General features: G+C 44.2%; 54 protein-coding genes and 1 riboswitch (2 of these 55 running past the window's edge). Of the genes, 23 read left to right on the forward strand and 31 right to left on the reverse strand.

Annotated elements, in window-relative coordinates; genetic code table 11:
* Positions 1-431: the end of a mannose-1-phosphate guanylyltransferase/mannose-6-phosphate isomerase gene (locus AB6E54_RS03825; RefSeq protein ID WP_372107159.1), read on the forward strand. It extends 1,105 nt beyond the left edge of the window; only the last 431 of its 1,536 coding nucleotides appear in the window; the start codon falls outside the window, past its left edge; it ends in the stop codon at positions 429-431.
* Between the two features lie 15 nt (positions 432-446).
* On the forward strand, positions 447-1,871 hold the full coding sequence (locus tag AB6E54_RS03830) for a phosphomannomutase CpsG (RefSeq protein ID WP_102332022.1): 1,425 nt from the start codon (positions 447-449) through the stop codon (positions 1,869-1,871).
* A 110-nt stretch (positions 1,872-1,981) separates the two neighbouring features.
* On the opposite strand, the gene aroG is transcribed toward AB6E54_RS03830, so the two are convergent.
* From aroG to AB6E54_RS03850, 4 genes are all read right to left on the reverse strand, one after another.
* The gene (gene aroG / locus AB6E54_RS03835; protein ID WP_017061746.1) at positions 1,982-3,034 is read right to left on the reverse strand and encodes a 3-deoxy-7-phosphoheptulonate synthase AroG; all 1,053 of its coding nucleotides are present in this window, start codon (positions 3,032-3,034) and stop codon (positions 1,982-1,984) included.
* A 313-nt stretch (positions 3,035-3,347) separates the two neighbouring features.
* The gene (locus AB6E54_RS03840) at positions 3,348-3,563 is read right to left on the reverse strand and encodes a DUF3820 family protein (protein ID WP_004730103.1); all 216 of its coding nucleotides are present in this window, start codon (positions 3,561-3,563) and stop codon (positions 3,348-3,350) included.
* 13 nt (positions 3,564-3,576) lie between these two features.
* Entirely contained in the window at positions 3,577-4,248 is a 672-nt protein-coding gene (locus AB6E54_RS03845) for a DUF3313 domain-containing protein (RefSeq protein ID WP_102332021.1), read from the reverse strand.
* Positions 4,249-4,348: 100 nt separating this feature from the next.
* The gene (locus AB6E54_RS03850) at positions 4,349-4,702 is read right to left on the reverse strand and encodes a hypothetical protein (protein WP_017061749.1); all 354 of its coding nucleotides are present in this window, start codon (positions 4,700-4,702) and stop codon (positions 4,349-4,351) included.
* 323 nt (positions 4,703-5,025) lie between these two features.
* Positions 5,026-5,115, forward strand: a riboswitch (cyclic di-GMP riboswitch).
* A gap of 72 nt (positions 5,116-5,187) precedes the next feature.
* Here AB6E54_RS03850 and gbpA point away from each other — a divergent pair.
* On the forward strand, positions 5,188-6,654 hold the full coding sequence (gene gbpA, locus AB6E54_RS03855) for an N-acetylglucosamine-binding protein GbpA (RefSeq protein WP_372107158.1): 1,467 nt from the start codon (positions 5,188-5,190) through the stop codon (positions 6,652-6,654).
* Between the two features lie 110 nt (positions 6,655-6,764).
* Here gbpA and cyoE read toward each other — a convergent pair whose 3' ends face one another.
* The 4 genes from cyoE to AB6E54_RS03875 all read right to left on the reverse strand — a co-directional run bounded on the left by cyoE (position 6,765) and on the right by AB6E54_RS03875 (position 10,321).
* Positions 6,765-7,739, reverse strand: coding sequence for a heme o synthase (cyoE, locus tag AB6E54_RS03860; protein ID WP_372107156.1), 975 nt, complete (start codon positions 7,737-7,739; stop codon positions 6,765-6,767).
* Entirely contained in the window at positions 7,729-8,784 is a 1,056-nt protein-coding gene (locus AB6E54_RS03865) for a heme A synthase (protein WP_372107155.1), read from the reverse strand. Before AB6E54_RS03865 ends, cyoE begins: the two co-directional genes overlap by 11 nt.
* 102 nt (positions 8,785-8,886) lie before the next feature.
* On the reverse strand, positions 8,887-9,495 hold the full coding sequence (locus AB6E54_RS03870) for a hypothetical protein (protein WP_372100062.1): 609 nt from the start codon (positions 9,493-9,495) through the stop codon (positions 8,887-8,889).
* Positions 9,488-10,321, reverse strand: coding sequence for an SURF1 family protein (locus AB6E54_RS03875; RefSeq protein WP_367613547.1), 834 nt, complete (start codon positions 10,319-10,321; stop codon positions 9,488-9,490). The genes AB6E54_RS03870 and AB6E54_RS03875 overlap by 8 nt, the downstream gene beginning before the upstream one ends.
* Before the next feature lies 1 nt (position 10,322).
* Here AB6E54_RS03875 and AB6E54_RS03880 point away from each other — a divergent pair, with 1 nt between their 5' ends.
* Positions 10,323-10,553 (forward strand): DUF2909 family protein, encoded by a 231-nt coding sequence (locus tag AB6E54_RS03880; protein ID WP_372107153.1) that lies wholly within the window; start codon positions 10,323-10,325, stop codon positions 10,551-10,553.
* 19 nt (positions 10,554-10,572) lie between these two features.
* Here the strand turns inward: AB6E54_RS03880 and AB6E54_RS03885 are convergent, their stop codons facing one another.
* Genes AB6E54_RS03885 through coxB form a run of 4 tightly spaced genes read right to left on the reverse strand, consistent with a single transcriptional unit; the run spans position 10,573 to position 14,997 of the window.
* Complete coding sequence (locus AB6E54_RS03885) at positions 10,573-11,457, reverse strand: cytochrome c oxidase subunit 3 (protein ID WP_009845661.1); 885 nt, start codon at positions 11,455-11,457, stop codon at positions 10,573-10,575.
* 38 nt (positions 11,458-11,495) lie between these two features.
* A complete protein-coding gene (locus AB6E54_RS03890; protein ID WP_017064839.1) occupies positions 11,496-12,125 on the reverse strand; it encodes a cytochrome c oxidase assembly protein in 630 nt (209 codons plus the stop codon).
* Between the two features lie 11 nt (positions 12,126-12,136).
* Positions 12,137-13,798, reverse strand: a complete 1,662-nt coding sequence (gene ctaD / locus AB6E54_RS03895) for a cytochrome c oxidase subunit I (RefSeq protein ID WP_017061756.1) — start codon at positions 13,796-13,798, stop codon at positions 12,137-12,139.
* The gene (gene coxB, locus AB6E54_RS03900; RefSeq protein ID WP_102332015.1) at positions 13,795-14,997 is read right to left on the reverse strand and encodes a cytochrome c oxidase subunit II; all 1,203 of its coding nucleotides are present in this window, start codon (positions 14,995-14,997) and stop codon (positions 13,795-13,797) included. Before coxB ends, ctaD begins: the two co-directional genes overlap by 4 nt.
* Before the next feature lie 454 nt (positions 14,998-15,451).
* Here coxB and AB6E54_RS03905 point away from each other — a divergent pair, with 454 nt between their 5' ends.
* Positions 15,452-17,158, forward strand: coding sequence for a phospho-sugar mutase (locus AB6E54_RS03905; protein WP_102332014.1), 1,707 nt, complete (start codon positions 15,452-15,454; stop codon positions 17,156-17,158).
* Between the two features lie 107 nt (positions 17,159-17,265).
* On the opposite strand, the gene AB6E54_RS03910 is transcribed toward AB6E54_RS03905, so the two are convergent.
* The 4 genes from AB6E54_RS03910 to yegD form a co-directional block, all read right to left on the reverse strand.
* Entirely contained in the window at positions 17,266-17,898 is a 633-nt protein-coding gene (locus AB6E54_RS03910) for a LysE family translocator (RefSeq protein WP_017068640.1), read from the reverse strand.
* A 150-nt stretch (positions 17,899-18,048) separates the two neighbouring features.
* A complete protein-coding gene (locus AB6E54_RS03915; protein WP_065585012.1) occupies positions 18,049-18,681 on the reverse strand; it encodes a fumarylacetoacetate hydrolase family protein in 633 nt (210 codons plus the stop codon).
* A gap of 348 nt (positions 18,682-19,029) precedes the next feature.
* The gene (locus tag AB6E54_RS03920) at positions 19,030-20,088 is read right to left on the reverse strand and encodes a porin (protein ID WP_372107151.1); all 1,059 of its coding nucleotides are present in this window, start codon (positions 20,086-20,088) and stop codon (positions 19,030-19,032) included.
* A gap of 491 nt (positions 20,089-20,579) precedes the next feature.
* Complete coding sequence (gene yegD, locus AB6E54_RS03925; protein ID WP_017064846.1) at positions 20,580-21,932, reverse strand: molecular chaperone; 1,353 nt, start codon at positions 21,930-21,932, stop codon at positions 20,580-20,582.
* A gap of 160 nt (positions 21,933-22,092) precedes the next feature.
* Between yegD and AB6E54_RS03930 the strand changes: the two genes are divergently transcribed.
* On the forward strand, positions 22,093-22,401 hold the full coding sequence (locus AB6E54_RS03930) for a DUF1289 domain-containing protein (RefSeq protein WP_080582242.1): 309 nt from the start codon (positions 22,093-22,095) through the stop codon (positions 22,399-22,401).
* Between the two features lie 134 nt (positions 22,402-22,535).
* On the opposite strand, the gene AB6E54_RS03935 is transcribed toward AB6E54_RS03930, so the two are convergent.
* Entirely contained in the window at positions 22,536-22,886 is a 351-nt protein-coding gene (locus AB6E54_RS03935; RefSeq protein WP_017061764.1) for a HopJ type III effector protein, read from the reverse strand.
* A gap of 194 nt (positions 22,887-23,080) precedes the next feature.
* On the opposite strand from AB6E54_RS03935, the gene AB6E54_RS03940 reads away from it, so the two are divergent.
* Positions 23,081-23,740: a PilZ domain-containing protein gene (locus tag AB6E54_RS03940; RefSeq protein ID WP_102332012.1), complete on the forward strand. Its 660-nt coding sequence runs from the start codon at positions 23,081-23,083 to the stop codon at positions 23,738-23,740.
* A 59-nt stretch (positions 23,741-23,799) separates the two neighbouring features.
* Here AB6E54_RS03940 and luxQ read toward each other — a convergent pair whose 3' ends face one another.
* The 5 genes from luxQ to AB6E54_RS03965 all read right to left on the reverse strand — a co-directional run bounded on the left by luxQ (position 23,800) and on the right by AB6E54_RS03965 (position 29,004).
* On the reverse strand, positions 23,800-26,373 hold the full coding sequence (gene luxQ / locus AB6E54_RS03945; protein ID WP_229648190.1) for a quorum-sensing autoinducer 2 sensor kinase/phosphatase LuxQ: 2,574 nt from the start codon (positions 26,371-26,373) through the stop codon (positions 23,800-23,802).
* Complete coding sequence (locus AB6E54_RS03950; protein ID WP_229648191.1) at positions 26,373-27,467, reverse strand: autoinducer 2-binding periplasmic protein LuxP; 1,095 nt, start codon at positions 27,465-27,467, stop codon at positions 26,373-26,375. Before AB6E54_RS03950 ends, luxQ begins: the two co-directional genes overlap by 1 nt.
* Positions 27,468-27,775: 308 nt before the next feature.
* On the reverse strand, positions 27,776-28,090 hold the full coding sequence (locus AB6E54_RS03955) for a GIY-YIG nuclease family protein (protein ID WP_102332010.1): 315 nt from the start codon (positions 28,088-28,090) through the stop codon (positions 27,776-27,778).
* Positions 28,091-28,747 carry a YceH family protein gene (locus tag AB6E54_RS03960; RefSeq protein ID WP_017061769.1) on the reverse strand — a complete coding sequence of 219 codons (657 nt, stop codon included), beginning with the start codon at positions 28,745-28,747 and terminating at the stop codon, positions 28,091-28,093.
* Between the two features lie 56 nt (positions 28,748-28,803).
* A complete protein-coding gene (locus tag AB6E54_RS03965) occupies positions 28,804-29,004 on the reverse strand; it encodes a hypothetical protein (RefSeq protein WP_017061770.1) in 201 nt (66 codons plus the stop codon).
* A gap of 195 nt (positions 29,005-29,199) precedes the next feature.
* On the opposite strand from AB6E54_RS03965, the gene AB6E54_RS03970 reads away from it, so the two are divergent.
* The 3 genes from AB6E54_RS03970 (at position 29,200) to AB6E54_RS03980 (ending at position 30,741) form a co-directional block, all read left to right on the forward strand.
* Positions 29,200-29,514 carry a DUF496 family protein gene (locus AB6E54_RS03970; RefSeq protein WP_004742367.1) on the forward strand — a complete coding sequence of 105 codons (315 nt, stop codon included), beginning with the start codon at positions 29,200-29,202 and terminating at the stop codon, positions 29,512-29,514.
* A 197-nt stretch (positions 29,515-29,711) separates the two neighbouring features.
* A complete protein-coding gene (locus AB6E54_RS03975) occupies positions 29,712-30,338 on the forward strand; it encodes a D-Ala-D-Ala carboxypeptidase family metallohydrolase (RefSeq protein WP_017066096.1) in 627 nt (208 codons plus the stop codon).
* Positions 30,339-30,504: 166 nt separating this feature from the next.
* A complete protein-coding gene (locus AB6E54_RS03980) occupies positions 30,505-30,741 on the forward strand; it encodes a hypothetical protein (protein ID WP_017061772.1) in 237 nt (78 codons plus the stop codon).
* A 31-nt stretch (positions 30,742-30,772) separates the two neighbouring features.
* Here AB6E54_RS03980 and AB6E54_RS03985 read toward each other — a convergent pair whose 3' ends face one another.
* On the reverse strand, positions 30,773-33,337 hold the full coding sequence (locus AB6E54_RS03985) for an ATP-binding protein (RefSeq protein WP_372107180.1): 2,565 nt from the start codon (positions 33,335-33,337) through the stop codon (positions 30,773-30,775).
* Positions 33,338-34,303: 966 nt separating this feature from the next.
* On the opposite strand from AB6E54_RS03985, the gene AB6E54_RS03990 reads away from it, so the two are divergent.
* Positions 34,304-35,740, forward strand: a complete 1,437-nt coding sequence (locus AB6E54_RS03990; RefSeq protein WP_017068649.1) for a glyceraldehyde-3-phosphate dehydrogenase — start codon at positions 34,304-34,306, stop codon at positions 35,738-35,740.
* 239 nt (positions 35,741-35,979) lie between these two features.
* Here AB6E54_RS03990 and AB6E54_RS03995 read toward each other — a convergent pair whose 3' ends face one another.
* Positions 35,980-37,041, reverse strand: coding sequence for a hybrid-cluster NAD(P)-dependent oxidoreductase (locus tag AB6E54_RS03995; RefSeq protein WP_136982710.1), 1,062 nt, complete (start codon positions 37,039-37,041; stop codon positions 35,980-35,982).
* Between the two features lie 101 nt (positions 37,042-37,142).
* Positions 37,143-38,804, reverse strand: a complete 1,662-nt coding sequence (hcp, locus tag AB6E54_RS04000) for a hydroxylamine reductase (RefSeq protein ID WP_017068651.1) — start codon at positions 38,802-38,804, stop codon at positions 37,143-37,145.
* A 273-nt stretch (positions 38,805-39,077) separates the two neighbouring features.
* On the opposite strand from hcp, the gene AB6E54_RS04005 reads away from it, so the two are divergent.
* Together AB6E54_RS04005 and AB6E54_RS04010 are read left to right on the forward strand one after the other, a co-directional pair.
* Positions 39,078-39,308, forward strand: coding sequence for a hypothetical protein (locus AB6E54_RS04005; protein ID WP_017061777.1), 231 nt, complete (start codon positions 39,078-39,080; stop codon positions 39,306-39,308).
* Between the two features lie 53 nt (positions 39,309-39,361).
* On the forward strand, positions 39,362-40,525 hold the full coding sequence (locus tag AB6E54_RS04010; protein ID WP_017061778.1) for a carboxylesterase: 1,164 nt from the start codon (positions 39,362-39,364) through the stop codon (positions 40,523-40,525).
* A 393-nt stretch (positions 40,526-40,918) separates the two neighbouring features.
* On the opposite strand, the gene AB6E54_RS04015 is transcribed toward AB6E54_RS04010, so the two are convergent.
* The 3 genes from AB6E54_RS04015 to AB6E54_RS04025 form a co-directional block, all read right to left on the reverse strand.
* Entirely contained in the window at positions 40,919-41,533 is a 615-nt protein-coding gene (locus tag AB6E54_RS04015) for a LysE family translocator (RefSeq protein WP_017061779.1), read from the reverse strand.
* Positions 41,534-41,660: 127 nt separating this feature from the next.
* Positions 41,661-42,581, reverse strand: coding sequence for a LysR family transcriptional regulator (locus AB6E54_RS04020; RefSeq protein WP_017061780.1), 921 nt, complete (start codon positions 42,579-42,581; stop codon positions 41,661-41,663).
* Positions 42,575-43,036: an Lrp/AsnC family transcriptional regulator gene (locus tag AB6E54_RS04025; protein ID WP_017061781.1), complete on the reverse strand. Its 462-nt coding sequence runs from the start codon at positions 43,034-43,036 to the stop codon at positions 42,575-42,577. Before AB6E54_RS04025 ends, AB6E54_RS04020 begins: the two co-directional genes overlap by 7 nt.
* Positions 43,037-43,290: 254 nt before the next feature.
* Between AB6E54_RS04025 and yjeH the strand changes: the two genes are divergently transcribed.
* Positions 43,291-44,562, forward strand: a complete 1,272-nt coding sequence (yjeH, locus tag AB6E54_RS04030; protein ID WP_102332006.1) for an L-methionine/branched-chain amino acid transporter — start codon at positions 43,291-43,293, stop codon at positions 44,560-44,562.
* Positions 44,563-44,608: 46 nt separating this feature from the next.
* Here the strand turns inward: yjeH and AB6E54_RS04035 are convergent, their stop codons facing one another.
* Positions 44,609-46,066 carry a PLP-dependent aminotransferase family protein gene (locus AB6E54_RS04035; RefSeq protein WP_372103333.1) on the reverse strand — a complete coding sequence of 486 codons (1,458 nt, stop codon included), beginning with the start codon at positions 46,064-46,066 and terminating at the stop codon, positions 44,609-44,611.
* 90 nt (positions 46,067-46,156) lie between these two features.
* On the opposite strand from AB6E54_RS04035, the gene AB6E54_RS04040 reads away from it, so the two are divergent.
* Complete coding sequence (locus tag AB6E54_RS04040; protein ID WP_017061784.1) at positions 46,157-46,816, forward strand: pyridoxamine 5'-phosphate oxidase family protein; 660 nt, start codon at positions 46,157-46,159, stop codon at positions 46,814-46,816.
* 82 nt (positions 46,817-46,898) lie between these two features.
* Positions 46,899-47,837, forward strand: a complete 939-nt coding sequence (locus AB6E54_RS04045) for an urea transporter (RefSeq protein ID WP_372107149.1) — start codon at positions 46,899-46,901, stop codon at positions 47,835-47,837.
* Positions 47,838-47,847: 10 nt separating this feature from the next.
* Here the strand turns inward: AB6E54_RS04045 and AB6E54_RS04050 are convergent, their stop codons facing one another.
* Positions 47,848-48,855, reverse strand: a complete 1,008-nt coding sequence (locus tag AB6E54_RS04050) for an AraC family transcriptional regulator (protein ID WP_017061786.1) — start codon at positions 48,853-48,855, stop codon at positions 47,848-47,850.
* A 133-nt stretch (positions 48,856-48,988) separates the two neighbouring features.
* On the opposite strand from AB6E54_RS04050, the gene AB6E54_RS04055 reads away from it, so the two are divergent.
* The 6 genes from AB6E54_RS04055 to AB6E54_RS04080 all read left to right on the forward strand — a co-directional run bounded on the left by AB6E54_RS04055 (position 48,989) and on the right by AB6E54_RS04080 (position 55,807).
* The gene (locus AB6E54_RS04055; RefSeq protein WP_017066493.1) at positions 48,989-49,339 is read left to right on the forward strand and encodes an MFS transporter; all 351 of its coding nucleotides are present in this window, start codon (positions 48,989-48,991) and stop codon (positions 49,337-49,339) included.
* Positions 49,333-50,556: an HlyD family secretion protein gene (locus tag AB6E54_RS04060; protein WP_017066494.1), complete on the forward strand. Its 1,224-nt coding sequence runs from the start codon at positions 49,333-49,335 to the stop codon at positions 50,554-50,556. Before AB6E54_RS04055 ends, AB6E54_RS04060 begins: the two co-directional genes overlap by 7 nt.
* 680 nt (positions 50,557-51,236) lie before the next feature.
* Positions 51,237-52,475, forward strand: a complete 1,239-nt coding sequence (gene codB, locus AB6E54_RS04065; RefSeq protein WP_372107147.1) for a cytosine permease — start codon at positions 51,237-51,239, stop codon at positions 52,473-52,475.
* Positions 52,476-52,484: 9 nt separating this feature from the next.
* Entirely contained in the window at positions 52,485-53,762 is a 1,278-nt protein-coding gene (locus tag AB6E54_RS04070) for a cytosine deaminase (protein WP_372107145.1), read from the forward strand.
* 358 nt (positions 53,763-54,120) lie between these two features.
* The gene (locus AB6E54_RS04075; RefSeq protein ID WP_004740083.1) at positions 54,121-54,333 is read left to right on the forward strand and encodes a cold-shock protein; all 213 of its coding nucleotides are present in this window, start codon (positions 54,121-54,123) and stop codon (positions 54,331-54,333) included.
* A 457-nt stretch (positions 54,334-54,790) separates the two neighbouring features.
* The gene (locus AB6E54_RS04080; protein WP_017060611.1) at positions 54,791-55,807 is read left to right on the forward strand and encodes a GGDEF domain-containing protein; all 1,017 of its coding nucleotides are present in this window, start codon (positions 54,791-54,793) and stop codon (positions 55,805-55,807) included.
* Between the two features lie 130 nt (positions 55,808-55,937).
* Here the strand turns inward: AB6E54_RS04080 and AB6E54_RS04085 are convergent, their stop codons facing one another.
* A complete protein-coding gene (locus tag AB6E54_RS04085) occupies positions 55,938-56,534 on the reverse strand; it encodes a malate synthase (RefSeq protein ID WP_048608941.1) in 597 nt (198 codons plus the stop codon).
* Positions 56,535-56,703: 169 nt separating this feature from the next.
* Here AB6E54_RS04085 and AB6E54_RS04090 point away from each other — a divergent pair, with 169 nt between their 5' ends.
* Positions 56,704-57,671: the 5' portion of a DUF3612 domain-containing protein gene (locus AB6E54_RS04090; protein ID WP_372107143.1), read on the forward strand. It continues 562 nt past the right edge of the window; 968 of the gene's 1,530 nt are visible here — the first part of the coding sequence; it begins with the start codon at positions 56,704-56,706; its stop codon lies beyond the right edge, outside the window.

The following is a 57,671-nucleotide window of genomic DNA, read 5'->3' on the forward strand; positions in this document are numbered from 1 at the left end:
TTGTCAGTCAACTAAATCAAGCGGGTCGCACAGAACATGTGCATCATCGTGAGGTGTTTAGACCTTGGGGTAAATACGATGTTATCGACCTAGGCAAGCGCGACAAAGTTAAACGTATCACCGTTAAACCCGGTCACAAGTTGTCGTTACAAATGCACCACCATAGAGCGGAACATTGGGTAGTCGTGGCGGGTACTGCGAAAGTGACCAACAATGAGAAAACCTATCTGGTTGAAGAAGATCAATCCACTTACATCCCTTTAGGTCATATTCACAGCCTAGAGAACCCAGGGGATCTCCCACTCGAGATGATTGAAGTACAAACAGGCAGTCATTTAAGTGAAGGCGACATCATTCGATATCAAGACAGTTATAGGCGAGACGTGCGCAAGCAACAAGTCCACTCATCAAAGCACAACCAAACGAAATAAAGCAGCGACAAATCGATGAAACCAACATTAGACCTAAACTGCTTTAAGAACAACGATATCCGCGGCGTCATTGGTAAACAAATCAATGAGCCACTCGCCTACCTGCTCGGTAAGGCATTTGGCGAATACGTCCTATCCGCTAAGCCTGAAACCTCACTCGATGGTTTGGCGCAGGTAGTGATTGGTCGTGATAACCGCAAAACCTCCCTGTCATTACAAGAAGCCATGACCAAAGGCTTAATCGAGTCAGGGATTACCGTCATTGATCTAGGTATGACTGGCACTGAAGAGGTCTACTTTGCGACTCGTTACCTAAAAGCGATTGGCGGAATACAAATCACAGCCAGCCACAACCCAATCAATTACAACGGCATGAAAATGGTCGGTGTAGACGCTAGCCCTATCAGTAAAAACAGTGGTTTAGATGAAATCAAACGACGCATTGAAGAACTTAATCAAGAGCTGAACTGCAATTTACCGTTCGTTCATGCACAACCAAGTAACTCTAGTAGATCGAACAGTATTCTTGCTCCGTACGTCGAGCACCTACTCTCGTACATAACCCCATCAAAGCTGTCACCGATGAAGATTGTGGTTAATGCTGGGAACGGTGTTGCAGGACATATCATTGATGCTTTAGATAATAAATTTAACGAACTCGGTGTCCCTATCACCTTCATCAAAGTTCATCATAACCCTGATGGAAACTTCCCAAATGGTATTCCAAACCCTTTGATTAGAGAGAACCAAGCAGCCACTCGAGATGCCGTTTTAGAGCATTCTGCCAACCTTGGAATTGCTTGGGATGGAGACTTCGACCGATGCTTTTTCTTTGATGAGCAAGGCAATTACATCGAGGGTTATTACATTGTAGGGTTGCTTGCTGAAGCATTCTTGGTCAAACAGCCTAACACGACTGTATTGCACGATATGCGCATGACCTGGAACACAATTGAAATCGCAAAAACGCATGGTGGAAAAGCGATTGGAATTAAAGCAGGACACGCACTGATCAAAGAGAAGATGCGTGAAACGAATGCCGTCTATGGGGGCGAAATGAGCGCACACCATTATTTTCGTGATTTTGGATATTGCGATTCAGGCATGATTCCTTGGCTATTGGTTATCGAGCTGATGTCGAAAACTCAACAATCTCTTCACCAATTAACGAGTACTAGTATAGATAGATTCCCCTCTTCCGGGGAGATCAATCGAAGAGTCTCAGACCCAGAGCAGGTCATGGCTTGCGTGTTATCGCACTACCAAGATCATGCCGTTGAGATCGATCACACAGACGGAATCAGCATGAATATGGGCTCATGGCGCTTCAACTTAAGAAAGTCCAATACCGAGCCATTAATACGCCTTAACGTTGAAACCAAACAAGATAAAGCTTTACTGTCACTTAAAGTCGACGAGTTACTGTCTTTTCTCATTTAAGAATACAGACACTTCCAGTTTTCAACTAAGATCCACAAAAAAGCCCTTATTAGCTGTTGCTAACTAAGGGCTTTGAATTTTCAGTAGCTTAATCGCTGACTGTAATTAGTCTATTTGTTACGACGAGCTTCAACAGCGTCTGCCAGCTGGCGAAGTACTGTTTCAGTGTCTTCCCAACCAATACACGCATCAGTAACAGATTGGCCGTACGTTGCAGCTTTGCCCTCAACCAGGTCTTGGCGACCTTCAACAAGATGAGATTCAATCATCACACCAAAGATAGCTTTGTCGCCACCAGAAATTTGTGCGCTTACGTCATCAGATACGTTCATTTGACGCTTAAACTGCTTAGAGCTGTTTGCGTGGCTGAAATCGATCATCACTTTTTGTGGAAGACCAGAAGCTGCTAGCTCTTCTTTAATCTTACCAACGTGTTCTGCGCTGTAATTTGGCTCTTTGCCACCACGTAGGATGATATGACAATCAGGGTTACCTGCTGTTTCAACGATAGCTGAGTGACCGTACTTAGTTACTGATAAGAAGTGGTGAGAAGCGCTAGCAGAGCGAATAGCATCTGTTGCAATCTTGATGTTGCCATCAGTACCATTCTTAAATCCAACTGGGCAAGATAGGCCAGAAGCCAGTTCGCGGTGAACTTGAGATTCTGTAGTACGTGCGCCGATTGCACCCCAGCTGATTAGGTCAGCAACGTATTGAGGCGTGATCATGTCTAGGAATTCGCTTGCCGTTGGCATGCCCATGTCAGTTAGGTCCAGCAGTAGCTTACGTCCTAGACGAAGGCCATCATTTAGCTTGAACGTATCGTTCATGTACGGGTCATTTATTAGACCTTTCCAACCAACAGTTGTACGTGGTTTTTCAAAGTAAACACGCATTACGATTTCAAGGTTATCACCCAGTTCGTCGCGCAACACTTTCAAACGTTTACCGTACTCAAGAGCAGCTTCTGTGTCATGAATAGAACATGGGCCGACAATAACAAGCAAGCGATCATCGCTCTCTTCTAAAATATTGTGGATCGCTTTGCGGCTTTCAAAGGTTGTAGAAGAAGCAACTTCTGTCGCTGGAAACTTTTCTAAAACAGCAACAGGGGGTAATAACTCTTTTACTTTGTTAATTCTTACATCATCAGTCTGGAACATTGCTTACTTCTTCCTTTTTTCTATCCTTGAGCTGAATGTACGTTGTCTCACGTCACTTTCTATCAGCACTAATCTTCTTGTTCCCTGTAACTTAACTAGTAAAAACTCTAGTTTCAATCACTAATTAAAAATAAACGCAATTTTTTTTGTGTTTTATATTTAAAACACCCTGTATACCATTATTTACACGCTATCGATTGCGTATTTTATAGCAAGGTAAGAAGAGCCATTCTTCAAGCTACATCATGCATGTAAAATTGTGTCGAACTCAAAAACAAAAAAGCTCACGTGATCAGCGTGAGCTTTTATTTAATTACATTCTTTTCAATGGCTTGACGACACTATCAAGCCCTTCAATTTTCAGAGCAAGGCACAGTTTCAATAAATCGCCGAGTTCACCAGACGGGAATCCCTTTTTATCAAACCACAGCAAATATTCTTCAGGTAAGTCAATCAGTGTACGACCCGCGTACTTTCCAAATGGCATCTGCATTCGAGCCAACTTAATCAGGTTCTCTTTCTCTAGCATTATTCGGTCTTTACTATGCGTCATCTATGTTGTGTAGAGTATCACCTAAACGTTCAACCCAATAGTTGATCGCGTCTTTGGCATCATCCAGCGAATCAATCATGGTTGAAAAATCTTTGTTACCCGCTTCACGGTCGATGGCTGCAAACAGTGGTGTGCCCTCTTGAGCATCACTGACCAATAACTCTACACTCGCACTCCCAACATTGGTGTGCTCACCAGTCGTGACCTTAGATATGGTTGACATCGCAAGGCCAAACGGCAGAACGCTGCTCGTTACAGCTAAGATCGGATTGGGCGTTTCAACGTTACTCAGAGCGATACTCAAGCGGAGCGTTTTTCCTGTCGGTTCATCGACAATCGTTTTATGAGGCGATATTTTATCTTCCAAGCGCGCAACCATGTGCTCAGTGAGTTCCTGAATCTCTTCCTGATCCAACGAACCTTCTTCTGCTAAAACAAAAATTTGGTCGATCACTACAGAATCGTAGTCATCTAACTTGGATTTCAAACGCTGCGCGTCACGTAGCCCAACCCTTGCCCAAACCAAGTCGACGCCTCCGTCAGGCCCAGCCTGAAAATCTTCGTAGCTGGTAAATTTAGTAGCGGTTCTAATTGGGCCGCCTGCACAACCAAGCAAGAAAATGCTGGTTGCAACAAGCAAAAGGACTTTTAAAGGGTTCATAACGCACTTAGTCAAAATTAAGGAATCTAATTAAGTATGACATACCCTATGTGAAAAGGTTGTAGAAAAAGGGGGTTAAAAATCAGAGCTAACTCTAAAATTAGTCATGTTGAACAGTGTGTGCGTACTCTACAATTACCTGATTTCCTTCAATATAAGCATTTTGGATCTCACCATCAACACTCATTCTACTTTTCAGGTAGACCACTTTAGGGCCCGATTCATTACCCTCTTTTAGCGAAGGGAATACATTCCTTGGTTCCAAATGAAGTAAACGACAAAAGTGACTAATGAAAGACATGGTTAATGGCGTCTCCCCTCTTAGCACTCTTGAGAAATCAAGCTGGTTCATGCCTAGCTTTTTTGAAAACTCCATCTGCGTAATTCGCATTCTCGATTTTTGTGACATCCACGTTTGATACAACGCGTCTCTGTCTAGTTCTGTGAATTCCATACCGACTCCTTTATATAATTCATACCAATCAATTGTCCGTTTTTTCATACATAGCGTGTCAGGGTTCGGTTAGTGGAAACCAAAGGTTTGGTTTTGATATGCGCACAATTGTTGTACAGAGCGAAGCGAAACAACCCAAATTCATTCACTAAAACGATTAGAGCAAATGCTTTCTTTATTTATATCAATAATTTATACGTTAACGAACTAAACATATAGCAAGTTAATTTGTATCAAGAATTAAAAGTTCGAGATTGGCATTCCACATTTCAATCGATTGATTCGCATTTATAAAACTGGTTGGCTACATTTCGATTGCTCAAACGCACTTCTGGCAAACTATTTGAAAGAATAAGACGCAAAGCCACCGGTCTGTCGACAAATATTCTGTCTATGATAGCGGGGCCGCCACTTAATAGAATTTAAGTGTAAATGCATGCCGGGGTGTTCTCTTTTTTGTCGGCCAAATACAGTAAGGACAAATAATGAAACAACTCCAAAAAAAATCACTCATCGCGCTATCGCTTCTTAGCGTAAGCGGTGCAAGCTTCGGTCACGGTTATGTCTCGGCATACAACAATGGCGTAGCTGAGAGCCGTGTTGCCCTATGTAAGTTCCCTGCGAGTGATACGCAAGAGAAAAACACCAACTGTGGTGGTATCCAATACGAACCACAAAGTGTAGAAGGCCCTGAAGGCTTCCCAGAAGTTGGCCCTGCTGATGGGAGAATCGCCAGTGCGCAATCTTCTTTAGCAGCAGCACTAGACGAGCAAAAGGCAGACCGCTGGGTTAAACGCCCTATCAAGTCTGGTTCTCAATACTTCGAGTGGACATTCACAGCTAACCACAAGACTCGCGATTGGAAATATTACATTACTCAACCCGACTGGAATCCAAACCAGCCGTTGGCTCGCAGCTCTTTTGACTTAACGCCATTCTGTGTTGTTGAAGGCAATATGGAACAGCCACCGATGCAAGTCAGTCACTTGTGTAATGTGCCAGAGCGTGAAGGTTATCAAGTGATCCTTGCGGTATGGGATGTAGGTGACACTGCAGCGGCTTTCTACAACGTTATCGACGTGAAATTTGATGGTGACGGCCCTATCATTCCTGATTGGGATCAAGGTGGTCAAATCAACCCGACACAAGACCTGAATGTTGGTGACGCTGTTTATACGCGTGTATTCGACCAGTCTGGTGAGAACGCTTCATACAGCACTGAGCTTGTGATTGAAACTTCTGAACAAGGCAAAGCCAATAACTGGTCTTACGCGCTTGCTTCTAAGATCAACCAAGAGCAGACGCAAATCAAAGCAGGTCAATTGAATGACCAAGGCGATTTCGCACCCGTTTACGGCACGAATCCTGTTTATCTAAAAGCAGGCTCTGGCTTTAACAGTGTCGAAATCGGCTACAAGATTGATACTCCAGAACCCGAGCATGATCTTGAAGTCTCGGGCTTAGAATCAGAGTACATTATCGATGAGAGCCAACCTACTCAGCTTGATCTTACGTTAGCGGCAACAGGCGATATCCAAGCTGAGCTTACCGTGTACAACCATCACCGTGAAGCACTTGCCTCTCAGAAATCGGACCTAACAGACGGACAAGTTGAAGATGTTCAACTGACTCTTTCTAAGTCTGAAGCTGGCCACCACATGCTTGTGGTTGTGACGAAAGATGACCAAGGTAACTTAGTGGATCAGAACACGCTTGATTTTCATCTTATGGACGAGCAAACACCGCCACCAGCAGGCGACTACGACTTCGTGTTCCCAGAAAGCATTGAGTCTTACACAGCAGGAAAAAAGGTTCTAAGCAGCGATGGTGGCGTTTATCAGTGTAAAGAGTTCCCATACTCTGGCTACTGTGTTCAATGGGCTCCAACAGCAACTCAGTACGAACCAGGTGTCGGTTCACACTGGCAAAGTGCTTGGAACAAAGTGGACTAAGTACTCGCTAGATACTTACTTTGTATTGGGTGAGTTTTAGTCATCAACCAAACAAAAACGGATGCCCAGAGCATCCGTTTTCTTATTCAGCAACAGCAGAAATGCGGTTATCAAAGTAGATAGTGGTCTGCCAACAGAGCCACAAACAAGATCATGAGATGATAGATGGAGAACTTAAAGGTCTTCATGGCCATATTGGGTTCATCACGATATTTCAGTACCCAAGCGTGATAAACAAACCCGCCGTTGAGCACCAATGAAGCGCTCAGATATATCCAGCTGCTCATGCCAACCAATACAGGCAATATACACACGATGCTAAGCAAAAAGGTATACAGAAGAATAGACGTCTTGGTGTATTCGATTCCGTGAGTCACAGGCAACATGGGGATGTTCACTTTGGCATACTCATCACGACGATGAATTGCCAACGCCCAGAAATGAGGAGGCGTCCAAATAAAGATGATCATCACCAACAACCAAGCATTTGAATGCAGCTCGTTGGTGACTGCCGTCCAGCCCAATAACGGTGGCATTGCGCCAGCTATCCCTGCAATTACGATGTTCTGTGGCGTCGCTCGCTTCAAGTACATGGTATAGATGACCGCATAGCCCAATAAACTTGCAAAGGTTAGCCAAGCCGTGAGTTGATTGACCCACACCACTAACGTAGCGAACCCAAATAAGCCGATACCTGCTGCAAAGCTAAACACACGCACACTACTCAGCTCACCGGATGGTAAAGGGCGTCGATTTGTTCGAGTCATCTGGCCGTCGATCTTTTTATCGATCAAATGGTTAAACGCAGCCGCTGAACCTGCCATTAACCCTATCCCAATCATTCCGAACAAAGTTTGTTGCAAAGGCAATCCATTCGGCACGGCCAAACACATCCCAACCAATGCTGTCAGCAACATCAAAGCCACCACTTTAGGCTTAGTCAGCGTTAAATAAACTTTCCAAGTGGCTTTGTTTTTTTCAGCCTTTTCGTTACTTAAAGTTATGTCATTATTGGCTGTTATCTTATGAGTTAAGGCTGCCTCTTGAGCCACCACTTCATACTGTGTTGACGTTCTACTGACCATGATTACCTCCTTGTAATACACTGTTCTTCACCAAGCTCTCACTCGGTTTGCGTTGCCACACCACAAAATTGGTTACAACCATGCTGATGAGCAACATTACTGCGACTAGGTTATGCAAAACCGCAACTGAGATTGGCAGGTGAAACCATACATTACTGATCCCAAGGCTGATTTGAGTAAACAACACTATTGCGACAATCATGCTCAGCTTTTGGTGAGGCACTTGGCCAAACTTCCATAACTGGTACACGACCATCAGCACCGTTAATGTCGCCACAATAGCCCCGAACCTGTGCATGACATGTATGGTAAGCCTCGCGGGATACTCCAACACACCAAACTCATAGTTATCGTGTCCGTGTTGAGCAAAATCGAACGCATTTTTGAAATCGAGGTAGCTCATCCAGTTACCTTCACAAATAGGCAATTGGGTACACACCAAAGCGGCATAGTTTGACGATGTCCAACCACCAAGCAGTATCTGCCCAACCACAATGAGTAACCCAAACAACGCCCAAAATTTAAGTGTTGGAGAATAAGAAGCCTCACCAAAACGGCTTTGGAATTGAGACAAACGGCAGTAGAGCAGACACAACAGTGACAGCAACGTGAAACCCCCCATCAAATGCGCCATAACCACAACGGGCATCAACTTAAGAGTCACCGTCCACATTCCAAGCAAAGCCTGAAAAATCACAGTGGTAGAGATAAGTAATGGAAGACCAACTGGTGTGATGTTCTTTTTAATACACCAAGCTACAACGACAAAGATAAGCAACCCTAATGTTCCTGCAAAGTAGCGATGGATCATCTCTATCCACGCTTTGTCTGCTTCAAGAGCTCGCTCTGGAAATTGCAGATTGGCTTGACTCACCGCTTGGGCATCAGACGGAACGGTGATCTTACCGTAACAACCCGGCCAGTCAGGACAGCCAAGGCCAGCATCAGACAGGCGTGTATAAGCTCCGAGCACAATCACGGTAAGGGTTAACAAGATAGTTAATCTCATCATGTGCATGAGTAAATCAGGGGCTTTATTCTGCATCGTTTATCTCCCTATACTTATTCCCTTTGCACTAACAACACTCAGCATTAACGCAATCTGCTAAAGCTCATTAACTCAAGCTTATCAACTTAAGCTGATTAACTACCCAACTCGTGACAGCTTAAGCAGCTTTCTTAGATCATGAATCAAGCCTTTAGATTGGCTGACTAGCTGCGAAGGATCAGAAACACTTTTGTATTCCATAACCAATTGCCCGAGTGGGTCAATTATGACAATGGAAGCGGGTGCAAACTCAGTACTTAATTGATCACCACCTGCTAACAAAGATAAATCAGGCTTGTTGAGCGAACCCGACAACGAGTTACCTTCTGAGACGAAAACAACGGCGGTAACTCGCTCTTTGTTTTTCCCTAGCGCCAAGTAACTTTGATTCAAATAATGGAGTTGTTGTTCGCATAAGCTTTCACACTCTGTGGGAGCGATATAACCCACAACCCAACCCTCTCCTGCCATGGGTACCGTTACGCCGAAATCCGCTAGTGTAATTCTTGGTTCTACCAATTCGCCTGAGTTAGTGACACCTGACGTATACCAATTCTGATCCAACACAGTTTTGGCGATAATGGCTGGCAAAGCGAAAATTAAAACGAGTCCGATTAATACCAAGCGTCCTTTAGTACGACGGCTTCTGAGCTCAGCCATGTTTGCCTCGGTAATTTCCCTGTTCACTTGTGCTTGAGATTTATCCATCCTTATTCCTCGTGATAGGTGTTGCTTTTAGGTACCGATAGCCAATCAACAACATCAAAAACAAAAGTACCGCAGCCATAACAAACCATTGAAATGAGTAACCAAAATGCTTCTCAGACCTCATCGCCGTTGGACGCCATAACATTTCATAGGGCCATGAATCTAAACTCTGAGGTTGGAAGACAAAGGGCAGCACTTCTTGTCCTGTATACTGTGATAACGCTGCTATGTTTAGGTTTTGGATTCTATTCGGTGTCGTATTTTCTAAACCCAACTCATGACTTAAAGGATTAATTGAGCGTGTATACAAGCGCCCTGACATTTTGGTTGGTACAGTGATACTTCCTAATTGCGGTAGTTCTCTTCTGTCATTACTTGCCGGAACAAACCCAAGATCGATCAATAACTGCTTTTCGTGTAAAAGCTGGTTGCCTTGCTCTTTAGATTGAACCTCACCCAACATGTAAATCACATACCCCACCGTTCCTTGGTTAATCTGATTGTCTAACAAGACCACCAAACCACTTGGTATTTCCAATTCAACATCAACCTTCAAACCATTTAAAAACTGCTGTTCAGATGTACCTTGGGCTTGTGTACGCGAGCCCTTCCATTCAGAGATAACCGTGTCCAATGACCTAAACGATTGCTGCGCTCTTTCTGATAGTTGCTGTTCATAACGTAATTTCTCGTTACCACGATCGAGTTGCCATAAACCTAACTTGATTAAAGCGCCGACTGAAACCACAGTTAAAACAACCGCTATCCAAAAACCTTTACTGCGGAACTTGTGTTCATCATCAATCAATCGGTTTGGAGTTATCACTATGGCGTCATCTACCTTTGTTCTGTTATTTAAAGTCGTATTGGTCGCTTTGCTGTTTTTTATCGCTTTCAATTTGATGAAAGGCCTAATCCAAATCGCCTCAGGTAAACACAATGGAAAAAGACTCAGTTACTTCTTGTGTCGTCGTGTCATGTGGTCAGCCGTTGTCGTGCTACTATTATTACTTGCTTTGGGATCAGGAGTGATAACTCCCAACCCTCGTCCCTATTAATCCCCTATAGGCTCAATCGTTAAAGTACATAAACAAACACAAACAGGCCCAACCAAACCACATCAACAAAGTGCCAATACCAACTGCCCGCTTGGAACGCAAAGTGGTCTTTCGGAGTGAAGTGGTCTTTCGCAACCCTTGCCAGCAACACAATCAAAAAGATCGTCCCTAAACAGACATGTAAGCCATGAAACCCAGTAAGCAAAAAGAAGGTATTACCGTAGATGCCAGACTGAAGTGTCAGCCCCATCTCTTGATAAGCGTGAAGATACTCTTCAACTTGGAAGAACAGGAAGAAGCCAGCCAGAACAATGGTTATCTCCAACCACACGATCAAAGCCATACGCTTATTTTGTTCAAGACTGATATGTGCCATGTGCAGCGTCACAGAGGAAAGCAGCAGAATAATGGTGTTCTTAAGCGGGATACCTTGCCAAGGCATGGCTTGTGTCGTTACGCCATCAGGAGTCGTCGTTAGTGGCCAAATTGATTGGAACATCGGCCACAATACTTCATGGGTCATTTCATTATTGCCCGCACCACCAATCCAAGGCACAGAAATCATTCGAGCATAGAAAAGCGCGCCAAAGAAAGCGCCAAAGAACATGATTTCGGAAAAGATGAACCAACTCATTCCTTGTCTAAAAGAACGAGAAATCTGCTCAGAATAGAGACCACTCAATGATTCTGTGATCACATTGCTAAACCAACCTGCGAGCATGTAAAGCAGCACAGCAAACCCGACTAACAACACCGCTTTGCCAAACACACCACCTGCGGCGTCGGTACCCATGTTTTGCACCGTCAAGCCAGCGCCAACCGCGACCAAAAACAGTGCTACAGCACCCACCAATGGCCAGTGACTTTGATGTGGAACGAAATACACTTCCTTTTTAGAACTCATCGCTCAACTCCTTATGTTGATACTGGTTCTGTAAATTCCTAGTTACTTGCGAGTACGTTAGGCTCAGATTTATTGGCCGCAGCACCCACCTCATTCGTGATATTGAATAATGTGTAAGAGAGCGTCAGCGTATGTATCGATTCTGGAATATCTGGCTCAATGTAAAATATCAAACCCATTTCTGCGCTCTTGTGCCCGTCCAATGGCTGCTGATTAAAGCAAAAGCATTCCATCTTATTGAAGTAGGTTGCCCCCATACCTGGAGAAACCGACGGTACGGCTTGGCCAACCAATGAGGCTCCAGAAAGGTTTTTGGCAATGTAGTTAGTTTGAACCACCTCACCAGGATGAACCTCTAACACTCGAACTTCAGGCGAAAACTGCCATGGCATATCTGGCTTGATGTGGGACATGAATTCGACTCGAACCGTACGAGAGTAGTCTGGCTGCATTCCCTGAGGTTGCACCGCTGAAACAGTATTAGTTTTGCCATTGATGCCTAAGGCCTCACACATGACATCGTAGAGCGGCACCAAAGCGAAACCGAAGCAAAACATCGCAACCACGCTCAACACCAAGTAGCCCGTCAGCTTTTTGGTCGATCGCTTATTAGACAGGCGCTTAGGTTGTTTTTTATCTTGATTGGGATCGCTTTGCTTATCACTCATGGTTCTGCCCTCTAATCCACTTTCGGCGGATGGGTAAAGGTGTGGTGAGGCGCAGGGCTTGGTACTGTCCATTCAAGACCTTCAGCTCTATCCCAAGGCTTACTTGGCGCAGGCTCTCCCCCTCTTACGCACTTAATCGCTAGCCATAAGAAAATTAGCTGAGACAACCCAAACGCAAAACCACCAATCGACACGACTTGGTTAACGTCAGCAAACTGAATCGCATAATCAGGAATACGACGCGGCATACCCGCTAACCCTAAAAAGTGCATCGGGAAAAACAGTACATTAACTGAAATCACCGACGTCCAGAAATGCCACAGGCTGAGCTTGTGGTCGTACATATGTCCGGTCCACTTAGGCAGCCAATAATAGGCGGCAGCCATAATCGAGAACACGGCACCGGTTACCAGAACATAATGGAAGTGAGCCACAACAAAATAAGTATCGTGATATTGGAAATCAGCAGGCACTATTGCCAACATCAATCCAGATAACCCACCAATCGTAAACAGAACTATAAATGCGATAGCAAACAGCATTGGAGTTTCAAAAGTCAAAGCCCCCCGCCACATGGTCGCCACCCAGTTGAAGACTTTCACACCGGTCGGCACCGCAATCAGCATGGTGCAATACATGAAAAACAACTCGGCAAATACTGGCATACCCGTGGTGAACATGTGGTGCGCCCAAACCAAGAATGACAACAGTGCGATACTACAGGTCGCGTACACCATCGAGTGATAACCAAACAGACGCTTACCACTGAATGCAGGAATGATCGCCGAGACAATACCAAAAGACGGCAAGATCATGATGTACACTTCGGGGTGCCCAAAGAACCAGAATATGTGCTGGAACATCACCGGGTCCCCACCACCTGCGGCATCAAAGAAGCTCGTCCCAAAGTATTTGTCGGTCAGCACCATAGTCACCGCACCCGCGAGCACGGGCATCACGGCTATCAGTAAGAAAGCGGTAATTAACCATGTCCATACGAACATCGGCAGCTTGAACCAAGTCATACCCGGCGCGCGCATGTTCACTATGGTTACGATCACGTTAATCGCCCCCATGATCGAACTGATCCCCATAATATGAACTGAGAATACGAATAGCGCGGTACTGTCTGGACCATAAGTTGTCGAGAGTGGCGCGTAGAAGGTCCAACCAAAACTTGGGCCGCCCCCCTCAGTAAACAAAGATCCGATCAAGATTAGAAAAGCAAAAGGCAGAATCCAGAAACTGAGGTTGTTCATTCTCGGCAGCGCCATATCTGGAGCTCCGATCATCATCGGGATCATCCAGTTAGCCAAGCCCGTAAATGCTGGCATCACGGCACCGAATACCATGATTAAACCATGGACTGTAGTCATCTGATTGAAGAAATCTGGCTCAACGAGTTGCAAACCCGGTTGGAACAGCTCCGCACGGATCACCATCGCCATTGCGCCGCCCGTTAAGAACATTGCAAAGCTGAACCACAAATAAAGTGTACCAATGTCTTTATGATTGGTTGAATACAGCCAACGAGCCCAGCCTTTAGGTGCCGCATGTGAATCGTGATCATCAACAGGCAAATCATTATTGCCCAAGGTGCCTTCCGCAGAATGGCTCAGTACTTGATCTTCTGCTGGAGCCGATTTCACCGGCTTATTGATTGGTGAACTCATAACTGATCCTTAGCATCATTTTGTGCATCATCCGTTGAGCTTTCAGAACTGCCTTCTTGCTTCGCCTTATAAGCGTTGATATCTGAGGCCTGAACAATATCGCCGGTATCATTACCCCAAGCGTTTCGTTGATAAGTTACTACCGCTGCGATCTCTTTCTCGGTTAACTGATTATCGAATGCTTGCATCGCCGTACCGCCACGACCATAAACAATTGTGTCGATATGAACATCCACATCACCAAGGGCAATAGGACTTCCTTTGATGGCAGGGAATGCTCCAGGAATGCCCTCACCGTTTGCTTGGTGACAAACCGCACATCGAGTTTTGTAAACCTCTTCACCGATGGTATTCAACTCCGCCAAGGAAAGTGACGCACCTAATGCATCTTTTGCGGCTTGTTGTTCGGCTATCGCTAACTCTTTCTGCTCCGCTAGCCATGCGTCAAACTCATCTTCTTCCATGGCATGCACCACGATCGGCATGAAACCATGGGCACGACCACACAACTCTGCACACTGCCCTCGGTAAACACCAGGCTCATCTATCTTAGTCCAAGCCTCATTAATAAAGCCCGGAATGGTATCTTTCTTAACGGCGAATGCTGGCACCCACCATGAGTGAATCACATCATCGGAAGTCATCAAGAAACGGACTTTACGGTCAACAGGCAGTACCAGCGGCTTATCAACTTCTAGCAGGTAATGCGCGCCTTTCACTTCGAGGCCTTCAATCTCTTTGTCACTGGTCGCTAGAAGGCTGAAAAATTCGACGTCTTCACCAAAATAGCTGTAATGCCATTTCCATTGTGACCCGGTGATTTTAACGGTCAGATCTGATTGGGAGGTATCTTCCATCGCTATTAAGGTTTTGGTGGCGGGTATCGCCATAGCGATGAGAATGATGATAGGGATGATGGTCCAAAGAATTTCGACTTTCGTGCTTTCGTGAAAATGGGCAGCAACTGCGCCCTTCGATTTCCTGTGCCTCAAAATCGAATAAAACATCACACCAAAAACAACAAAGGCAATCGCACAACAGATGTAGAAGATCAGCATATGAAGTTCATACACCTTACCACTGATCTCAGTGACGCCTTGAGTCATGTTGTAATCACTGCTAGCGTGCACTAAAGGCGAAACTAAAAGCACAACAAAACTCTTCAAAAGCCACGCTAGCCTAACCAGTAATCTTTTCAAAAGATCTCTCCTTGTCCTTCCTAATTGGATACTTGCGACCTAAATGTCGTTGCGAACTGGACAACATTCATTGTTATTCCGGCTACACATGAAAAGGCTGAATCTCAATCTACAACTCACATGGAACTAGCCTGTGAGCAGGCTACTGACCTCATATAAACCCAAGAACTAATACGGTTCAAAAGCGTTGGAGGTTTCCATGAAAGATTCAAAAACGGCGAATTTGTTAAATTTTGTTATATTTATGTAAAAGGCTAGTTAGTGATATCCAATTATTCAAGGTAAGTTTACTTACTAAACAGTCAATTATTTGAAGTGGCTTAATCTACGTGCCCTCTTGCCGTTGGAATTTATTTTATATCGAGTTTTACGATTGCTTTCATGGAAATGAGAATTAATATCACTTAAATTAAATCAACGGTAAGTCATACAGACATTAATAGGTTTAGTGATTATGCAAGATGCAATGAATTGGTTAGCGAGAGACCCAGATCCAAGAACTCGTGAAGAACTTCAACACCTCATCGATGAGGGAATGCACGACGAACTTGAAGACCGCTTTACTCAACGATTAGAGTTCGGAACGGCAGGACTTAGAGGCAAAGTTGGATGCGGCCCAAATCGAATGAACCGTTTAGTCATACAGGAAACAGCAACCGGGCTCGGCCACTACTTAATCGAACATGTCGCTAATGCGACCATTCGCGGTGTGGTCGTCGGTTATGACGGCCGTTTAGATTCAAAGCAGTTCGCGATTGATACCGCTTCCGTACTCACGGCTTTAGGCATTAAGGTTTATCTAACCTCGAACGTCGCGGCGACCCCTATCGTTGCCTTTGGTATTGAGCACTTCAACGCCGCAGCTGCCGTTGTGGTGACGGCCAGCCACAACCCACCGGAATACAATGGTTTCAAAGTGTACTGGGAGAATGGCGCTCAAATCATTCCTCCTCACGATGCGGGTATTGCCGCTGAAATCGATATCGCATCGACCAAGCCGCTCCCTTTAATGAGCCTAAGTGACGCTGAGACGCAAGGTAAGTTGGTGTGGTTAACTGAAGGCTATTATCAAACGTACCGCGCTGCGATCAATCAGAGCCCATACGTGAGTGACGAGATCGAATCGGCGAACACCACCATCACCTATACCGCAATGCATGGTGTCGGCGCACAAATGGCCGAGGATCTACTTCACGATTCTGGTTTCCATAAGGTGTTCAGCGTCGCCGAGCAAAGAGAGCCCGATGGTAACTTCCCGACCGTCAACTTCCCGAATCCGGAAGAAAAAGGCGCGATGGATCTGGTGGTTAACTTAGCAAAAAGTGTCGATGCCGACATTGCTTGTGCCAACGATCCAGATGCAGACCGATTTGCGGTTGCAGTGAGAACAGATGATGGCTCATACAAAATGCTAACAGGTGACCAAGTCGGCGTGCTATTCGCTCATTATCTACTCTCAAAGCCACATACCAAAAACCAATTAGTTGGTAACAGTATCGTATCTTCAACATTGCTTGAAAAAGTAGCTCAATCCCACGGGGCGACTTATTTCCAAACGCTGACAGGTTTTAAATGGTTGGCGAATATTGGCATGCAATTAGAAGATGATCAGAACGAGTTCTTGTTTGCCTATGAAGAAGCGCTAGGCTACACAATTGGTACTCAAGTACGGGACAAGGATGGGCTGTCTGCCATCGTTGTTTTCGCTCAACTGGTTGAAGAGCTCAAATCTCAAGGTCGAACGGTCTGGGATCTTCTTGCTCAGATATCGTTGGAACATGGTGTACACACCAACGCACAACGCAGTATTGCGCTTGACCCGGATTCACCATCGATTGGTTCTAGGCTCCGCTCGGCACAGCCTAAAGCAATCAACGGTGTCGCTATCTCTGTAATTGAAGATTTGCATTCTTCTTTACGCTTCGTCATTGGAGGCAATACTGAAGCCATTAACCTGCCTGCAAGTGACGTACTCATCTATCACCTCGAGGATGGTTCACGCATTATCGTAAGACCTTCCGGTACTGAGCCAAAAGTTAAGATCTACTATGAGACGGTGACAAAATTTGAAGGGACAGAAACCTACGAAGACACTCGCCTGCGCGGTGAGAAGTACATGGAGAAACTGATTGAACAACACCAACAAGAGTTGAATTCATAGCGATTTAGCGCGTTCAACATGTAACGGTTAAATATAAAAAATGGACGCTCGTAGCGTCCATTTTTGTCTCAGCGGCTAACCACGAGAAGATGTCTGATTTGATTCGTCTACGAAGTAAAGAAAGAAGACAACATCCAGATAGCTAACACGATGAAAACTCCGCCCATGACTTTCTGTTGATAGGTACGAAACTTCGCGTTTTCTACGAGAGATTTACCAATCGTACCCACTAACGCCACCAGCAAAAAGTTAAACGTTAAGCCGAGAACATTCAGTAATAAACCCAGAACAAGCATCTGCTGACCGGAAGTCGCTTCAATATTCGTCGACACAAACTGAGGCAGAAACATCACAAAGAAAACCAACGCTTTAGGATTAAGCAGGTTACTGATTAGCGCTCTTTGATAGTAGGCTTTTGCTGCAAAGTTATCGCTTAACTCAGGCGCGTTACCCTGCTCTGTTCGCAGGCAGTCCCATCCCATCTTCAACAAGTACGCGCCGCCTAACAAATGTAGAGCTTTAAGCGCTATTGGGCTCATTGCGATCAACGCTGATACACCCATAGCCGCTAATACTGTCAGAATGATTCCAGAAGTCGCATTACCTAGGCTTGCAAACACGCCGACCTTACGGCCATAGCTCATGCTTGAACTCGCAATCAGTAACATATCAGGGCCAGGTAAAAGAAGAAGTGCAACAACGGCAGTCAGGTAGACAGGTAAAATGGTTAAGTCGATCATGAGGGTCAGCATTGATAAAAACGGAGGCGGATTTTATATCAATTACCAACACCCTTCCAGATGCAATCAGTTGTTCGACGTTTATTTAATCGAATTAAAAACCAACATTAAGCGACAAAGCCAATTTATTAACTAAATAGAAAAGACTAATTAACTTGCTACCCATTCGATCTCAATCAATGTCGTATCGCCACACTTTAGGCGACCAAGGAAGATATCGCCTCGATGTACGGCCCCAACACCTTTTGGCGTACCTGTCATCACAACATCGCCGTCTAGTAAGGTGGTATAAGAAGACAGCTCTTCTAGGATAGTTTTTGGAGAGTAAAGCATCTGCTCAACATGTCCTTTCTGAACACGAACACAGTTAATAAACAACTCTAGGTTTAAGTCTGCAAGGTCTAAGTTATCAATTGGAACAAAGCGACTAAATACGGCTGAGCCATCAAAAGCTTTGGCGCGTTCCCAAGGTAAGCCTTTCGCTTTTAAGCTACTTTGCAACTCACGCTTGGTGAGGTCTAACCCTAAGCCCACGGCTGAGTATTGGCCATTTTCAACGATAAAGCAGATTTCAGCTTCATAGTGCAGTGCTTCTTGATGAAACGAAGAAAGAGAGGAAGTCACGCTGGTGCTTGGTTTATTAAACACCACCATAGAGTCAGGAATCGCATTGTTAAGTTCTTCAATGTGATCGACATAGTTACGCCCAACACACAGTACTTTTGTTGGGGTTGCTGTTCGTTTCGACTTCATCAATTGTTTCTGATCTACAACGCTGCTCATAGTTTATCCCTGAACTATTTTTAGAGAGCAGAGTTTAGCGCATCATAAAATGAGAGTCTTCGACAAGATGATTACCGATCTCTAAATTCTGATCTTGAGCTCAATTCATTGATTTGAATACTTTTAGGTAAATATCGGTGTATACCTCGACCGACCCAGCAGGAATAGAGTCATCGGCTTACATAAATTAGAGAAAATGAAACTAAAGTAGGCAGTTAAATTTGAAGAGCATTAAAACGAAAGAAGCCCTCTCAAACCAAAGGCTTGAGAGGGCTTAGCATGGTGTCTAGGACAGTACCCTAAAAGGTAAACTTAAGGAGTAAACACTATGCTAAATAAGTCTGCGACTTATAGGTAGTAACGAGCACCAAGTAGCCACTGGTCATCAGCTTTTTCTTTGTACACGCCAGAACCTTGTAGGTCGAACTGGTAACCAGCATAGCCTACGAACTGAGATGTGAAGTTGTATTCAGCTTGTAGAGCTGAAGTGCTGTATACAGTTTCGCTGTTCTTGTCGTCTTCTACCGCTTCGTAGTTAACGCTTAAGTTCAGACTGTTAGAAAGTGCGTAAGAAGCAAGTAATTCAACTGCAACTGTCTCTTCTAAAGCAACACCAGAGCTTGAGTTCATGTAGTTATTCATAGCATAAACACCAGCTAAGAATAGACCTTCAGAACCGTAAGAACCGTAAGTAGCACTCACTACGTTAGAATCAGCAGTTTTAGAACCACCGCCAATGTTACCAAATGTAACGTCACCAGTGTTGTATGCGTAGTTTGCTGTGAAATCAGCAATTGCGTAGTTCAATGCAATTTGAGCACGGTTACCGTATTTGTTTGTGTTTGTATCTGAAACTTTATCAGTCTTGCGGCCTTGCCATGCAACACCTACGTTTAGAGAACCAGCGTTACCAAAATCGATAGCATTGCCGTAACTCACCATCTCTTCGCCACGACCAGTACCTAGGTTACCGTGATCGTCGTAGATGAAGTCATTCGCGAATGCGATTGGCATATCTGCAACACCAGCAACGTTGTAGTATGGCGCCCATTGAGTACCAACAACACCACGACCGAAGTCTTCATGAGTTAGACCAATGTAGCCAAGACGAGTTGTGAATGACTCGTCGCCGCCGTCAAGCATGTTTAGCGCCCATTCGCCTTTAGCATCAGCTGTAAAGCCATTACCAAGATCGTGAGTTGCGCCGAAGTTGATACGTGGAGAAACTGACTCAACACCGATATCGTCTTCGCTGATACGGTCATCGCTGTTTACGTCACCAACTGCAACTGATACGTGACCACCAACAGAGAATGTTGTGCCGTCTTCGTTGTAAAGTTCTACAGCAACTGCCTGTGTACCAAATACTGCACCAGAAATTGCTAGCGCTAAAAGTTTCTTATTCATTGTCATATCCATTATGTAACTGGGTGAGTTATTCACTAACAACCTCGTGCTTACGGAGAAGTTGTTACCTGCATTTAACAAGTAGGCAAACACTAATATACGAATGACAAAAAAGTTGCATTAAAATATATAAAATAAAAAAAATCGCACTATAAAAAACAAAAATACCTTTTAAAACAGTTGATTAACACGACAATTACTGGGATCTCCTTTCATTCTTTGAGGTAAATACTTTGATTATTTTTGATTTTATAATCACTAAAAAAGCATTAAAAATCTAAACCCAAGGTAACTCATCAGACCATCGAGAGGCTCGCCTTTGCCTTTGAAACATTTTGTAACACGTAGAGCTCAGCTGAAATATTTAGCTTTGTGAAACAAATCCCAATATGAGCTAGGAAAAATCGTTCAATAGAAAGTTCATTAGAGAAAAACAAAAAAAGGGCAACCAATCAGCGACTGGTTGCCCTTCATAACTCATCATTGAACTCTTATTTGAAGCAAACCTCAGCCCAACGAGCTAAACCTGCAGTTACTGAACCGAAGTAATTACCACTCACAATCGGTACATTCGGCACAGCTTGTTGTACGGCTTCACGAAGTATCGGTGAACGAGCGGAACCACCCGTCATGTAGATTACGTCTGGCTTTTTCTGGCCTTGTTGAATCGCTTCTTTAACCAACTCAATCATCTTAGACTTTGGTGTTTCAATCGCTTCAACCATCTGTTCGACTGAGATATCTACCTCGACCAGTTCAGAGGCAACATTAATCGCAGCACGATATTGAGGGGATTCTGCCAGCGCAATCTTGGCCTCTTCCGCTCTACGCACAATACCGTAACCCAAAGTGTCGTGATAAACCTTCATCAAACGTTCTAGCTTTTGAGGCTCTGACGCTTCTTTACGAAGTAATTTTAATGCCGCTAGGTTTTCTCTTGAATAGAAGTTCTTTTGAGCTTCAACATTATTAATCGCAATTGGGTTCCAGAATTGAGTCAGTGGCATATCAATACCCGAAATGCCTTTGCTGCCCATACCAAAAGGTGACATCAGTTGTTTGAATGCAAGATAGATATCGAGGTCATTCCCCCCTACCCTTTGTCCACTGTGTGCCAGCAAGCTCTGGGTACGATCCGCTTTACCAGACCACGTTGGTCCCATTTCTAATAATGAGCAATCGGTGGTACCACCGCCAATATCAACAACCAATACTGTTTGGTTTTCAGTTAATGTGCTTTCGTAATCAAGGCCTGCGGCTACGGGCTCAAATTGAAAAGCGATATCAAGGAAACCGGCACGCTTAGCTGCGCGAGACAGTATGTCTTCAGCTTGTCTGTTCGCCTCTTCACCACCTCGACCGTGGAAGTTAATTGGTCGGCCGATAACAGCTTGCTTGATCTGCTCTTGAGTCGTGAGTTCGGCTTGATTCTTGATATTTGCCATCATGGCGCACACTAAATCTTCGAAAAAGCTCACCTGCACATCATGCAGTCCACTCGCGCCAAGGAAAGATTTAGGGGACTTAACATAATAAACATCGCGAGGGTCTTCTAAATATAAGTCCAACGCAGCCTGACCAAATGCCATGTCTTCTGGCACTAAGTCGATACTCTCTTCTCTGTTCAGCGCAATCGCACGTCGTAGTACTTGCTCACCGATCGCATCACTCGGCTTGATATTCAAGTGGCGGAATAGATGTTCAGAAACACTCTCACGAGTAGGCGCAAACACGGTTGAGGGAATATAGTGGTTGTTACCTTCTAGCGGTAACAGGCTTGGCTCTCCATTAACCATCGCCGCGACAGAACAGTTCGCTGTTCCATAATCAAATCCAATAAACATAATATCCCCCCACTCAACAAAAGGGGCGAGATGCTACATGAAAAGCCTAAAAATTACGAGGTCATTTCTAAATTTAACTGAGTAATTTCTTAGCTTAACGGCTCTTCAAGAAGAAACAAATATGCTACATTTCAGCCCAAATGAATCACAGGTTAGAGAAATGAAAACACCTTGCCGAGCGGCTTGTAAAAATAATGGCGGAATGTGTAGTGGCTGCTTTCGAACAATGGATGAAATTATAGGTTGGAAAGGCTTATCTGAAGAAGAGCAAACGTCGGTTATGGATAATCTTAGTGGCGCGAGTTCGACTCACCAATGTCCACAGTGTAATGAGCCAGCTCAATGCGATATCAGTGCGGGCAAAGAGACGTGTTGGTGTTTTGAGTTAGAAAAACGAGATACTAGCGATATTCCAAAGGCTGGAGTTTGTATGTGTCGTAAGTGCTTGTCTGCCCTGCCCGTTCAGTAGTTTAGAGCCCATTTAGTAAGTTACTGGATAGCAAGTTACTAGCCAGTTCAACATAGACAAAAAAAGCGAGAGGTTGTTTTCTCGCTTCAAAATACTGAGATTAAATTTCGACCTAATCGTTACCTGGTTAGTGTCTACTTCACTTTTGCAACCAGCGCAGGCTGAGAAAACTGGATACCATTCCAGCCATGAACCATAAAGTTACGAATATTTTGATGGTCGCTGTTCTCAGGAAAACCTAGCACGTCGTTACGATAAAATTGACCAAAACAAGCAAGTGTTTGCTCTGCTGATAGGCCTTGCTCTAAACCAAAAGCAAAAATCTTACACGAACCATTATTCTGCCCTGCAGCGTTCACTACCTCACCATTGCGAAATTCGCGCTCAGAAAAATCATAGTGAGCTTCGATCACTTGCATTGTATCTTCAAATTGCACGGCCTCTGGGGTTTCAGCCAGAGTATTCAATAAGGTTTCCAGTTCCATTTACTATTTCTCCATCAAGTATATATCTGTCAGCAGTGTATCTTGTTTTACGACAAGAGTAAGCCGTTGTTTACTTGAGATAGCGATTCACTTTTTTGTTGTACGCTGCTAATTACTTCAATGAAACTAATGACATAGTTTTATCAGGGCGTTATATTATTTTATCAAACGATTAACATTGTTCAGTAACGAATATGCATAAAGATAAAAACTTAGAACTGTTCAGATACCTAAAGCCAGGTACAAAAACAGCAGGTGTATTGGAATTTGGCCCAGACGACTCAATCCAGATCAGTACACTTTATATCGGACACAAAGAAGATCAGTACCTCATCCTAGAGCTTACGCAAAAAGCGACAGAAGCACTGACGCTGAGAAAGCTCACAAACGTTGATATTATTGTTCGTGCGATTACCGACACCGAACTTGGGCACATTGTCGCGTTCAAAACCAATGTACTGGCTCATATCACCTCTCCAGCACATCTAATCTTCCTTCGCCCACCCTCAAACTTTGCAACCAAGCCTATTCGTGAACACGAAAGGTATAAAGTACGTCTCAGCTGTGAAGTCACTTTTGATACCTTGTCGCTGGATGCCACACTAGTCGACTTTTCAGCGTCAGGGTGCGGTATCTATCTTACCCAGCAATCAGATATTGATGTCGGCTGGAAGATAAAAGTCAATTCTGACTTAAATGAGTACTTAGATGACGATCTTGTCTACAAGGTGGTAAGTAAGAAAAGGCAAAGACAAGGCCGGTTGCTAGGTATCCAATTCCCTGAACACCTAGATATGAGTGATGAGTTGAAAACGCTGCTATTGGAACAAGCCTTTGTCGCTGGCTCGATATAAAGGCAGAAAATTAGTTACTTCTTTTCAACAGACTCCATTAAAGAGCACTAAGTTAAAGCCTAGTGCTCTGTGTCATTCCAGTATGAGTTTTTGAAATGAACAAACGCTTGGTGGAGCGACTCTTCTTTAATCGGCTTTACAATCACGTAATTCGCCCCTGCGGCCATAAAGCTGTCTCTAGTTGACTCTTGAGCATCAGCGGTACACGCATAAATAGGGGCTGACACACCAATCTCACCTCTTAGCTGCTGAGTGGTTTCAACACCACCGAGATTAGGGAGTTGGTTATCCATCAAGATCAAGTCATAGGTAATCGTCTTAGCCATCTCAATCGCTTCTAAGCCATCTTTTGCCCAGGTGACGACCATGCCATATTTCTTACAGAAAGCCTGAGCAATAAAGGCGTTGGTGTGATTGTCTTCCACCAGCAACACATTCAAAGGTCGACTAAACAACGCCTCTGGCTCAACCTCAGCTTGTTGCTTAGCATCGACTAATAGCGGCTTGGCGTGTACGACTACAGGAATTTCTATCGTGAACTCTGAGCCTTGACCTATCACGCTGCGGACTTGAATGTCCCCTTCCAGCATATCGACCAGATTTTTTACAATTGTAAGTCCTAAACCAGTGCCACCATATTCACGAGTGGTGGTCTCTTCGGCTTGAACAAAGGGTTCAAAAACAGCATCAATTTTGCTTTCATCAATACCAATGCCAGAATCTTTCACTCGAACGATCAAGCTGGCGTGATCGGAGTTAAAGATACTCTCGATCTCAAAGCTGACGGAGATACCGCCTTGATGAGTGAATTTAAAAGCATTACTCAACAGATTAAACATGATCTGATTGAGGCGTACTTGGTCGGTATTGATTTCAATGTCATCAACCAAGTGATTCACAATGGTAAATTCGACGGATTTATCTTCACACAGCGGTCGATAGATGCTGTCTAAGGTATTAACTAACTCCCCTAAACGGAAGTCTTTCTTTTGAATATTAAACTGCCCTTGCTCAATCTTTGAGAAGTCCAAGATATCGTTAAGTACCGCCAGTAAATGTTCCGCACTATTACACAGTACATCCACCTGCTCGCGATTATCTTCATTGTGCATAGAGCGCTTGAGCAGCTGAGACACACCGAGAATACCGTTGAGCGGCGTGCGAATCTCATGACTCATCTTAGCTAAGAAGTCTGCTCGCACATTCGCAAGATGCTCAGCTTCTTCTCTTGCTCGATCAGCCTGTCTTTCCGCCTCGATAAGCTTAGTAATATCTTGCCCTTGTACCACCACTCCTGTGATGCCGTGTTCCACGCGAATAGCAGACATGTTCCAACGAAACACCTTTTCACCAATGGGTACGTTAATACCCGTCAGTTTAGAACCCTGAACCACCATTTGAATATTAGGCAGCATTCGCTGCTCAAACTCTTGGGCAATTGGACCATAATTGTCATCAGCATCGAACAACGCCATGCGAGCGGCGGGGTTCATCTGAATCAAATCGCCTTTTTCAGACCAAACTAAGATAGGCGAATGAGCAAAGTTAAAGAGATCTTGGAATTTTTGATTCTGTTCAGATAAGCGCTCAAAGGTGTCTTCAAGAGTACAACCAATATGATGAAATTCGAAAATGTTAGAGCCATCGAACTTGTTGTACTCTTCGCTAGCACTTGCCGAACGAGTAAAGTCCATTAGCTTATCAAGCTCGGCTGAGACTCTCTTTTGAATCCAAGTTCGAGCAAAAAAAGACATCAATATGATCACCACAATCACCACGATGATCGCACGCTGATAATTCTCTTCTAACGCAACGAAATTATTATTTTTTTGAACAGCTCGAATGATTAAAGGAGTTTCAACAGCATTAATCTTAATGGTTGCGATGGTAACGAAATGACGCGGCAACTGTTCGTACATTTGGTAATTGAGGATGTCAGTAATGGTGTAGCTTTCATCACCACTGAATGTCGATGTCACCGGTGTACCGTGCGCTTCAATCACGATATTTTCGCTATTACTGCCCTGTTGGATTGACTCAGCCAAAGAGAAGTTGTTGTCAAGCACAATGGCGATATAGAGTTGACCAAGGACTTCCCCAGTAGCGTTATCAACAATAGGGGTACGGCGAGCCAACAAGTGACGCTTACCTATATCTGTCCTCAGTTTAATAAAATGCCAATTACTGCTGAACGAAACCTCATCAGAAATATGCTTTAAGTTGGACTCATCCAAACCATAAAATTGACTGTTGCCGTCTTCCCAAGCCAAACCATCGTGGGTTGAGACAAAGCGTAAATCTGGTGCATGATCCGGTTCACGTTGGTCAACACCAAAGAAAAAGTAGCTCAGAGTCTCGTCATTACCCGTATCAATGTACTCTCTGAGAGTTTCACTGTGTGAGCTACTGTCTTGATGGATTTGCAGCACCGACAAACGATAATCAAACATGTTTTGGATCAGGCTTGAGGTTTGCTGTACCGTTCGATTCGTCTCTTGCTGTACGATATTACTGCTGGTTTCATAATTATGAATAAGCACGCCAAGTGCCATCACGCCTATCACCAAAATAACGATACGCGTAATGAGTCTAGCTAAAGTGTTTCTAGGTGTACTGGCGTAACTTTTCTTCATTAGTGACCTGAGTACCTAAATGCTCGCTGTTTAAGTTCTGAAATACGTTCTGGGGAATCTTCCTTGGTGACAATTTCAAATTCACCAGAGTAAACGGTAGGCACTTCCAAACCGGCTAGATCCCACTTGATCGCCTCTGCCATTGCAATGCCTGTATCGTCGTTCATACGCATGACAGTAACATCTAGGTCGCCCCTTGCAATGGCTTCAAGTTCAGCAGAGCCGCCTCCCCAACCATTCACTAAGATGTCTTGGCCCGATTCACGAATCGCTTCCATTGCACCGAGAGCGACATCCGTTGAACATGCATAGATAAAGTCTAGATCCTTATCGTTCTCTATGCTGATTTTAGCCGCTTGGTAGCCACTGTCTTTGTTTGATTTTGTGTAAAACGAAGACTTAAGGGTAAAGTTGGTAACCGTATTCACTTCATGGATAAAAGTATCTCCACGCGCATCACTGATATAGCCTTGTGAGTAATACAAAACAGAATACTTACTGTCTGGCGGACTTACTTGTTTAAAATAGTCCGCCAGTTTTAAACTGCCTGTCGCATGGTCAAAACCCACATACATAAATGGCTGTCTATCTGCCCAAGCTCGCACTGGCGTCGTGATATTTTGAAGAATCAGTTTGGTGTCTGTAGAGGTCAACACGTACTCGATAAACTTGCGGTGGCGCGTGGTATCTAGCGTGAAAATCAAATAATCCGTCTTGTTTTCAATCGCTTCTTGCAACGAAATACTCTGCTGCGCGAGATCGGCATTAATACGGGTAAACACTTGATTTATTTGATAGCGGATCTTCAGCCTATCGAGACGCTTCTCAAAAGCTTGAATATTGCGAACCCAGTAATCCGAGATCTGTTGACCCGGATACACCACGGAAATCGTAATTGGTTCGTCTTGGATTCTTCTCAGTGGCACAGGGTGATTTTGTACAGCCTCGACCATTTTATCGGTCAATGCTCTTTGTTCTGGAAAAGTGGAAAGATAATCTTGGTATTCCCAGTACCTATTGAGGACATGAGTACCATGGGAAAGAGCGGACGCAGAAAATACGGCAAGTCCAAACAACATCAGTAAACGTTTCATATTTTTCTCGTTTTATATGAGCTACTTTGGCTCATTTTTTAACCTAGCATGACACCATCTCTTTGTATGGCTAATGGATATTATGTAGGACAACGATGATAAATGATAGCGTCTAACACTAATTAGAACGACATTCTAAATGAGCAATATGTTAATTTGGAATGGAGATTAAGAACAACGAGTTAAATTATGATTTCAGCCCATTCACGGTAAGAGTAATTGCCATTTAAATTCATAAGCTTAGCTAGAGCCGATATAGCTCCTTACACTATTAAGATTTAATCAATAACAAACATTTTAGCTATGAATTATGAGACTTCGATATATTGAATTTTGTCTTTTTGCCACTCAATAATCAGTTTGAGTGATACCAGTTTTTCTTTGCGGGATTTGGGCAACTGCTTGATCGCGTATTCGGTTTTCAACGCCTCACTTTTTGAGCCAACACCAAACCTCCAAACCAGCTTAAGTGGGCCTTTACCTTTTAAAGCTTTGGCGCCTTTACCGGTTTGATGTTGTTCAAATCGACGTTCTAGATTGTTCGTCACGCCACAATAAAGGGCATTGTGACGATTGCGGATCAAGTACACGACCCAATCCGCATTTTTATCAGCATCTGACATTTAAAGCAGTGATTCAACCAGAGCCTTAAGCTCTGCCACTTCTGCTCGTAGGCTTGCAACTTCAGACTCAAGCTCTTCAAACTTTTCACTCGTTGCAGAGGGGGCAGCCGCGCTTACTGATGCCATCGCAAACGCTTCAACGTCCACTTCACCGCTCAACAAATGCTGGTAGCGTGATTCACGTTTACCCGCTTCGCGTGGCAGCTTCACAACCAAGGCACCTGCTTCTCTTGCAGCGAGTTTGTCTAATGTTGCTTCTACTTCTTTCACATCACTAAAGTTTGCAAGGCGACCCGTTCGAGTACGAAGTTCACCGGGTGTTTGCGCACCGCGCAGTAACATACAGCAGATGATTGCACGCTCTTGCTCTGTAAATTGCAGATCGCCGAACTCAGTGTTGCAGAAACGATGCTGATACTTATTAACACGGCTATTGAAGCTGCTCTCATCACTCACCATGCGACGTCCGATTAAACCATCAACTGCATCTAAAACATCTGACTCAGAAAGAGAGAGAACAGGTTCACGGTTACTCTTTTGATTGCATGCCGTGGTTAAACTGTTCAGTGTCAGTGGGTAATGATCGGGAGTAGTGACTTCTTTCTCGATCAAACAACCGATAATTCTCGCTTCAATTGGGGAAAGTACTGTGTTCATCGTTTTTCCTTTTTATTATTTTGATAATTCCATCTCAACACCTAACAATGCAGTAACTAGTGTTCAGACAAAATTGGTACTCGTTTCTTTCTGCCCTGTTCATCAATCATTATGATCTTAGAACGGTTTAGCTCTATTTCCACGACTTCCAAATAAGTACGCTCTTGTACATACGCATCACGAAGCTTGTTTTGTTCTGCTGAAGATTCAGTGACATTCTCGTCCAATTCTTCGTTTTCCAATTGTTGTTGATTCATTTCACATTTCGTATCAATGCAGTATCTACATGGGATACTAACTTGAACGGTAAGATAAAAACAATCACACATCAGCGAGAGTGACGAATAATTAAACAACCTTACTTTTGCTTTGATCTAAAGACTGTTACATCATCAATTGATGTGCTTTAATCAGAAGCAGACAACGTATTTGACGAATAGGAAAAGGAATCTATGAGCAGCGTATTTGAAATTGTTAACCAAGCACGACGTAAGAACAAACTTAAGCGTGAACTTTTAGACAACGAAAAGAAAGTTCGTGACAACCGTAAGCGTGTCGACCTTCTTGATAACCTACTTGATTACATCAAGCCAGAGATGACCCACGACGAGATCCTAGGCATTATCAAAAATATGAAAGCTGACTACGAAGACCGTGTTGATGACCACATCATCAAGAGCGCTGAGATTTCTAAAGCTCGCCGTGACATCAGCCGTCGCATTCGTGAACTGACAGAAGAAGACAAGCAAATCCAAGGTAAGAAGTAATCTAACCTCGCTAATTTACTTGTAACAATGTTAGCAACCCACTCTTAGTAGTGGGTTTTTTTTACCTAAACTCCAGCGTCTATACTTAAGCATCTAAACCTAACCGTCTAGGCTTAAGCGTACCTAAGCAAAATGAATGAAACTCAACAGCAGTATCAAACTAAATAACGAGTGTACACTAGCGATGGAGAGACTTTATGTACGGAAGTATTCTGATTACCTTGGCGTTATCAACGACACAACCTTACCCTGAAAAATTTGAGAAACTTTATACCGAAGAAACCGAAATCACTTATGACGATCTCGTGGTCGATGTTCATGGCTACAAGGTTCCGACCCGATCAGCATTTCGAGGTTGGATGCTCCTCAATCACGCTCAAGACCAAGTGAGAGCAATCGGACAACAACTCAAGGACAATGGCGTTACTCAGAGCATGCCTCTGCATCTCGTTCTATTGCAAGGGACGGATTGGGCAATGAGTAATACAACCTTGTTTACCCTCCCAAATAAGAAACATGTGCCAAACATGATCAATACCCTGAAGTACATACAACAATATATTGAGCCTGAAATCGGTGTTGTTATACCAGTATCTGGAGAGCGAACCGATATCTACAATCAACAAGCTGGTGGTGCACTGCGAAGTAAGCACTTAGAGTTTTGTGCCTTAGACCTAGTGCCTGCAAATGACATTACTCGCGAAGATCTACACGTGAAACTTAAAAAGATTCATTCGGAATTCGGGCAAAAAAATAATGTTGGGCTTGGTTTATATTCAGGTGTTCGATTCCACATCGATACTTGTGGGTTTAGACAATGGTAAAGAAACACGATCAAGTCATAAAGACCTGCAATTCGCACGTGTCACTTAGACTCTAAAAACAAGCGAAATTACATAAGATTATGATTTTAAATGTAAATTAAAACTGGAACGCTAATTGATATTAATAACAAGTATCATAATTATTAATAGCAATTAGGAATTCAATATGAAGACGATGACTCAACGCTTTCAAACTCTGCTTTCTGTTTCAAACTTCAGTCTAGCTATCACAACCTTGCTTATGCTTCTCAGTATTATTGTTGCTTATCCAATGGCCGATCACTTCTCACTGCCAATTCAAATCGTCGCCCACATCAGCACCATCTTAGTCGCAGCCTTGCTGAACATCAGCTATGTCGGTCGTTGCCTTGCACAATACAACCTTGGATTGGAAGTTCGTTAAGTAGCGCCGCGCTAGCCTTGATACGGGAGCCCTAGACAATATCAAGGCTACTGAAAAGATCGTACAGCTGGTGAGATTTATAGGGTTTAGGTAAGTAGGCGTTCATACCGGCTTCAAAACAATCTTTGATGTCTTCTTCTAGAACACTGGCGGTTAAAGCTATGATGGGTAATGGTGTGACTTGTTGATCGGCTTCCCACTGACGTATCGCACGAGTCGCCGTTATGCCATCCATAACAGGCATCATGCAGTCCATTAAGACTGCATCAAACTGAGCACCCTGGGTGATGACATCCACCGCTTCTTGGCCATTACTGGCAATCAAATATTCATAACCCGCTTGCTCAAGGAAGAAGCTCGCTATTTTTTGATTCATCAGATTGTCTTCAACGATCAAAATGCGTCGATTCAGAGAGCGAACTTCTTCATCTTTTGCTTCCACTTGAGGCGTTTGCTCTTCGCCCACATCGAGAGATTGTAAGCTGGTTAAGAAACGTCGGCCCAAGAATGGCAAGGTATGAGTCGAGTGGACCGTTTCTCTGATTAGGTTGGTTTTAAATAGGTGATGCTGACAAACGATGACGCGAGCAAGAGGATATATCACCTTCAACGTCGCAAGATCTTTTTCCATAGAGTGGTGCAAGGTATGACAATAAAGTATGAAGTCACTTTCTTTTACACTTTCACTAAGGGCAGCAATGGATGACACCACATTGGCTCGAACATTCAAACGCTCACACTCTTTAACGAGCTGATCGAGGTAATTGAAAGAGTTCGAGATGATGGTCGCTCGGCTCAGGTTATCGAAAGTTTGAACAGGCGCTTCTACAACATCGACATACAAACAAAAAGTGAATGTAGAGCCCTCTCCTTTCACTGAACGCGCGGTAATGTAACCACCCATCAAATCAACAAGCTGTCGACAAATCGCAAGCCCTAACCCCGTACCGCCAAATTGACGGGTAATGCTGCCATCTTCTTGAGTGAAAGGTTCAAATATGGACTCTAACTTCTCGGGCTCAATCCCAATCCCGGTATCAGACACGCTGCATTCAAGCTTGCCCCTGCCCATAGACATAGGTGTATAAGCAATGTCAGTTGTAATTTCGCCCTTAGACGTAAATTTGATGGCATTAGAAAGCAGATTGGTCAGCACCTGTCTCACGCGGTACTCATCGAAAAACAGTTGTGACGGCGTTTGATAATCGATATTGATGTCGAGCTCAATATCCTTACTTATCGCTTTCGACTGAATCACACTCACAGAGTCATAAACCGCTTCTCGCAAATCAGCATTGTGTGGTGACAACATCAAGTTACCCGACTCGATTTTAGACAGGTCGAGTATGTCATTCAGCAGCACCAGTAAAGAGTGAGAAGACGATTCGATATCCCCCAGTACTTCTTGTTGATTTGGGCTCAGTTGGCTTTGAGATAAGATCTCAGCCATGCCAATGATCCCGTTAAGTGGCGTGCGTATTTCATGTGACATATTTGCTAAGAATGCGCTTTTGGCTTTGTTAGCCGAAATCGCGTCTTCTTTTGCTGTTATCAACTCTTTGTTGTGCAGATAGTTGCGTTCCATCACTCGATTTAGGGTTTCAGTGAACTCGGCAAGCTCATCGTTCCCTTGGATACGAATCACCTTTGGCTGGCCGTAGCTATCAGCGCATTCCGACACACCTTTCAAGATAATCGACAGGTTTCTGTTTAAGCGCAGAGATGTCGCAACCCCAAGCCACATCAAAACACCAGAAGCGATGAGTATAAGCAACGTCATGACCAAGATTTGCCTTTTCTGCAACGCGATATTCTTGGTCAGTTCAAACTGTATTTGATTGGTGTAAGCGCCAATCGCGTTTGAAATAGCCCGTTTTTTAACCTCTAAGCTTTTCAAGTGTTGATATATTTCGGGTGATGAAAAGTCCCCTTTGAGGATTCGAGATGTAAATTTGTCTTGGAATTCATCTTTGGCGACAGCGTTTAGCAACTGTCTAATGTTTGGAGAACGCGTATCCGAACGGAAAAATGTATCTAATAGCTGTTGCTGCCTCTCTAGAGCAGCGACATAGCTAAGCAAGTATTGGTTTTTAAACTCTGGGGAGCGATTCAAACTGAAGCTTAACCACGCTTCTCTCTGAGTCCAAAACACATAATGCGTAAGATTGATAAACATCGCTTCAGCTTGACCGATATTTTCATCGACTAAGGCCATACGATATTCAGACAGCTCCATCAGCACGTCTTTTAACAAGTCGAAAGCGCGCTCTGTCAATTTTCTGCTGTCTGTCGTTTCAGGTGTACTAGCTAGGATCATCAACAACTTTTTCAATTCAGCTAACTGAGGGTCAATACTCCAATTGCTGTCGAACCGTTGAAGTCGCATTCCATACTGAGTCAGTCTATCCAGTTCTGATTGCAGTGTTAAAAGCAACTGACCTTTCTCAGGGGAATCATTAGACAGCACCAACCATCGATAAGCATCACTTGAAACCGTATTAAAAAATTGAAGCGCTTCGACCTTAATACGCGTTGTTTCAAGGTGATTCATCTTCTCATCGTTCTTAAGCACTTCATTCACTGTAAACCCGAACATAATGAGTACAGAAACCGTGGAAAGAAAAATAAGACGCCATCTAATTGACATATTTATCATTTTTATAACGACTCCCTTCCCGAAAGTAATTTACCTAGCCCAAATTAAGAATAGGACATTAACAGGGGGTTATTGATCAAATTGGATATGAACAAATGATACTCTGAGCCCAGAACGAAAAATTAGAATCAACAGGCATCCAAAACAGGGCTTTAAAGCGGAGGAGTCTGCTTTACTAAGTGAGATTGAGACAAGCCGATTTTAGACAAGTGAACGTTACGTGAGAGAGGTCTACTCGAGGAGGTTTCTACAAATGAGATGTAAGCAAGCGAGGTTTTAGTGAGCAAAATGTAAACAAAAGACGTTTTCTCCAGTTATTATCACCGGCATAACAAGTACACATCCACATTCTGCGGCTCAACTAGACTGTGAATAATGACTCTGCGTGCTAACAAAGTGGATAGTTAGGTTAAAATTGTGACATCCAATCGTTTGCGTGATGCACTTTTCACACTCAAGCTAGGCTTATTCAAAGGTCAAACATCAATACTCGTTAATTCCCTTATTTATCGTTTACTGTTTACGTGTAACTTGAGTTAGCGATCACACCTTTAATGTTCAATATGACCTGTATTACATATTATCCTTTGAATTGAGTATTTTTTGACGAAAAATAAGTGCTACAGATTATTAAAGTCAATAGTCTTTATCGACGTTCAAATCTTGATTTATGGCTAATATAAAGCCAATTTGCAGATATTTTGTCTGCATTTATTTTTCCTAGCAGAATAACCCGTCGTACCTTACAATCCTGCCACATAAAAATTACAAGTTACACACAAGGTATATCAGCACATTTAAGTGGCAATAAAGACCACAGACTGATGCCTCAAATCCCCTATGCTGATTGGCTTCCCTACAACCGCCATGAATGCAGAAACTTAACGTGAAAGGTCCCGAGTAAAGATGAGTCCCGAAAAGCACCTCCTAGATTGGCAAACTAGTCAAACCATTGCTGAATCCATCGCTCCAACTTTAGGTCAGTTATACCGTCAAAAAGGCGTAGAAGTTATCCTCTTTGGTAAGACCTTAGTTAACGCGACAACTATCGACATCATCAAAGCTCACCGCATCGCAAAACGTTACACTGGTTCTCCTCTTACAGCAGAACAGACTCAACCTATTATTCAACACCTTCTCTCTATGGACTTATCTCCATGTCGTATTGATGTTGGTCGCCTTGCGCATTCATTCTGGCAAGATCGCGAAGACACACATGGGTTGGATGATTTCCTACAAACTGCACTTATCGAATCGCTTGAAGGCGATGCAATGACAGAACCTCGTGACGTTGTATTGTACGGTTTTGGTCGTATTGGCCGACTGCTAACTCGTCTGTTGATCGAGAAAAGTGGCCCGGGGTACCCACTGCGTTTACGTGCAATCGTTGTACGCGGCGGCAAAGATGGCGACCTAGAAAAACGTGCAAGCCTGCTTCGTCGTGACTCTGTACACGGCCAATTCAACGGCAGCATTGTTGTAGACCAAGAACGCAAAGCGATCATCGTTAACGGTAACTTCATCCAAGTTATCTACGCAAACAAACCAGAAGAAGTGGATTACACGGCTTACGGTGTTGAAAATGCACTTGTGGTTGATAACACAGGCGTATGGCGTGACGCGGAAGGCCTGAGCCAACACGTTGCGTGTAACGGTGCGAAGAAAGTGCTACTGACTGCACCTGGTAAAGGCGACATCAAGAACGTGGTATTTGGTGTGAATGAAAATGTTATTCAGCCAGAAGACACCATCATCTCTGCAGCAAGCTGTACTACTAACGCAATCACGCCAGTATTGAAAGCGGTTCACGACAAGTTTGGCGTGCTGTCTGGTCACATCGAAACGGTGCACTCATTTACCAATGATCAAAACCTAATCGATAACTTCCACTCGGGTGATCGTCGTGGTCGTGCTGCATCATTGAACATGGTACTGACATCGACTGGCGCTGCTAAAGCAGTATCAAAAGCGATGCCGGAAATGGAAGGTAAGCTAACAGGTAATGCGATTCGCGTTCCTACGCCAAACGTTTCAATGGCAGTTGCGAACCTAAACCTTGAGAAAGGCACAAACAAAGAAGAGTTGAACGAGTACCTGCGTGAAATGGCGCTGTCTTCTGCTTTGTCTGCACAAATTGATTACACAGACTCGACTGAGATTGTATCTACCGACTTGGTTGGCTCTCGTCACCCAGGTGTGGTTGACGGTGTGGCGACTATCGCACAAGACAACCGTGCCGTGCTGTACATTTGGTACGATAACGAGTTTGGCTACAGCTGCCAAGTTGTTCACTGTATGGAACAGATGATGGGTGTACGCTACAAGACATACCCAGAAGTTTAATTAACTTCGCTCTTGTAGATACGTCCATCGCAACAAGCTCCACAACATAATAACTATATCTGCGAAGTCTGTATGGACTTCGCAACCCCTTTTGTTTTACTCCCCCGTATAAACAAGAGGGTTGCCACTTAGATCTGCTCTCTCTAACTGATCTAGGTGGCCTTTTTACATCTAGCGCCCTAACTTTTATCGCTATAATAAGATCTTGTCTTCATCACTCTTGCACAGCTTTACGTCTGTTATAACTCAACCTCAACATCTGACTGAATCGAGCTTGAACATGCAAGCACGTAGCCCTGTTCAATCTGCTCTGGCGTCAATGTTTCTTGGCTGCTTGATTCCACAGATCCTTTGGTCACTTTGCATTTACACGAACCACAAATCCCACTACGACAAGCGATAATAATTGGAACGCCTGCTTTTTCTAATGAATCCGCCAATGGTGTGCCAGTTTCCGCTTCAACTTCAGCGCCGAACGCAGGCACAAATACCTTAACAGCACTATTCGTATCGTCAGCAATTTCGGCGTTTGACGCTTCTGATTGAGCATCCTGAGTAGCAGGAGTAAAGCTTTCTTGATAGAAGTTATCCATGTTGAACTCAAGCTCTTTCAGATAACTCTCAATATCTTGCATGAAGCCGACAGGCCCACACAGGTAAACCGTTCTATCTAAGATATCTGGGCTCAGTTTCACCAACCAGTTTTTATCTAAACGACCTTGAGGGGCGGTTGTTCCTTCGTTGTCTTTTAACAGCAGTTTTAAGTTGAAATTCGCATGTGATTCATCAAGCTGATGAAGTTCTTGAAAGTAGATAGTCTCAAGCTTGTTGCGTGCCATGTGGACGAAATCAATCTCAATGTCACTGTCACTGTCTTGAGACAGCCAATATTTTACCATCGCCATTACGGGTGTAATGCCACAGCCCGCACTCACTAGCGTTACTTTCTTTGTTGCCGTTGGCATGCAATCAATACAGTTAAACGAGCCTGCCGGCTTCAACACAGAAACCTCGTCACCTTCATCAAGCTCATCAACAATAAAGTTCGAAACCAAGCCACCTTCCACACGCTTGACCGTCAACTTCAGGCGGTTATCTTCGGGGCAAGAAGCCACGGAATAAGCACGGTAATCCGTTTTCGTCGGCATATCTAAACCCAAGGTGATGAACTGACCGGGCTTAAAATTGAAATGTAAATCTTGTGGAATACTGCCAAGCTCAAAGCTGACCGTATCTGGCGTCTCGTGCCATTTCTTTAAACACACTAAATTGATTGAATCGCTATCCGACCATGCATACATAGTTCACACACCTCACTGATACTAAAGAATTAAATCTAAAAAGCCCCGCCGCTGCACGTTCCTAGAGAACAGCAACAACGGGGCTTGGGAGTGGGCTTAGATTAAGCCGCTAAGATTGTTTTAAGATCTTGCTCTGGCGTTGAGATAGAACGCATATCGAACTCGTCTTGAATAATCTTTAGTAGGTTTTCAGTTAGGAATGCAGGCGCTGTTGGGCCTGTGTAGATACCTTTCACACCCAGTGCGAACAGAGTAAGCAGGATAACGATCGCTTTTTGCTCGAACCAAGAAAGAACAAGTGTTAGTGGTAGTTCGTTGATGCCACAATCAAACTCTTGAGACAGCGCAAGAGCAAGCTGAATCGCTGAGTATGCATCGTTACATTGGCCAACATCGAGCAGACGTGGAATACCGTTAATGTCGCCGAATTGGTTTTTGTTGAAACGGAATTTACCACATGCCAATGTCAGGATTACTGAATCTTCTGGCGCTTGAGCTGTGAAATCTGTGTAGTAGCTACGTTCAGATTTGTCGCCGTCACAACCACCCACTAGGAAGAAGTGTTTGATGTTGCCTTCTTTCACTTGTTCAACAACCGCAGGCGCTGCTTCCATCAAGGCGTTACGACCAAAACCGACAGTGATCATTTGCTCGATCTCGTCATGCTTAAAGCCTTCTTGCGCAAGAGCACAATCGATCACTGCACTGAAATCGTCACCTTCAAGGTGAGCAACACCCGGCCAGCCTACGATGCTACGCGTAAATAGGCGGTCAGCGTACGAGCCCACATCTGGGTTAAGCAGACAATTAGATGTCATTACGATCGCACCTGGGAAGTTCGCAAATTCTTTTTGCTGGTTCTGCCAAGCGCTGCCGTAGTTACCCGCAAGGTGTGGGTACTTGTTTAGTTCAGGGTAGCCGTGTGCAGGTAGCATCTCACCGTTGGTGTAAACGTTAATGCCCTTGCCTTCCGTTTGTTGAAGGATCTTTTCTAGATCATGCAGGTCGTGACCAGAAACAAGGATACAGTGACCTCGCTTCGTCTTCACATTCACGGTTGTTGGTTGAGGGTGACCGAAGGTATCTGTCTCGCCTTTATCCAACATTTCCATGACCTTGTAGTTCATTAAGCCGATCTGCATAGACGTATCTAACAGTTGTTTTAGGTCTGATGGATCTGTACCTAGGAACGCCATGATTTCATGGTATTCAGCGAAAATAGCATTATCAGTTTGACCAAGAACACGTGCGTGCTCCATGTAAGCTGCTGCACCTTTTAGACCGTATAGGCAAAGAAGGCGAAGACCAATCACATCTTCGTGTTGAGAGTCGTGACCACGGTTTACCGCCGCTTGAGGGGCAAGCGCCAATAGCTCTGAAGAGTCCGTTGGAAGGTCGAATTGAGCAGCAGCAGAAAGCGCTGGGATCTCAAAACCAATCAATGTCGCTGCCGCGCGAACCTGTTGCTCTAAACGCTGCTTGAATTCATGGGACTGTTGTGCGAATTCGATGATACGAGCAGGGTCGAAGTTAACGTTGGTTAGTGTTGCGAAAAACGCTTTTGGCGCCCACTCGTCGATTTCAGTATCAATAACATCACACGCACGGCCCAAATTGGCCCAAAAAGAAACACCTTGAAGAGAATGCACCAACACGTCTTGAAGGTCGGATACTTCCGAAGTTTTACCACACATACCTTGTGCGAAAGAACAGCCTTTTACGGTTGGGGTTTGAATTGTTTGTTCACATTGAATACAGAACATATAAGGGCTCCAGTAATTTTTATTAACTGTAAGTACTTTGCTTACAGTGACTTATTCCAACCCCTATAGAGCATCAAGCGTGCCAACTTTTAACATATTGATTTTATTAAACTTAGTTTTATTCCATGTTTTTAGTGCGTGATTATGACTACATATAAACTCCCTAACAGCACACATCCGTGTCATAGTGACTCTCAGAGATTTATTAACGGCGTTCATGTTTCGTTCAGAATAGAAGCGATAAAGTAACAACATAGAAAAAGAGGAATGAATATGAAAAATATATTAGTTACGATTGTTGCATTGTTTACTGGCCTTTTGGCGTTATTCACAAGCTTGATCCTTGCTATTCCTTTAGCTATTGCAGCTTTAATTACTGGCAAGCGCATTCAGAATCAAATGAAGAAACAAGGTTTCGCAGCTCATATGAACACTCGTCAGTCATCAACCAATGATGCCGGTGTTATTGAAGGTGAATACGAAGACCTTTCAAGCAAAAAGTAACCTAAACTTTAGTTTCAGACATAGTGAAAGCACAACAGAGACAAGATTACATAATGCAAAGAAAGCCCCTCCTAGCACTGCTGGCCTTAACGACTTTAAGTCTCGTTGGTTGTTCCAACGAGACACCGATACCCGCTTACGAAACATCTCCAGACTTGCCTAGCTATCAGCAAGACAGCTTTGATGCCTACGTCAATGACACACAAGATTGGTTATTGAAAAACCGCGTGTTCATGACGGAAGACAAGCAACTCGAGATCCAACTCAATTCACCAACCGAGTATCAACCAACCTCGCCAAACGGCAAGGCGGTATTATTGGTTCATGGATTAGGCGACTCACCTTACTCATTTAAAGACATCGCTACCCATTTGGCAGAGCAAGGTTACTTAGTGAGAACCGTATTACTTCCGGGTCACGGCAGTCGTGTGGGTGATTTAATGCAGCCGAGCCTAGAAGATTGGCAAGGTGTGGTGGCTCATCATACGAAGTTACTTGAGCAAGAGTATGATTCTGTTTGGCTAGGCGGCTATTCAACCGGCGCGAACCTCGTGACTTCACAGGCGATGAACGATCCAAAGATCTCTGGGTTACTGCTGTTCTCACCTGCGTTTCAACCGAGCTCGTCTGCCGTTCAATACGCGGGACTAGCAAGCTACTTTGTCACTTGGGCGGATCAAGATCCTGAAGACAATGTGTTGCGTTACAACTCGTTGCCAATGAATGGTGCATCGGTTTACTACGAGACATCAGAAGTCGTACGTGGTGACTTACAAGATAAACACTTCGATAAACCAGTTTTTATTATGATGAGTGAAGGCGACAGCGTGATTGACACCAACTACGTTCAGCAAGCCTTTACTGAATCTATGCCGAATCCAAACAATGTGTTGGTTTGGCAAGGAGAGACGACTCTCGAGGATCCTCGCGCTGTTCAGTACAGCATGAAGATCCCAGAGCAACGCATCTCGAACGGCTCTCACATGGGCTTACTGTTCTCACCAAACAACCCTTATTACGGAATCAATGGTAGCGAGAAGATTTGCTCCAATGGTCAGGCAGAAGGGTTTGAAGAACAATGCAATGCAACCAGTGAGGTTTGGTACTCAGCTTGGGGCTATCGTGAAGAAGGGAAGAACCATGCGCGTTTGACCTACAACCCCTACTTCTCAGACTCGATGGCGAAGCTAGATGCCGTACTGAACTCTGAAGGCTAATAAGCTCAAGTCTTCCAAAAGCTAATCCAGAGAAATCAAAAAGGCTTACTAGATAACGTCTAGTGAGCCTTTTTTAATGAGTGTCGTTTCTGGTGAACGTCTAGGGTCTGTTGACCTTTAGAGCTGATTTTTGCAGCACTTTGTGGGAAATTTCTACAAGGCAGAGGCTTTGAAGTGTAGCTAGCCTACATGAGAAGCCGATAACGCAGTAGAAATGAACCACAAAGGCTGCCCGAAGGGTTCGACTAGAATCGTTTTATGCTTTGTTAAGAAGTATTAACTTAGAATGACTAGGCTACATACTCCTTGCCGCGCCTAAAACGATTCTATCTCGAACAAAATTTAACCACTAAAAGTTAACAGACCCTAGTTACTTATTCTTATCGTTTACTGCTATATCGTCCACACCACGCGAACAGCAAGCAGGATCAGCACCACGCCAGATAGTCGATCAATCAACTGAGCTTTCGAGCGAATACGTTCAACAATCAACGGGCTAGACAGTACCAAGGTGATAAAGGTGTACCAAAGGCCGTCGACAATCAGCGGCGTTGAGACAATAATCACTTGATTGGTCAGTTCATTACCTAGCGCTACAAATTGGCTAAACAGAGCGATGAAGAACAATGCGATCTTTGGGCTCAAGATAGAGATCAAGAAAGCCTCACGAGCAGACTGCATGTAACTCATCTTTTCACCCGCTTCTAATTTCGCGGCAACACCACCTTTCGAACGTAACGCATTAACGCCAAGATAAAGCAGATAAGCAGCCCCCGCTAAGCTAATACCTTTAAATAACATTGGGGATTGCTCAAGCACAACGGCTAAACCAACAATGGTTGCGAACGCATAAATACCGATACCAGCAGCGTGTGACCAAGCTGCGATAAGCCCGTTCATACGGCCACCAGCCAAACTGTGTTTAGCGATCATCGCCAAGCTTGGGCCCGGAGACATTGCACCCAACAAGCAAATCGCTAATAAAGAAAACCAAATTGTTACTGTCATCATTCCATTCCTAATAAAATAAAGCGTTCCAGCTGAACGCTCTACGCTTAATACTCAATACTTGGCACTTACCATAATTCGCAGGAGGTATTATTTGAAATCAAAGATTATCATCACACCTATGATTTCAAGTCATACTGATATTGTAACTCGACTTTTGCATGGCTTGGAATGCTTTTTCTCGCGCCCATTTGTGGGCAGAGTCGTTGTCATATTTAGGATGCCACATTAACCAATAGGTATGCATTTCCGTATCAAATGGCAACGAAAAGTAGGTAGTATCGAGGTGTCGACCTAGGTTATAGGCGATATGTTCTGGCACGATCATCAGATAGTCGTCTTGCAATAACACAGTACCAGCAGATGAAAAGAACGGAACCTGTAAAGCCACTCTTCGCTTCAGCCCTTGCTTCTTCAATGCTATGTCCGCGTAACTGTCTTTATCTCCACCACCCGTCACTTTGATGTGAGAGTAGTGAACAATATCTTCTGCACTCAAAACCGCTTGTTGAGCCAGCGGGTGCGACTTTCGCATCAAACACACCGACTTATCTTCACCAAGTTTGATACTTGAGACATGTTCTGGCTTTGTGGGAAACATACTGGAAGCCAAATGAATCCCAGACTCGTTCAGTGCTTCAAGGTAGTTTGGCTGCCACAATCGATAAGCCAAATTAATGTTCGGCGCTTCAGCAGACACCTCTGCCACAATCACAGGAAGAATATACTGAGCGACATAATCACTCGAAGACAACACCAATTCACCCTGCCAGTCTTGCGGCTCGAAGGGTTTATCATCTAACAGGTGGTCAAACTCGCCAAGCAGGTCGTCGAGTTTACCTTTGAGTAGCAATGCACGGTTGGTCGGCACCAGTTTGTTGCCGTCACGGACCAGCAAAGGGTCGCCACACAAATCACGTAACTGGCTGAGCTGACGGCTCACCGCGGATTGTGTGATATGCAAACGTTGGGCGGCACGGCTCACATGACACTCTTCAAGAAGTACATGCAGTGAACGCAGTAGGTTTAAGTTGATATTGCCTAACATGAATGCACCGTCGCATTCTGTTTGTTGAAAAACTCGGTCAAAACCGTATGAGTCATTAAGTGGCGAAGATCCGGGTAACTTTGCAGCTGATCGCGAACTCGGTTCAAGCTCTCCATGCTTTCCACTTCCACGTACAACATCATATCTGTCTCACCGCTAATAGAGTGGCACCATTGCACCTCATCAATACTCTGGATTTGTTTCGCGTAAGACTCACAACTATGGTCACTACTCGACATGTCGAACTTCAACAAGATATAAGCGCACACATTCTTCGTTTGGTTGGGTTCTGCCACTTGAGCGCAGTAGCCCGTAATCACTTTGTCGCTTTCCAGTTTCTTGATTCTGGCGTTCACCGCTGAGCGCGAGAGGCTGACATCTCGGGCGATATCGCTCACTGAGCATCGTGCATTGGTTTTGAGAATATCCAAAATCTGGCGATCAAATTTATCCATGCTTCTGATTCTTTTCATTTATTGTTCTATTTATAACGCCTAATTTGACACAACTTTCCTACTTATAACAGCCATTCTGACAGCCGACACTTTCACACTGAATCGGATTAATACCGTTAAAATGACGGTGTCTTACGACGTTTCGCTAGCTGTATTATTGATGTCAACAATGTATGCTCTCAATCATAACTTCTCACACACCAGAAGAAAGTTACTGGAAGACCGTGACCAGAATCAAATAGCTAGGAGAGCGAATGACACAACTCAAACAAGAAATCACGCTTATTTCAGGAATCGGACAACTCTCGACGACCTTGCTAGGCACTGGATTATTTATGATCCCTGCGATCGCAGCAGGCATTGCAGGACAGTTGTCTCTTCTCGCTTGGTTAATCCTGTTTATCGCTATTTGCCCGATTGCACTGACCTTCGCATCATTAGGAAAACGCTACCCGAATGCAGGTGGTACTGCCTATTTTGTGCGCCAGGCGTTTAGCGAGCGATTAGAAACAAGCGTGGCGTGGTTGTTTGTGAGTGTTATTCCTGTCGGTATTCCAGCGGCCATTGCACTGGCTGGTGGTTTTGCTCAACAATTGTTACCCGCACCTCTCGATACACCACTTGGTGCTCAATCCTTTACCGTCGCCCTGCTTATTGCCGTCAATTTGATGGGCAGTAAATCTTCTGGCCGACTGCAAACCGTGATCGCATTGTCGATTTTTGCCTTAGTCAGCGCTTTTGTTTGGAAAGCCGACATCACGGCAACCGATGTTGCTCTTCCTGCCATCTCATCCAATTCAATGTGGTCTATCGGCGCTGCTTTAGCTGTCATGTTTTGGTGCTTTGTCGGAATAGAAGCTTTTGCTCACATGGGAGAGGAATTCAAAAATCCACAACGTGACTTCCCAATCGCCATCATTGCAGGCTGTTTTGTTGCGGGGCTAGTGTACTGGGCTTGTTCAGTAGTGATTCTTAAGCTGGGTGCTTTCGGTTCATCTGAATTCGATGCCGCATCCATCCCTTGGGTAACAGAACAACTGTTTGGTAATGGCTTCAAAACCGTCATCAGCGTGCTGGGGTTCTTTGCTTGCTTTGCCAGCCTAAACCTTTACACACAAAGCCTGTCTCGGATGATCTGGGCTCAGGCCCGCCAACACAGCCCTGCAAGTCGAATGGCTCAACTGAACAGCCGCGGCGTACCGCTCTACCCAACGTTAGCAATTGGCTTTGTCGTGCTTATTTCGTGTGTGATTGGTGAGCTGTCTAATTTAGACCTTGAGTTCTTTCTCAAGCTCGCCAACGGTATTTTTGTTCTGGTTTATCTGCTCGCAATGTTAGCCGCTTGCCGATTACTAACAGGCGCATCTAGATACACTGCCGTGCTTTCATTGGTCATCTGTACCTTGGTGTTTATCTGTTTAAGTTGGTCGATGCTCTATGCTGTGACTGTTTTTGTGACATTGTCACTCCCTTGGCGGAAGTGGCTAGGTAAAGGTAAACCCACCGTCTCTATCGACAAGTTGTAACTCGATAAATGATGAATCGACAAGCTGTAAACGATACCTACCAATATCACTGATAAAAAAGCCGAGCGATCTGTTTGATCTTCGGCTTTATCTCAGCCAGACGGATATTTCCAAACCCTAGCACCGCCCCACTCCAATCACGAGCATCACTCGAACCGTACTCATAAAAATCAAACGGACGAATGATGATATTTTGAAGATCAGCTCGTCGGCTCCACTCATGTTCAGATATACCTTGATACCACTTCACGGTCACATGTAGCCCTGCCGCCTGACTGATCACTTCAAGATCACCGTTAAACTCGCTTTCAATCGCTTCTATCATCGCTTCATACTTGAGTTTGTATGACCGACGCATCTTTCTAATATGACGCAGCAAGTCGCCTTCTCGAACAAAATCCGCCAAAGCTTCCTGTGTGTGGGACGCCGTGTCTCCAGTGAGCGCGTCTTTGATCTCAAGACACTTCGCCACCAGACTTTCTGGCACCACTAAGTAACCTAAGCGGAGTCCGTTGAACATGACTTTACTCAGCGAACCAACATAAATGATTCGTTCATCAAACCCGAGTTTACCCGCTAAGCCTTGCATACTGGTGTAAGGGCGATGAGCAAACTGGAACTCACTGTCATAGTCATCTTCAATGATCCATGACTGATGTTGATTGGCCCAGTCGATCAGTTTAAGGCGTTGCTCAGTATTTAAAGTCGTGCCCATTGGGTATTGGTTACTCGGTGTGACATACAGAGCCTTAGCATTACTGGCCAACACTTTCTCAATATCCAACCCCACCTTTTCACGCACACTTACACCTTCTAACTCTAGTCTCAACAGATCGATAATTTTATGTACTTGTCGATAACCGGGTTCCTCCACGAGGATTTTGTCGCCCATCGCTAACGTTGCCATTAATCCGATTGAGATGGCTTGCTGCGCACCTGCGGTGATGATGATTCTGTCGGCATTACAATGAACGGAACGACTGCTTGCAAGATACCCACTCAACGCTTCCCTCAAGGCTGAGCTTCCCTGAACCTCTTGATTGCCCGCAATGTTCTGACGTGTAGAGTGACGTTGCAGCAACCTCTGCCATTTCGCAAAAGGGAACGCATCTAAGTCAGGAACTCCTGGGGCAAAGCTGCGGTTAATGTCGTTAGGTGTCGCTATGTTTGTACTCGGTTTACTGACTGTTTGTTTGACCTTCGGATCCTGAACACTGTTTGGCTTAGACAAACTTAGAAAGTGTTCTGGTTGTTCAACCGAGACATAAAACCCTGAGCCTTGCTTACTCTCGATATAGCCTTCAGTAACCAGTTGTTCGTACGCATAAATCACCGTATTTCGACTCACCGATAACTCGACAGCCAACTTACGTGTTGAAGGTAACTTACTGCCCTTGCTCCATAAATCTTGAACGATCTTCTCTCTTATCGCGTGGAACAAGGCGGTTTGACGCGTGCCGTGTTGTTCGTCTAACTGTAGATCACCGACATCGATAGGCTGCATAACTGGATCCAAATAGTGTTTAAAAGTGGCTCTATTTAATAGACCAGTTAATCGCTACATTAATCAAAAGGCAATGATTAAGGAGCGATTATGTTATCTAACACGAAAAGAACCACGATTAAAAAAGGGGCTCACAAAGCCGTATTTGAACAAGAGAAACTGCACCAAATTATTGATGAGAGCTTAATCGCACACATTGCATTGCAGGGCGAACAAGGACCAATGGTCATCCCGATGCTCGCGTGGCGAGTGGGTGATATAGTCTACATTCATGGAGCTAAAAACAGTCGCCTACTAAAAGGACTAAAAAAGGGAGAACCAACCTGTTTAACGTTCACCTTGTTCGATGGTTGGGTGCTGGCTCGTTCGGCATTTCATCATAGTGCGCATTATCGTTCTGCTGTGGTATTGGGGTCATTTTCAGTCATCGATGACAATCAAGAAAAGGATCGCTTGTTGAATATCTTTATTGAGCAAATCGCACCGGGCAGAACCGATGAAGTGAGGCTCAGTAATGAAAAAGAACTCACTGCGACCGAGTTGTTGGCGATACCTTTAACAGAAGCTTCCGTGAAGATTGGTAAACATGGAGTGAATGATGATAAAGCCGATATGGACATTCCAGTTTGGGCTGGCGTATTACCCTATAGAACTGTTGTTGGGCCGTTAGAAACCGTTCCAGAACAAGAAGGCATCATTGAAACACCAGATTACCAACAAGCTTATGGTGAACGCTGGTATCAGAATTAACACTCGAAGATGGTGAACTTGATAAAATTGTATACAATCTGAATTACAAAAATTTAACATGACTCAATAATGTAATCAGACGATGAAAACGAACAAGGATATTCTGCCGTTTCAAGGCTTGCTCAATGGCATTGGGCAAGTCTATTTCACACCGTCTATCATGACGTCGACTTTGCTGTTGCTTGCCATTTCTATTGAGTCACTGGCGCTGGCTTTTCTTACCTTACTTGGCGCCAGTTGCAGCTATGCATTAGCTTTCTATGGCTATATGTACACCAACACCAACACCAACACCAACACCAACAAGTCAGTTGACGACATTGATAGTGGAATGTACGCGCTAAATGGCGCTTTGATTGGTTTATTTATCGGTAACTTTTTTGGTGTGACACCATTATTGGCTTTAGTGACTGCGTTAGGTGCATTACTCACGGTGCCGATTGCCCACATCGTATTCAGTTTTGAGAAATATCGCGGTTACACTAGCGCCTTTATCCTCACCACTTGGCTGATTTATATTATCCAATCAACCTTTGAGCTGTCAGCGTTTTCTGCACCTGATTCCGCACTGATGCCACTCATCAGTATTGAGGCTAACTCGTGGTTCAACCTGCCGACAGTGGTGATCCCGTTGTTAAAAGGGATAAGCCAAGTCAGCTTCATCGAAAATGCGTTGTCGGGGCTCGTTATCTTAGTCGCCATCGCACTCAACAATATCAAGCATGCCATTTGGGTTATGCTCGCAGTAATAATTAGCACCGTATTTAGCGGGTTGATTGGCGCTTCTAACGAACTGGTAGCCCAAGGTCTTTACGGGTACAACGCCATTCTTGCCACTTTAGCACTTGTGCCCTATCCGCGAATCCGTTGGCCGTTAATCCTATTAGGCATGCTGTTAAGCTGTCTCATCACACTTGGTTTTCATGAACTGTCACTGTTACCACTCACCGCCCCTTTCATTTTGAGTACTTGGGGGATGGTTTACTTGTCCAGCCTGATCCATAAACGAACCATAAGTTAGCTCTGAATAGTTACAGGCCAGTTTTTAGGCGCTCAACATATTGCTTGGGTGTCAAACCTCGATGTTTCTTAAACATCCGATTAAAGCTCGCGACATTGGTATAGCCGAGCCTCGTCGCGACTTTATCTATTGGCACTGAATACATCAACAACTCCACCGCCACATTACTTAACGCATAGCCCATAATGGTAGAAAAGTTGATGCCTAAGTTATGCAATCGACGTTGAAATTGCTGTTCAGATAACCCAAGCAAACTCGACACTTTATGCAGTGTTGGCAGGCCGAAATGGCGACTGTAATTGATCATCTCATAGGTCACCTTATGCTCATCCGCGGCATCAGGCATGTTGAGGTAATTATCTAAGTCATGAAAGTTCATTGCCAAGCTCATCTTGCCGCTAGAAGGGGCTTGATTGCTCGATAACCTCGACTGGCTTGGTATCCAGATTTCAGTTCGTGGCTGGCCCCACTGAATATTGCACCCAAAATACTCTTGATAGAGTTGAGTGTTCTCGCGATAACCTGCGATAGAGACGGCTGCGGGAGTAAAGTCGTCTCCCAAGTAACGCCTTAATATCTTCATCATAAAGATGGCAACTCGAATTGAGTCATGAACTTTACCCACCTCAGTATAAGCAGGATTGTCGTAGCACCATTTGATGAAATTACCGACTTGAGCGCCATATAGAAAAGCCCCGGACTGCAAACAGTGCAACCCGATGTTAACTCGGCGTATAGACGACGCCAGATCGTGCCCCGAGAAAAACCAGTTAGAGAGAGGACCTAGCCTTTCAATATCCACTCTATCAGCCAGCTTCAAGATAATATCGGAATCACCGGTTTGTTGTTCAAGTAAGCCATACCATTTGTCCACTTCACTTACGGGGATAAGGTTCATCGGGTTATTAAACACCGATTTAGGAATACCTAATTGCTCAGTATTCACAGCCTTATTAGTCGTTGCGTATTGGTAAATACCCAAAATACCCAATGCTCTTAAGAAGTTACAATTGTTCATTAGCCACCATACTTAGAAGTCACTATTACAGATCAAATCATAATGACATCATTATTAAAGTAATTGGTAAATTATCAACTTCTAAATCTGATATCAATAACACTCGGTGCTCAATTTAACCTAGGGTATATCAATGAGTTTAGTTAGTGTCCCATTTGTCGGAACCGGCGCAGATACCGCACTACACGTAGTTGCAGGCGTAGTGTTAGTCGCAACCATCGCTGCTGCATGTTACGGCTTCTGGCGTGTGCATGAATTACCAATCAACAAGGCTCACAGTAAAGAGCATCAACAACTCGGTTTGATCACCGCATTAACATGGATTGGTTTTGTATGGCACTGGGTATGGGTACTAGCAGTAATTTTGGCCTTCGTTGATATGGAAAAAGCCATCATCAATCTAAGAGACACATGGAAGTCACCGACCACAACCAAGGAGCAAACAACTTCCGACAAGCAAGATGAGGAGAGCCAAACATGTTAGAAGGCTTGGCAATTTGGGCACTGTTCATTTACTTACTCAGACTTGTTGGTATGCCTTGGAACAAAGGCACCAAGGCGTTTGCGTACCTAGGGGGTACATCTTGGTTGCTGTTTGTATGGGTTGGCCTACTCAATTTTACTCCGATGGATCTATCGGGAGGCTCAGTGGTTCAGTCTCCACATATTCAGCTGCGTCCCGATTCAACTAATGTGTCGGGAAAAACTTCCAAAGTCCACATCGACCCAAACCAGGATGTGACTGAAGGACAGCTAATTTACGAAATTGATGACACTAAATATGTCATCGCAAGAGACAAAGCCAGCGTTCAACTTGAGTCTGCAGAGGTCGCTTTAGACACAGCTCGTCAAGAAGTGAGCATTGCAAAAGTCAGCTATCAATCGGCGCTTGAAGACATCAAAGCTTCAGTCGCACAAATAGATTCGGCTAAAACAGACTTAGTACTGCAGTCAAAGACGCTTGATCGTTACCAGAAGCAAAACAAAGTGGTAGAACATACGATCACTGAAACTGACATCGACCAACAAACAGCAAAGGTAGACTTAGCGACGTATAACGTTACGACATTGGAATCCCAGCTTAGCAAGAAAGAAGTCGATGCCGAGAATGCGAAGTTGAACATCCACAAAGCTGAAACCAATGTGAGCAAGAAGCAAACTGAGGTCGATTCAGCAAAGGCAACACTGGCACAAGCACAATGGGACTTGAACAGCACCAAAGTCACGGCACCGACTGACGGCTTTGTAACGAACTTTATTCTTCGTGAAGGTCAGCGTGTTTCAATGATGCCTCGTATCCAGATGTATACCGAAGAGAAGTACGTGCTGATGCGAGTTAACCACCAAGCGATTCGTAATATTAAGGTCGGTCAACCTGCGGAATTTGCGACAGCGGTATACCCAGGAAAAGTGTTCTCTGCAACCGTAGAAGGCATTGTAGAAGCCACTGGTGAAGCGCAAGCAAGTTTGCTGGGTATCGATGAGCAGGTTCGTGTTACCACAGGCAAAAACCTTCAGAACAAGCACCACTTTGTTCGTTTAAAAATTGATGAGGCAGAGGGTTACGATATTCCTGTTGGCTCTGTCGGATTAGCGTGGGTAAGCGGTGAGAAGCCTATCAGCTTTATGGCGTTCCTAGACGTAATACGCGGGATCATCATTAGAATGAAGTCTCAACTGTACTTCTTCTACTCCATCTAATACTTCCTATTGGTGAAACAATACCCAAGCCCGTGCGCTCTTAGATCGCACGGGCTTTTTGTTTATTTCACCATTCGTCGCCAGAAAGAACACAAACCCGAAAAACGAATAAACACTCTAAAGTTGCAAATCGCAATTGCATTTTGCAATTGGGCATTTCAAAAACGCAAATTAAACGCTCAAATACGCACCAGATTGCTATAAAACTGCCGTTTTACGTGGTTTTAAAAGTTGGCACACTAACTGCAATGTATATATTGACCCTTCTTAAGCCGAGGGTCACCTAGCCAACTGACGTTGTTAGTGAACCTATTCTTGTTCACAAAATATATAGGCCAATTGCGATTATTGCGATTGGCTATTTTTTTGCCTGCAGTTTGGCCAACCGCCCTCTTTTTCGATACAGACACCCATTCAGACGTATAATAATAAGCATTCATAGCCAACCAAGAACAGCAGATAACCAACGCATTATAGAAAACGTTTTCTATTTGTTTTTTTTAAATAAAGACAGAAAATAACCCTATGTTTTACAAGACAATTACTGCAATAACTGGTTTTTATGGGCAATTATTGACAAAATTAGCATTGACTATGTGATTTATATCACCATAATGCGCAAGTTTGCCTGCAATACGGCGACCGTTAATTTTAATTTTGATCATTTGCGGAGGTAAAAAATGGCTGCTGATAATAACTACAGTCTAGGGCCGGTTCCTACATCGGCTAGGAAAGGAGTCGCTTCACTCACCATGGTAATGCTTGGACTCACTTTCTTCTCTGCAAGTATGTGGACAGGTGGTTCACTCGGGACAGGTCTTTCATTCAACGATTTCTTCCTCGCCGTTCTCATCGGTAACCTAATCCTCGGTATTTACACTTCTTTTCTTGGCTACATCGGCTCATCTACTGGCCTCTCTACCCACCTCCTTGCTCGTTTCTCTTTCGGTACTAAAGGCTCATGGCTTCCTTCTGCTTTACTTGGTGGTACACAAGTCGGTTGGTTTGGTGTGGGTGTTGCGATGTTTGCTATTCCAGTACAAAAAGCAACGGGCATTGATACCAACACCTTGATTATCGTATCTGGCTTATTGATGACGGGTACAGTGTACTTCGGCATTCAAGCGCTAATGGTGCTTTCAGCGATTGCAGTGCCTGCGATTGCGATTCTGGGTGGTTACTCAGTACTGACTGCGGTAGACAGTGTTGGTGGACTAGAGCAATTGCAACTTATTAAACCAGAGACGCCAATGGACTTTTCAATGGCTCTTGCAATGGTTGTAGGTTCGTTCGTAAGTGCGGGTACGTTAACGGCCGATTTCGTTCGCTTTGGTAAAAAGCCAGCAAGCGCAGTATTAATTACTATGGTTGCGTTCTTCATCGGTAACTCGCTGATGTTTATCTTCGGCGCAGCAGGAGCAGCAGCAACCGGTCAGGCTGATATTTCAGATGTGATGGTCGCGCAAGGTCTGCTGCTTCCAGCCATCATCGTGCTTGGCTTGAATATCTGGACAACCAATGAAAATGCACTTTATGCATCCGGTTTGGGTTTATCTAACATCACTGGTCGCTCAAGTACTACAATGTCAATCATTAACGGCATTATCGGTACGATTTTCGCACTTTGGTTATACAACAACTTCGTTGGTTGGTTAACCTTCCTTTCGCTGGCGATTCCACCAATTGGTGGCGTAATCATCGCCGACTTCTTCGCGAACCGTAAACGTTACAAAGATTTTGCAAATGCAGAGTTCCAAACCGTTAACTGGGCTGGCATTATCGCGGTAGCAACAGGCGTAGCCGCTGGTCACTTCCTACCTGGCGTTGTTCCTTTGAACGCAGTGTTAGGTGGTGCAATCAGTTACCTCGTGCTTAATCCTCTATTGAACAAAAAAGCTCTGAAATCTCAGGCCGCTTAAGGACACACTATGACAACCTTATTAATCAAGAACGCGAAACTTCAAGACCAAGAAGGCTTGAAACAGATTCTGATTGAAAATGGTCAATTTTCTCGCATTCTCGATAATGGCGCGCAAATCAATCATCAAGGCGACATCCTTGATGCTGAAGGTGGCATTGCAGTTACTCCTTTCTGTGAACCGCACATCCACCTAGATACTACTCAAACTGCTGGTGAGCCTAACTGGAACATCTCTGGCACTTTGTTTGAAGGTATTGAGCGTTGGGCTGAGCGCAAAGAACTGCTATCAATCGAAGACGTAAAGTCTCGTGCCAAGCAAACACTGAAATGGCAGATAGCTAACGGTGTTCAACACGTTCGTACACACGTTGATGTGTCTGACCCAACACTCGTTGCGTTAAGAGCGATGGTTGAAGTTCGTGAAGAGATGAAAGAGTGGGTCGACATCCAGATCGTTGCATTCCCTCAAGAAGGTATTCTTTCATACCCTAACGGCAAAGAGTTGCTTGAAGAAGCAGTGAAGATCGGCGCTGACGTTATCGGTGCTATCCCTCACTTCGAATTCACTCGTGAATACGGGGTTGAATCTTTGCATTATGTGTTCGAGCTTGCACGCAAGTACGACTGTCTGATCGACGTTCACTGTGATGAAATCGACGACGAACAGTCTCGCTTTGTGGAAACATTAGCAGCCCTTGCTCATAAGTTTGAAATGGGCGAGAAAGTAACTGCTAGCCACACCACTGCAATGGGTTCGTACAACAGTGCTTACACATCTCGCCTGTTCCGTCTATTGAAGATGTCAGGTATCAACTTCGTGGCAAACCCGCTAGTGAACATTCACTTACAGGGCCGTTTCGACGATTACCCGAAACGCCGCGGTGTAACGCGCGTTAAAGAGATGCTAGCAGCAGACATCAACGTTTGTTTTGGCCACGATGATGTGTTTGACCCATGGTACCCACTGGGCACAGCGAACATGCTTCAAGTTCTGCACATGGGACTGCATGTAACACAGGTTATGGGCTACGACCAAATCAACAACTCACTTGATTTGATCAGCAAGAACTCTGCTCGCACATTGAACATTCAAGACAACTTCGGTATCGAAGAAGGTAAGCCAGGTAGCTTGCTGATTCTTCCTGCTGACAATGGCTTTGATGCAGTACGCCGCCAAGTACCAGTGAAGTACTCAATACGCCACGGTAAGGTGATTGCAGAGACTCAACCAGCGAAAACAAAAATAAATTTAGATCAAACTGAAGATATCAACTTTAAGCGTTAATATCGTCTATACTAATGATCAAAAGGAAGCTGAGATGCTTCCTTTTGTTGTGTTGGACGAAGCGACAAAACTATCACTAAATCAGTGTAAATCTTGTACATTCGCACGGTATGACAAAAAAAGCACAAATTTCTTAAGCAATGCGTGTACATCTCAAAAGACTGTGTTAACATGCTCTCGCTCTGTTAGCCGGAGTTATTTAAGTTAGATGAATAGTAAAAAATTGACATGTAAAATCGTTACCCGTTTTTGTAAGTAGTTTTTCCTTATTTCTTAGCAATATTAAATAATTCAATTATCAGCGCATTGCATTAAATGCAATCAACAACTTAGAAAATTTATGAATAAGGGACAAATTATGTCTAACACAAATACTGGCACTGTAAAATGGTTTAACGAAGAGAAAGGTTTCGGTTTCATTTCTCAAGACAACGGCGGCGCTGACGTATTCGTACACTTCCGTGCAATCGTTTCTGAAGGCTTCAAAACTCTGAAAGAAGGCCAAAAGGTTTCTTTCGAAGTTGAAAATGGTCAAAAAGGCCTACAAGCAGCAAACGTTGTTGCTCAATAATTAGCTCTTATAGCTAAAACGAATTTTAAAGCGCTGATTTTTATCGGCGCTTTTTTATGCCTGCTTATAAACATTTCCCCTCTCGATACAGGCTTTCCCCCGTAAACTCTGAACAAATGCAAATCACCAGCCAAGCGTCCTCAACCTAGACTTTCTCAATTAAAGCTCAACGATCAATTTACGTCACTTTTTGTATGCACTTCCCTAGACAACACTTAATTCTCAGTAATCTTTTGATACTAACTCACGCTACACCGAAAGTTTGATAAGCCCAAATATGGTTAAAGAACAATCCATTAGATTACGCTTATGAATACGCAATCGATATTCATAATAAAAATGAGTTATTTATCCAACCCTCATCCACTAATCATATAATTTTTAAAGCAAAGACCTTCGAAATCCGCTAACCTTGTTCGCAAGTGGCTTAGTTGTTTTGGTATCTGCAGTAAAAATAATGAACAAAGACGAATTTCAGAAATCCACCGCAAATCTAAAAAAAGCGGTGCCTCTTATGATGAAGAACAGGGTGTCAACGACACCTGCAAATTACGCACTTTGGTACACCTATGTCGATAACGCTATTCCCCAGCTGACTCAAGACATGGATGGTGTTTTAGAACACTACGGTATTTGTCCTCCTGCCGTTGGTGAGCAGCTATACAACAATTATGTTGCCAGCAAATCCGAAACCAATATCAATGACCTTCGCGCTAATTTGGAACTGTTAGTTTCTGAAGTTTCCAATTCAATGAATGACACCCTGACCGACACCTCCGCTTTTTCTGACATGATCGATAAAAGCTTCGAGGACTTGGCTCGTGTTGATAATGAAAGCCTATCTATTGATGAAGTCATGTCCTTAGTTCGACAGCTGGTGTCTGAATCCCGTCATATTCGTCACTCTACTCAGTTTTTAAACTCTCAGCTAAACTCTGCAACCTCAGAGATCACCAAGCTAAAAACCCAGTTAGTAGAAGTTCAGAAAGATGCGCTTTTCGATAGTACAACCACACTCTATAACCGTCGCTCTTTCGACCGTGACATAGAAACCCTGTGTGAAGCACAACAATCTTTGTGTCTGATTCTTCTCGATATCGACCACTTTAAAAATTTCAACGACACCTATGGCCACTTGTTTGGCGATATGGTGCTTAAAGCGATCGCTCGCAAGCTGAAGTTAAGTTGCCGTGAAGGTATTTCTGCCTATCGATTTGGTGGTGAAGAGTTCGCGCTGATTGTGCCTAACAAGTCTTTGCGTATTGCTCGTCAACTCGCTGATACCAATCGTCGCTCTCTAGAAAAGCTGTCGATTAAAGATCGCCGCAGTGGTCAACAAGTCGGCAGTATCACTGCATCGTTTGGTGTCGCTGAACTTGAACCCGGCGAATCAGCTCAATCGCTGATTGAACGTGCTGATAAGCTACTTTATGAAGCGAAATCACTTGGCCGTAACCGAGTCATGCCTTTGTAAAACACACCAACAATGCTCTTATCGACATATTAGTCGGCTCGTATTGAGACTAGAAAGCCCCAAAGTTCATTATCTTCGGGGCTTTTTTTCTTTAGTTGTATAAATTACTTTAGCTAACTAGGATTCACCGTTAGATCTGGAAGCAATAATTCAAGCAGTAGTCTTCACCACTCTTTGCTCTGAACTCTTTATCTTCACTGCATGCCTTTGGTTTACCCTTTGCGTCACCTTGAATCAAACTGATCCAGTGGCGCATCGCTGCAATGGTCTCTTCACGCATTGTGGTTGTTGCTTCCATTGGTGATTGGCCAAACGTGGTGCATGATTCCAACTGAATATCATCAATTTCTACTAGCTCAATACAACCTGTCCCTTTGTGGCAACCAAACATCACCTCTAGGTGGCTGCCACTGCCATCTCGGAACAAGATAGAGTCTGGGTCGTTCTTCTCACCCATGTAAGCGACAAACTGCTTAGGGTGCTTCAGACCACTGTGCTGACCATCTTTAAAGTAAGCCATAATATGACGGTAATCGACTACGTAGCTGGTTACGTCTTGGTGTGAGCCATTCTCTAGTGGGAATAGTCGATCAAGCAGCTGCTTTGCTTTCACTTGCTTTTCAGTTTGCTGATTAGCACTGATTGTCTCCACGGCAAAGACAGCTTCAGCGATAAATGGCTTTGATTGTTTTTGGATTTCTGTTTTATCGAATGTAAGCATATTCATAGTCTTTCCCTCTTGACCAGTCCGGTGATAACCACCGATTTCTACAGCAAAAATGTGTCCTAGAGCAATTATTCCAAACTAACGTTTAATTTATTTGTCATTTTGTGAATTGCTTAGTTTGTAGATTAGCGCTTTTTTACATACAATTTCACAACAAAAATTTTACAATGTGAATTTTACAAATATGCCCTTGTCAAAAAGTTTAGTTCGTCAGTCACATTTCCTAGGTACGAAGATACGTAACCTAAGAAAACGTAACCATTTAACGATGGAAGACCTGTCTGCGCGTTGTATTAGAATCGACCCAGAATGTGCCCCTTCCGTTTCTTACCTTTCAATGATTGAACGTGGAAAGCGGGTTCCGAGCATCGATATGCTGGAAGTGATTGCACAGGTCTTTCAGAAGAATCCGACGTGGTTCCTCGACGACGAATCTGAACAACAAGCCATTGCTCCTGATAAGGGGAATCGTGGTGGGATAAGTGGCATGGCGCTCGAGCCGAGCTTCCTATTCTCAAACGACATCCTGCAAATTGCGATTCCTGAGATGCTGTCACAAACGGGCATTTCAGGCCGCCAGTTTGCGCACCTCTTGATTCGAGCACACCAAGAGAGCAACCAGAACCACTTCCCTGACCTTGAGCGCGCTGCGGAAGAAGTAGGCTTAAAACGTCTTAACCTCAGCGTAGAAGACCTGATAGACATCGCTAGAAGCCTAGGAATCAACATCCGCTGGGTGACGCGCACGCCGCAAGACGTCGTCGATGAGCTCGGAATTAACGCTAAGCAGTTAGTGACCTCCTTCTTTGAGCCTCCCGGTACTATCTTCTTAAACGAGATTCTTAAAGAGTATCCAACTCGTCTGAAATACGACCTTTCGGTTTATATCGGTCATTGCATTCTGCACAGCAAAGAAGGCCTAAAGAGTGTGTTGTCGGTCGGTAACAACAACACGTGGGACGACAACCAGGTATCAGGCTCTTCACAGCTCAACTCCCAAGATATTCTTCAAGCATGGCGAGACTTTGAATCCAGCTTCTTTGCTGGCGCACTTTTGTGCCCGAAAGTCCCGTTTAGGCAGCTACTTGACCGCACTGGTTACGAAATCGACGTTCACAAAAGAGCAGGGGTTTCCCC

Origin of the sequence: Vibrio sp. 10N.247.311.49 (assembly GCF_041467655.1) — a bacterium.
In the GTDB taxonomy this organism is placed as follows: domain Bacteria; phylum Pseudomonadota; class Gammaproteobacteria; order Enterobacterales; family Vibrionaceae; genus Vibrio; species Vibrio crassostreae_C.

Bases quoted from the DNA above. Each gene is read 5' to 3' on its own strand.
- AB6E54_RS03905 (WP_102332014.1), top strand. From the start codon at position 15,452: ATGCAAGATGCAATGAATTGGTTAGCGAGAGACCCAGATCCAAGAACT.
- AB6E54_RS04075 (WP_004740083.1), top strand. From the start codon at position 54,121: ATGTCTAACACAAATACTGGCACTGTAAAATGGTTTAACGAAGAGAAA.
- AB6E54_RS03830 (WP_102332022.1), top strand. From the start codon at position 447: ATGAAACCAACATTAGACCTAAACTGCTTTAAGAACAACGATATCCGC.
- AB6E54_RS03985 (WP_372107180.1), bottom strand. From the start codon at position 33,337: ATGTTCGGGTTTACAGTGAATGAAGTGCTTAAGAACGATGAGAAGATG.
- AB6E54_RS03975 (WP_017066096.1), top strand. From the start codon at position 29,712: ATGTACGGAAGTATTCTGATTACCTTGGCGTTATCAACGACACAACCT.
- AB6E54_RS03995 (WP_136982710.1), bottom strand. From the start codon at position 37,041: ATGTATGCATGGTCGGATAGCGATTCAATCAATTTAGTGTGTTTAAAG.
- AB6E54_RS04010 (WP_017061778.1), top strand. From the start codon at position 39,362: ATGCAAAGAAAGCCCCTCCTAGCACTGCTGGCCTTAACGACTTTAAGT.
- luxQ (WP_229648190.1), bottom strand. From the start codon at position 26,373: ATGAAGAAAAGTTACGCCAGTACACCTAGAAACACTTTAGCTAGACTC.
- AB6E54_RS04025 (WP_017061781.1), bottom strand. From the start codon at position 43,036: ATGGATAAATTTGATCGCCAGATTTTGGATATTCTCAAAACCAATGCA.
- AB6E54_RS04040 (WP_017061784.1), top strand. From the start codon at position 46,157: ATGTTATCTAACACGAAAAGAACCACGATTAAAAAAGGGGCTCACAAA.
- AB6E54_RS03850 (WP_017061749.1), bottom strand. From the start codon at position 4,702: ATGGAATTCACAGAACTAGACAGAGACGCGTTGTATCAAACGTGGATG.
- AB6E54_RS04080 (WP_017060611.1), top strand. From the start codon at position 54,791: ATGAACAAAGACGAATTTCAGAAATCCACCGCAAATCTAAAAAAAGCG.
- gbpA (WP_372107158.1), top strand. From the start codon at position 5,188: ATGAAACAACTCCAAAAAAAATCACTCATCGCGCTATCGCTTCTTAGC.
- AB6E54_RS04070 (WP_372107145.1), top strand. From the start codon at position 52,485: ATGACAACCTTATTAATCAAGAACGCGAAACTTCAAGACCAAGAAGGC.
- AB6E54_RS04020 (WP_017061780.1), bottom strand. From the start codon at position 42,581: ATGTTAGGCAATATCAACTTAAACCTACTGCGTTCACTGCATGTACTT.
- ctaD (WP_017061756.1), bottom strand. From the start codon at position 13,798: ATGAGTTCACCAATCAATAAGCCGGTGAAATCGGCTCCAGCAGAAGAT.
- codB (WP_372107147.1), top strand. From the start codon at position 51,237: ATGGCTGCTGATAATAACTACAGTCTAGGGCCGGTTCCTACATCGGCT.
- AB6E54_RS04050 (WP_017061786.1), bottom strand. From the start codon at position 48,855: ATGAACAATTGTAACTTCTTAAGAGCATTGGGTATTTTGGGTATTTAC.
- AB6E54_RS04005 (WP_017061777.1), top strand. From the start codon at position 39,078: ATGAAAAATATATTAGTTACGATTGTTGCATTGTTTACTGGCCTTTTG.
- AB6E54_RS03865 (WP_372107155.1), bottom strand. From the start codon at position 8,784: ATGCAGAATAAAGCCCCTGATTTACTCATGCACATGATGAGATTAACT.
- AB6E54_RS03915 (WP_065585012.1), bottom strand. From the start codon at position 18,681: ATGAGCAGCGTTGTAGATCAGAAACAATTGATGAAGTCGAAACGAACA.
- yegD (WP_017064846.1), bottom strand. From the start codon at position 21,932: ATGTTTATTGGATTTGATTATGGAACAGCGAACTGTTCTGTCGCGGCG.
- AB6E54_RS03870 (WP_372100062.1), bottom strand. From the start codon at position 9,495: ATGGATAAATCTCAAGCACAAGTGAACAGGGAAATTACCGAGGCAAAC.
- AB6E54_RS04055 (WP_017066493.1), top strand. From the start codon at position 48,989: ATGAGTTTAGTTAGTGTCCCATTTGTCGGAACCGGCGCAGATACCGCA.
- AB6E54_RS03960 (WP_017061769.1), bottom strand. From the start codon at position 28,747: ATGAACACAGTACTTTCCCCAATTGAAGCGAGAATTATCGGTTGTTTG.
- AB6E54_RS03845 (WP_102332021.1), bottom strand. From the start codon at position 4,248: ATGAACCCTTTAAAAGTCCTTTTGCTTGTTGCAACCAGCATTTTCTTG.
- AB6E54_RS03980 (WP_017061772.1), top strand. From the start codon at position 30,505: ATGAAGACGATGACTCAACGCTTTCAAACTCTGCTTTCTGTTTCAAAC.
- AB6E54_RS03880 (WP_372107153.1), top strand. From the start codon at position 10,323: ATGGCGTCATCTACCTTTGTTCTGTTATTTAAAGTCGTATTGGTCGCT.
- aroG (WP_017061746.1), bottom strand. From the start codon at position 3,034: ATGTTCCAGACTGATGATGTAAGAATTAACAAAGTAAAAGAGTTATTA.
- AB6E54_RS03935 (WP_017061764.1), bottom strand. From the start codon at position 22,886: ATGGAACTGGAAACCTTATTGAATACTCTGGCTGAAACCCCAGAGGCC.
- AB6E54_RS03990 (WP_017068649.1), top strand. From the start codon at position 34,304: ATGAGTCCCGAAAAGCACCTCCTAGATTGGCAAACTAGTCAAACCATT.
- yjeH (WP_102332006.1), top strand. From the start codon at position 43,291: ATGACACAACTCAAACAAGAAATCACGCTTATTTCAGGAATCGGACAA.
- AB6E54_RS04035 (WP_372103333.1), bottom strand. From the start codon at position 46,066: ATGCAGCCTATCGATGTCGGTGATCTACAGTTAGACGAACAACACGGC.
- AB6E54_RS03930 (WP_080582242.1), top strand. From the start codon at position 22,093: ATGAAAACACCTTGCCGAGCGGCTTGTAAAAATAATGGCGGAATGTGT.
- AB6E54_RS03940 (WP_102332012.1), top strand. From the start codon at position 23,081: ATGCATAAAGATAAAAACTTAGAACTGTTCAGATACCTAAAGCCAGGT.
- AB6E54_RS03885 (WP_009845661.1), bottom strand. From the start codon at position 11,457: ATGAGTTCTAAAAAGGAAGTGTATTTCGTTCCACATCAAAGTCACTGG.
- AB6E54_RS04045 (WP_372107149.1), top strand. From the start codon at position 46,899: ATGAAAACGAACAAGGATATTCTGCCGTTTCAAGGCTTGCTCAATGGC.
- AB6E54_RS03950 (WP_229648191.1), bottom strand. From the start codon at position 27,467: ATGAAACGTTTACTGATGTTGTTTGGACTTGCCGTATTTTCTGCGTCC.
- AB6E54_RS03920 (WP_372107151.1), bottom strand. From the start codon at position 20,088: ATGAATAAGAAACTTTTAGCGCTAGCAATTTCTGGTGCAGTATTTGGT.
- AB6E54_RS03910 (WP_017068640.1), bottom strand. From the start codon at position 17,898: ATGATCGACTTAACCATTTTACCTGTCTACCTGACTGCCGTTGTTGCA.
- AB6E54_RS04015 (WP_017061779.1), bottom strand. From the start codon at position 41,533: ATGACAGTAACAATTTGGTTTTCTTTATTAGCGATTTGCTTGTTGGGT.
- AB6E54_RS03965 (WP_017061770.1), bottom strand. From the start codon at position 29,004: ATGAATCAACAACAATTGGAAAACGAAGAATTGGACGAGAATGTCACT.
- AB6E54_RS03955 (WP_102332010.1), bottom strand. From the start codon at position 28,090: ATGTCAGATGCTGATAAAAATGCGGATTGGGTCGTGTACTTGATCCGC.
- cyoE (WP_372107156.1), bottom strand. From the start codon at position 7,739: ATGGTCAGTAGAACGTCAACACAGTATGAAGTGGTGGCTCAAGAGGCA.
- hcp (WP_017068651.1), bottom strand. From the start codon at position 38,804: ATGTTCTGTATTCAATGTGAACAAACAATTCAAACCCCAACCGTAAAA.
- AB6E54_RS03890 (WP_017064839.1), bottom strand. From the start codon at position 12,125: ATGAGTGATAAGCAAAGCGATCCCAATCAAGATAAAAAACAACCTAAG.
- AB6E54_RS04085 (WP_048608941.1), bottom strand. From the start codon at position 56,534: ATGAATATGCTTACATTCGATAAAACAGAAATCCAAAAACAATCAAAG.
- AB6E54_RS03970 (WP_004742367.1), top strand. From the start codon at position 29,200: ATGAGCAGCGTATTTGAAATTGTTAACCAAGCACGACGTAAGAACAAA.
- AB6E54_RS03840 (WP_004730103.1), bottom strand. From the start codon at position 3,563: ATGCTAGAGAAAGAGAACCTGATTAAGTTGGCTCGAATGCAGATGCCA.
- AB6E54_RS04060 (WP_017066494.1), top strand. From the start codon at position 49,333: ATGTTAGAAGGCTTGGCAATTTGGGCACTGTTCATTTACTTACTCAGA.